Annotated in this window: 59 protein-coding genes and 1 riboswitch (2 of these 60 running past the window's edge); of the genes, 34 read left to right on the forward strand and 25 right to left on the reverse strand. The window is 37.9% G+C overall.

What is annotated here, in order from left to right; translation table 11 throughout:
* Together C7N65_RS04160 and C7N65_RS04165 are read left to right on the forward strand one after the other, a co-directional pair.
* Window positions 1–834: the 3' portion of an aldose epimerase family protein gene (locus C7N65_RS04160; protein ID WP_105993377.1), read on the forward strand. The gene continues 183 nt to the left of window position 1, outside the view; 834 of the gene's 1017 nt are visible here — the last part of the coding sequence; its start codon lies off the left edge, out of view; the stop codon is at window positions 832–834.
* 23 nt (window positions 835–857) lie between these two features.
* Window positions 858–1544 (forward strand): ribose 5-phosphate isomerase A, encoded by a 687-nt coding sequence (locus C7N65_RS04165; RefSeq protein WP_105993219.1) that lies wholly within the window; start codon window positions 858–860, stop codon window positions 1542–1544.
* A 167-nt stretch (window positions 1545–1711) separates the two neighbouring features.
* Here C7N65_RS04165 and C7N65_RS04170 read toward each other — a convergent pair whose 3' ends face one another.
* Window positions 1712–2662, reverse strand: a complete 951-nt coding sequence (locus tag C7N65_RS04170; protein WP_105993220.1) for a CPBP family intramembrane glutamic endopeptidase — start codon at window positions 2660–2662, stop codon at window positions 1712–1714.
* A gap of 356 nt (window positions 2663–3018) precedes the next feature.
* Here C7N65_RS04170 and hutG point away from each other — a divergent pair, with 356 nt between their 5' ends.
* Complete coding sequence (gene hutG / locus C7N65_RS04175) at window positions 3019–3948, forward strand: formimidoylglutamase (RefSeq protein WP_105993221.1); 930 nt, start codon at window positions 3019–3021, stop codon at window positions 3946–3948.
* Window positions 3949–4006: 58 nt separating this feature from the next.
* Here the strand turns inward: hutG and C7N65_RS04180 are convergent, their stop codons facing one another.
* Window positions 4007–4894 (reverse strand): LysR substrate-binding domain-containing protein, encoded by an 888-nt coding sequence (locus C7N65_RS04180; RefSeq protein ID WP_105993378.1) that lies wholly within the window; start codon window positions 4892–4894, stop codon window positions 4007–4009.
* A gap of 514 nt (window positions 4895–5408) precedes the next feature.
* Here C7N65_RS04180 and C7N65_RS04185 point away from each other — a divergent pair.
* From C7N65_RS04185 to C7N65_RS04225, 9 genes are all read left to right on the forward strand, one after another.
* The gene (locus C7N65_RS04185) at window positions 5409–6737 is read left to right on the forward strand and encodes a YjiH family protein (protein WP_199790655.1); all 1329 of its coding nucleotides are present in this window, start codon (window positions 5409–5411) and stop codon (window positions 6735–6737) included.
* Window positions 6738–6809: 72 nt separating this feature from the next.
* A complete protein-coding gene (hutU, locus tag C7N65_RS04190) occupies window positions 6810–8498 on the forward strand; it encodes a urocanate hydratase (protein WP_105993223.1) in 1689 nt (562 codons plus the stop codon).
* Window positions 8491–9732 (forward strand): imidazolonepropionase, encoded by a 1242-nt coding sequence (gene hutI / locus C7N65_RS04195; protein ID WP_105993224.1) that lies wholly within the window; start codon window positions 8491–8493, stop codon window positions 9730–9732. The genes hutU and hutI overlap by 8 nt, the downstream gene beginning before the upstream one ends.
* A 184-nt stretch (window positions 9733–9916) precedes the next feature.
* Complete coding sequence (locus tag C7N65_RS04200; protein WP_105993225.1) at window positions 9917–11095, forward strand: SulP family inorganic anion transporter; 1179 nt, start codon at window positions 9917–9919, stop codon at window positions 11093–11095.
* The gene (locus tag C7N65_RS04205; RefSeq protein ID WP_105993226.1) at window positions 11088–12203 is read left to right on the forward strand and encodes an amidohydrolase; all 1116 of its coding nucleotides are present in this window, start codon (window positions 11088–11090) and stop codon (window positions 12201–12203) included. The genes C7N65_RS04200 and C7N65_RS04205 overlap by 8 nt, the downstream gene beginning before the upstream one ends.
* Before the next feature lie 70 nt (window positions 12204–12273).
* A complete protein-coding gene (locus C7N65_RS04210) occupies window positions 12274–13155 on the forward strand; it encodes an SDR family oxidoreductase (protein WP_105993227.1) in 882 nt (293 codons plus the stop codon).
* A gap of 182 nt (window positions 13156–13337) precedes the next feature.
* On the forward strand, window positions 13338–13949 hold the full coding sequence (locus C7N65_RS04215; RefSeq protein ID WP_105993228.1) for a flavin reductase family protein: 612 nt from the start codon (window positions 13338–13340) through the stop codon (window positions 13947–13949).
* Between the two features lie 89 nt (window positions 13950–14038).
* A riboswitch (SAM riboswitch) is annotated at window positions 14039–14155 on the forward strand.
* 69 nt (window positions 14156–14224) lie between these two features.
* Window positions 14225–15535: a Na+/H+ antiporter NhaC family protein gene (locus tag C7N65_RS04220; RefSeq protein WP_105993229.1), complete on the forward strand. Its 1311-nt coding sequence runs from the start codon at window positions 14225–14227 to the stop codon at window positions 15533–15535.
* 132 nt (window positions 15536–15667) lie between these two features.
* Window positions 15668–16189 carry an SRPBCC family protein gene (locus C7N65_RS04225; protein WP_105993230.1) on the forward strand — a complete coding sequence of 174 codons (522 nt, stop codon included), beginning with the start codon at window positions 15668–15670 and terminating at the stop codon, window positions 16187–16189.
* A gap of 71 nt (window positions 16190–16260) precedes the next feature.
* Here C7N65_RS04225 and glpT read toward each other — a convergent pair whose 3' ends face one another.
* Both glpT and C7N65_RS04235 read right to left on the reverse strand, forming a co-directional pair.
* The gene (gene glpT / locus C7N65_RS04230) at window positions 16261–17616 is read right to left on the reverse strand and encodes a glycerol-3-phosphate transporter (RefSeq protein WP_105993231.1); all 1356 of its coding nucleotides are present in this window, start codon (window positions 17614–17616) and stop codon (window positions 16261–16263) included.
* Window positions 17617–17745: 129 nt separating this feature from the next.
* A complete protein-coding gene (locus C7N65_RS04235; protein WP_105993232.1) occupies window positions 17746–18282 on the reverse strand; it encodes a hypothetical protein in 537 nt (178 codons plus the stop codon).
* A gap of 203 nt (window positions 18283–18485) precedes the next feature.
* On the opposite strand from C7N65_RS04235, the gene C7N65_RS04240 reads away from it, so the two are divergent.
* On the forward strand, window positions 18486–19124 hold the full coding sequence (locus C7N65_RS04240; RefSeq protein ID WP_105993233.1) for an HAD family hydrolase: 639 nt from the start codon (window positions 18486–18488) through the stop codon (window positions 19122–19124).
* Between the two features lie 12 nt (window positions 19125–19136).
* A complete protein-coding gene (locus tag C7N65_RS04245) occupies window positions 19137–19319 on the forward strand; it encodes a hypothetical protein (RefSeq protein WP_105993234.1) in 183 nt (60 codons plus the stop codon).
* A 68-nt stretch (window positions 19320–19387) separates the two neighbouring features.
* On the opposite strand, the gene C7N65_RS04250 is transcribed toward C7N65_RS04245, so the two are convergent.
* The 3 genes from C7N65_RS04250 to C7N65_RS04260 all read right to left on the reverse strand — a co-directional run bounded on the left by C7N65_RS04250 (window position 19388) and on the right by C7N65_RS04260 (window position 20834).
* Window positions 19388–19570: a hypothetical protein gene (locus C7N65_RS04250; RefSeq protein ID WP_105993235.1), complete on the reverse strand. Its 183-nt coding sequence runs from the start codon at window positions 19568–19570 to the stop codon at window positions 19388–19390.
* On the reverse strand, window positions 19567–19920 hold the full coding sequence (locus C7N65_RS04255; protein ID WP_105993236.1) for a hypothetical protein: 354 nt from the start codon (window positions 19918–19920) through the stop codon (window positions 19567–19569). The genes C7N65_RS04250 and C7N65_RS04255 overlap by 4 nt, the downstream gene beginning before the upstream one ends.
* Before the next feature lie 71 nt (window positions 19921–19991).
* Window positions 19992–20834, reverse strand: a complete 843-nt coding sequence (locus C7N65_RS04260; protein ID WP_105993237.1) for a formate/nitrite transporter family protein — start codon at window positions 20832–20834, stop codon at window positions 19992–19994.
* Window positions 20835–21537: 703 nt separating this feature from the next.
* Here C7N65_RS04260 and C7N65_RS04265 point away from each other — a divergent pair.
* Window positions 21538–22929, forward strand: coding sequence for an amino acid permease (locus C7N65_RS04265; RefSeq protein WP_105993238.1), 1392 nt, complete (start codon window positions 21538–21540; stop codon window positions 22927–22929).
* Between the two features lie 40 nt (window positions 22930–22969).
* Here C7N65_RS04265 and C7N65_RS04270 read toward each other — a convergent pair whose 3' ends face one another.
* Both C7N65_RS04270 and C7N65_RS04275 read right to left on the reverse strand, forming a co-directional pair.
* Window positions 22970–23842, reverse strand: coding sequence for a MurR/RpiR family transcriptional regulator (locus C7N65_RS04270; protein ID WP_105993239.1), 873 nt, complete (start codon window positions 23840–23842; stop codon window positions 22970–22972).
* A gap of 247 nt (window positions 23843–24089) precedes the next feature.
* The gene (locus tag C7N65_RS04275; RefSeq protein WP_105993240.1) at window positions 24090–24428 is read right to left on the reverse strand and encodes a hypothetical protein; all 339 of its coding nucleotides are present in this window, start codon (window positions 24426–24428) and stop codon (window positions 24090–24092) included.
* Window positions 24429–24526: 98 nt separating this feature from the next.
* Here C7N65_RS04275 and C7N65_RS04280 point away from each other — a divergent pair, with 98 nt between their 5' ends.
* Window positions 24527–25243, forward strand: coding sequence for a CPBP family intramembrane glutamic endopeptidase (locus C7N65_RS04280; RefSeq protein WP_105993241.1), 717 nt, complete (start codon window positions 24527–24529; stop codon window positions 25241–25243).
* A 36-nt stretch (window positions 25244–25279) separates the two neighbouring features.
* On the opposite strand, the gene C7N65_RS04285 is transcribed toward C7N65_RS04280, so the two are convergent.
* Window positions 25280–25966, reverse strand: coding sequence for a helix-turn-helix transcriptional regulator (locus tag C7N65_RS04285; RefSeq protein ID WP_105993242.1), 687 nt, complete (start codon window positions 25964–25966; stop codon window positions 25280–25282).
* 399 nt (window positions 25967–26365) lie between these two features.
* Here C7N65_RS04285 and C7N65_RS04290 point away from each other — a divergent pair, with 399 nt between their 5' ends.
* The 8 genes from C7N65_RS04290 to C7N65_RS04325 all read left to right on the forward strand — a co-directional run bounded on the left by C7N65_RS04290 (window position 26366) and on the right by C7N65_RS04325 (window position 35016).
* Entirely contained in the window at window positions 26366–27169 is an 804-nt protein-coding gene (locus tag C7N65_RS04290; RefSeq protein WP_105993243.1) for an inositol monophosphatase family protein, read from the forward strand.
* A 71-nt stretch (window positions 27170–27240) separates the two neighbouring features.
* Entirely contained in the window at window positions 27241–28197 is a 957-nt protein-coding gene (locus C7N65_RS04295) for an LCP family protein (protein WP_105993244.1), read from the forward strand.
* A 120-nt stretch (window positions 28198–28317) separates the two neighbouring features.
* Window positions 28318–28617, forward strand: coding sequence for a hypothetical protein (locus C7N65_RS04300; RefSeq protein ID WP_105993245.1), 300 nt, complete (start codon window positions 28318–28320; stop codon window positions 28615–28617).
* Between the two features lie 568 nt (window positions 28618–29185).
* Window positions 29186–32143 (forward strand): formate dehydrogenase subunit alpha, encoded by a 2958-nt coding sequence (fdhF, locus tag C7N65_RS04305; protein WP_105993246.1) that lies wholly within the window; start codon window positions 29186–29188, stop codon window positions 32141–32143.
* Window positions 32136–32600, forward strand: a complete 465-nt coding sequence (locus C7N65_RS04310; RefSeq protein WP_105993247.1) for a DUF1641 domain-containing protein — start codon at window positions 32136–32138, stop codon at window positions 32598–32600. Before fdhF ends, C7N65_RS04310 begins: the two co-directional genes overlap by 8 nt.
* 142 nt (window positions 32601–32742) lie before the next feature.
* Window positions 32743–32988 (forward strand): hypothetical protein, encoded by a 246-nt coding sequence (locus C7N65_RS04315; protein WP_105993248.1) that lies wholly within the window; start codon window positions 32743–32745, stop codon window positions 32986–32988.
* A gap of 25 nt (window positions 32989–33013) precedes the next feature.
* Window positions 33014–33790 (forward strand): N-acetylglucosaminidase, encoded by a 777-nt coding sequence (locus C7N65_RS04320; RefSeq protein WP_105993249.1) that lies wholly within the window; start codon window positions 33014–33016, stop codon window positions 33788–33790.
* 101 nt (window positions 33791–33891) lie between these two features.
* The gene (locus C7N65_RS04325; protein WP_105993250.1) at window positions 33892–35016 is read left to right on the forward strand and encodes an FAD-dependent monooxygenase; all 1125 of its coding nucleotides are present in this window, start codon (window positions 33892–33894) and stop codon (window positions 35014–35016) included.
* Window positions 35017–35169: 153 nt separating this feature from the next.
* On the opposite strand, the gene C7N65_RS04330 is transcribed toward C7N65_RS04325, so the two are convergent.
* The 4 genes from C7N65_RS04330 to C7N65_RS04345 form a co-directional block, all read right to left on the reverse strand.
* On the reverse strand, window positions 35170–36138 hold the full coding sequence (locus C7N65_RS04330; protein ID WP_105993251.1) for a 2-hydroxyacid dehydrogenase family protein: 969 nt from the start codon (window positions 36136–36138) through the stop codon (window positions 35170–35172).
* 87 nt (window positions 36139–36225) lie between these two features.
* Window positions 36226–36540 carry a DMT family transporter gene (locus C7N65_RS04335; protein ID WP_105993252.1) on the reverse strand — a complete coding sequence of 105 codons (315 nt, stop codon included), beginning with the start codon at window positions 36538–36540 and terminating at the stop codon, window positions 36226–36228.
* On the reverse strand, window positions 36540–36872 hold the full coding sequence (locus C7N65_RS04340) for a DMT family transporter (RefSeq protein ID WP_105993253.1): 333 nt from the start codon (window positions 36870–36872) through the stop codon (window positions 36540–36542). Before C7N65_RS04340 ends, C7N65_RS04335 begins: the two co-directional genes overlap by 1 nt.
* Before the next feature lie 129 nt (window positions 36873–37001).
* Window positions 37002–37379: a DUF4870 domain-containing protein gene (locus C7N65_RS04345; protein ID WP_105993254.1), complete on the reverse strand. Its 378-nt coding sequence runs from the start codon at window positions 37377–37379 to the stop codon at window positions 37002–37004.
* A gap of 403 nt (window positions 37380–37782) precedes the next feature.
* On the opposite strand from C7N65_RS04345, the gene C7N65_RS04350 reads away from it, so the two are divergent.
* From C7N65_RS04350 to C7N65_RS04360, 3 genes are all read left to right on the forward strand, one after another.
* Window positions 37783–38853 carry an NAD/NADP-dependent octopine/nopaline dehydrogenase family protein gene (locus C7N65_RS04350; RefSeq protein ID WP_105993255.1) on the forward strand — a complete coding sequence of 357 codons (1071 nt, stop codon included), beginning with the start codon at window positions 37783–37785 and terminating at the stop codon, window positions 38851–38853.
* 23 nt (window positions 38854–38876) lie between these two features.
* Window positions 38877–40295 carry a Na+/H+ antiporter NhaC gene (nhaC, locus tag C7N65_RS04355; RefSeq protein ID WP_105993256.1) on the forward strand — a complete coding sequence of 473 codons (1419 nt, stop codon included), beginning with the start codon at window positions 38877–38879 and terminating at the stop codon, window positions 40293–40295.
* A 407-nt stretch (window positions 40296–40702) separates the two neighbouring features.
* Window positions 40703–41041: a hypothetical protein gene (locus C7N65_RS04360; RefSeq protein ID WP_234019049.1), complete on the forward strand. Its 339-nt coding sequence runs from the start codon at window positions 40703–40705 to the stop codon at window positions 41039–41041.
* A 163-nt stretch (window positions 41042–41204) separates the two neighbouring features.
* Here the strand turns inward: C7N65_RS04360 and C7N65_RS04365 are convergent, their stop codons facing one another.
* Complete coding sequence (locus C7N65_RS04365; protein ID WP_105993258.1) at window positions 41205–41939, reverse strand: CHAP domain-containing protein; 735 nt, start codon at window positions 41937–41939, stop codon at window positions 41205–41207.
* Between the two features lie 591 nt (window positions 41940–42530).
* On the opposite strand from C7N65_RS04365, the gene C7N65_RS04370 reads away from it, so the two are divergent.
* Entirely contained in the window at window positions 42531–43583 is a 1053-nt protein-coding gene (locus tag C7N65_RS04370) for an LLM class flavin-dependent oxidoreductase (protein ID WP_105993259.1), read from the forward strand.
* A 13-nt stretch (window positions 43584–43596) separates the two neighbouring features.
* Window positions 43597–43956, forward strand: a complete 360-nt coding sequence (locus tag C7N65_RS04375; protein ID WP_105993260.1) for a DoxX family protein — start codon at window positions 43597–43599, stop codon at window positions 43954–43956.
* 73 nt (window positions 43957–44029) lie between these two features.
* On the opposite strand, the gene C7N65_RS04380 is transcribed toward C7N65_RS04375, so the two are convergent.
* Window positions 44030–46039 (reverse strand): ATP-binding cassette domain-containing protein, encoded by a 2010-nt coding sequence (locus C7N65_RS04380; protein WP_105993379.1) that lies wholly within the window; start codon window positions 46037–46039, stop codon window positions 44030–44032.
* A gap of 576 nt (window positions 46040–46615) precedes the next feature.
* On the opposite strand from C7N65_RS04380, the gene C7N65_RS04385 reads away from it, so the two are divergent.
* The 3 genes from C7N65_RS04385 (at window position 46616) to C7N65_RS04395 (ending at window position 48273) form a co-directional block, all read left to right on the forward strand.
* The gene (locus tag C7N65_RS04385; RefSeq protein ID WP_105993261.1) at window positions 46616–46972 is read left to right on the forward strand and encodes a transcriptional regulator, SarA/Rot family; all 357 of its coding nucleotides are present in this window, start codon (window positions 46616–46618) and stop codon (window positions 46970–46972) included.
* A gap of 220 nt (window positions 46973–47192) precedes the next feature.
* Window positions 47193–47411, forward strand: coding sequence for a tryptophan-rich sensory protein (locus C7N65_RS04390; protein ID WP_158698101.1), 219 nt, complete (start codon window positions 47193–47195; stop codon window positions 47409–47411).
* Between the two features lie 7 nt (window positions 47412–47418).
* The gene (locus C7N65_RS04395; protein WP_105993263.1) at window positions 47419–48273 is read left to right on the forward strand and encodes a patatin-like phospholipase family protein; all 855 of its coding nucleotides are present in this window, start codon (window positions 47419–47421) and stop codon (window positions 48271–48273) included.
* A gap of 223 nt (window positions 48274–48496) precedes the next feature.
* Here C7N65_RS04395 and C7N65_RS04400 read toward each other — a convergent pair whose 3' ends face one another.
* Genes C7N65_RS04400 through C7N65_RS04430 form a run of 7 tightly spaced genes read right to left on the reverse strand, consistent with a single transcriptional unit; the run spans window position 48497 to window position 53555 of the window.
* Window positions 48497–49339: an urease accessory protein UreD gene (locus C7N65_RS04400; protein ID WP_415918789.1), complete on the reverse strand. Its 843-nt coding sequence runs from the start codon at window positions 49337–49339 to the stop codon at window positions 48497–48499.
* On the reverse strand, window positions 49336–49950 hold the full coding sequence (gene ureG, locus C7N65_RS04405) for an urease accessory protein UreG (protein WP_105993265.1): 615 nt from the start codon (window positions 49948–49950) through the stop codon (window positions 49336–49338). The genes C7N65_RS04400 and ureG overlap by 4 nt, the downstream gene beginning before the upstream one ends.
* A 14-nt stretch (window positions 49951–49964) precedes the next feature.
* Entirely contained in the window at window positions 49965–50654 is a 690-nt protein-coding gene (locus C7N65_RS04410) for an urease accessory protein UreF (protein ID WP_105993266.1), read from the reverse strand.
* Window positions 50647–51099 carry an urease accessory protein UreE gene (ureE, locus tag C7N65_RS04415; RefSeq protein ID WP_105993267.1) on the reverse strand — a complete coding sequence of 151 codons (453 nt, stop codon included), beginning with the start codon at window positions 51097–51099 and terminating at the stop codon, window positions 50647–50649. The genes C7N65_RS04410 and ureE overlap by 8 nt, the downstream gene beginning before the upstream one ends.
* Window positions 51100–51112: 13 nt before the next feature.
* Window positions 51113–52828 carry an urease subunit alpha gene (gene ureC / locus C7N65_RS04420; protein WP_105993268.1) on the reverse strand — a complete coding sequence of 572 codons (1716 nt, stop codon included), beginning with the start codon at window positions 52826–52828 and terminating at the stop codon, window positions 51113–51115.
* Window positions 52825–53238, reverse strand: a complete 414-nt coding sequence (locus tag C7N65_RS04425; protein WP_105993269.1) for an urease subunit beta — start codon at window positions 53236–53238, stop codon at window positions 52825–52827. The genes ureC and C7N65_RS04425 overlap by 4 nt, the downstream gene beginning before the upstream one ends.
* A gap of 14 nt (window positions 53239–53252) precedes the next feature.
* The gene (locus C7N65_RS04430) at window positions 53253–53555 is read right to left on the reverse strand and encodes an urease subunit gamma (RefSeq protein WP_105993270.1); all 303 of its coding nucleotides are present in this window, start codon (window positions 53553–53555) and stop codon (window positions 53253–53255) included.
* A 295-nt stretch (window positions 53556–53850) separates the two neighbouring features.
* Between C7N65_RS04430 and yut the strand changes: the two genes are divergently transcribed.
* Window positions 53851–54777 (forward strand): urea transporter, encoded by a 927-nt coding sequence (gene yut / locus C7N65_RS04435; protein WP_105993271.1) that lies wholly within the window; start codon window positions 53851–53853, stop codon window positions 54775–54777.
* An 82-nt stretch (window positions 54778–54859) separates the two neighbouring features.
* On the opposite strand, the gene C7N65_RS04440 is transcribed toward yut, so the two are convergent.
* Window positions 54860–55774, reverse strand: a complete 915-nt coding sequence (locus tag C7N65_RS04440; RefSeq protein ID WP_105993272.1) for an iron-hydroxamate ABC transporter substrate-binding protein — start codon at window positions 55772–55774, stop codon at window positions 54860–54862.
* A 158-nt stretch (window positions 55775–55932) separates the two neighbouring features.
* Complete coding sequence (locus C7N65_RS04445; RefSeq protein ID WP_105993273.1) at window positions 55933–57078, reverse strand: acyl-CoA dehydrogenase family protein; 1146 nt, start codon at window positions 57076–57078, stop codon at window positions 55933–55935.
* A 205-nt stretch (window positions 57079–57283) separates the two neighbouring features.
* Between C7N65_RS04445 and C7N65_RS04450 the strand changes: the two genes are divergently transcribed.
* Window positions 57284–57671, forward strand: the 5' end (the start) of a protein-coding gene (locus C7N65_RS04450; RefSeq protein WP_105993274.1) for a nucleoside hydrolase. The gene runs 557 nt beyond the window's last position; 388 of the gene's 945 nt are visible here — the first part of the coding sequence; its start codon is at window positions 57284–57286; its stop codon lies beyond the right edge, outside the window.

The raw sequence follows: 57671 nt of genomic DNA on the forward strand, positions 1-57671 counted from the left end.
TTCGGTGCGAGTGTAGGACGCTACGGCGGCCGTATTGAAGAGGGACGTTTTGAACTTGACGGCAAATCATATCAATTAGAACAAAATGATCCGCCGCACCATTTGCATGGCGGTCCGCAAGGAATGAACCGACATTTCTTCGACTATGAAATTAAAGATGACAATGGCGGATTTATCCAAATTATTTTCACTACGACACTTAAAGCAGCAGAAGACCATTACCCTGGAGATATTAAAGTAAAGATAATACATACGTATGATATCGACAACAGATGGACGATTGAATATGCTGCAGAAGCAACAGAAACAACTTTATTTAATCCAACAAATCATGTCTATTTCAACTTGAATCGGGATAATAAAGAAATAGATAATCATTATTTATCAAGTTCAGATTTGAAAGTGCATCTCTTGAATGATAAGAACTTACCGAGTGTCGATGATGTTGTAGATTTAAATGCATTATCAGATCATCAACCTATCAGTTTCAAAGAAATCTTCGATAACGAGGAGACACCTTTGCACGCACAAATCGAAAAGTATCAAGGACTAGATCATCCGTTTACAATTGGTGATGAACTGATTGTTGAAAACAAACAATTTTTGTTGAAAATGGAGACGGATATGCCGAATGTGGTAGTCTTTACGTTTAATGAAACAAACAACTGGGATAGCGATATGAATATATATAAACCCCACTCAGGTTTTACTTTGGAAGCGCAAAGCTTGCCGAATGATATCAACTTGTTAGGGGAAGAAGCACCCTCGATTTTACGCAAAGGCGATGCTTTCTTCTCTAAAACAACGTATCAAATCATAGAAAAATCAGAGTAATACGATGACAAGGAGTATTCAGCATGGATGTTAGAGAGTTAAAATTACAAACAGTAAAAGATGCAGTATCAGAAATTAAAGATGGTATGGTTGTAGGCATTGGTACAGGCAGTACGATTGAATTATTATTACCGCATATTGCAGCGCTGCTGGAAGATGGGACCACAAAGATTACAGGTGTTTGTACATCCAATAAAACAGGATTAGCCGCAAAAGAATTAGGCATTACGATTGTAGATGTAAATGATGTGGATCATATCGATGTCGCAATCGACGGTGCTGATGAGTTCGATCCTGATTTGAATCTTATTAAAGGCGGAGGCGGCGCATTGTTTCGTGAAAAAGTAATTGATGAAATGGCTGAACGTTTTGTGGTCATTGCTGATGAAACGAAACAAGTGGATTATTTAGGCCAAACGTTTAAATTGCCGGTTGAAGTCGATCGCTTCAATTGGATGCTTGTCGCAAAGAAAATCGAAGCACAAACGAAAGCGAAAGTTACACGCCGCAATGTTGAAGACATTACGTTCGTGACAGATAACGGCAACTATATTTTAGATATTGAATTACCGCCGAACACAGATCCATACGACATGCATAACTATTTAATCAACTTAACAGGTGTATTAGAAACTGGATACTTCTTAGATCTTGCAGATCGTGTCATAGTAGGCAAGCAGCAAGGTGTAGAAATTATCGATAAAGCGTAAATAACATAGAAAAAATAAGGGCTCTATAATAAATTCGGTTGATGAGATAACTAATTGGTTATTTCTCAATCGAATTTTTTGCATCAGCTGAATTTGAAATAATGCCAAAATAATAAGCGCACTGGCTAACAGTCAAATGACCGTATTGCCAGTGCGCTTGCTTTAACTTATTCTTTAAGTTCTCTATCTTCTTTTGGTTCTTCTGTATTCTTTAAGTCGTTGTGTGTATCTGTATCTTTGATGTTCTTGTCTTCATGAAGTGTGTCAGCATCTGTTTCATCTTCATGTTTAGGATAATCAAAGTAGTTATTCGGTTCTACTTCTTCAAGCGTATCTTTGGTGAAGAAATAGAAACATGCTCTGATAATCAGACTCAGTATAATGAAGATTGCGCCGACAAGTGTCGTACTTAAAGCAATGACTTTCATTGAGAAGACATCGCCTAATTCTTCGCTGAAGAAGAAGACAAGTCCAAATGACATAATCGCATGGAAGACTACTGCGATATAAATCGTGCGGCCTTTAGTACCTCTGATCAACTCACCGATAATCATTGAGAAAGCAAAATGATAAAGCAAGTTATAGAGTGTATATTCCATACTGAATGAAGCATTAGCACTCCATAGTGCATATAAAATACCTACGATAATAGAGGCAAACAATGTGTTGGTTTTATTTTCTACAACATTTTGCAGGTAAGAACGAAAACCGAACTCTACAAAGAATGCCATTAAAATATGTCCAATCAGAATAGAAATGACTGACACAGATAAGTTTTTAGATTGTAAAATAATAAAGCTGTCTGCGTATGTATTAAAGGCATACATACAAATAATACAAATCACTAACGGCAATATAGCGGCTAATAATATTCTCTCAATGACTTTAAAGCTGATTGAGAGTTTTAAACCGGCAATTTGTGCACGTTTATTTCTAAATACAATTAAGCAGATCACAGCTGCGATAAATGGCGCAAGTGTGCTTAAGTCAAAGACAAAGCGTTTAAATGGTACTTGGCCTTGAAAATCTTTCAGAATCAATGGGAGCGCATATGCGAGTACATAAAAGACGAAAATTGTCATAGCCCATTGGAAACCAGATATGCGTTTCGTGTTCATTGAGAAACCTCCAATAATTACGGCAATATCCATACAGTTGTAATTAAACTACTATCATATAATACATATGGCTTTACGTGAACCCTTATTATGTATTGCGTATTTTAATTCTTATTAATCGTATGGACATACATAATAACCTAATAGTATTATACATCTCCATAATAAAGAAATAAATTACTTCCCTTGAAATGACTTATAAATGAAATATCATTGTAAAGGTTGCATGCGATAATCTTAAGTGAAAGCGTTTTAATATTTTTAAGAAAGGGGTATGTAAAAAGCACATGCAATGTTTAGTATGCATATATAAATTGCATGCTGGCATATGACAACTTTAAGGAGGATGTTGTGAGATGTATAAGCAAGCCAACAAAGATTTATGGACAGGCAGAGTAGATAGTGAGTCGGATGAAACACAATTTCGACATTTCCAAACTATTGAACTAAAAGATATCAATGAAACAAAATTGGATAAAAAAGAAGGTACAGGTATTTTAGGCTACGCTGTAGACAAAGGGGTAGAACTGAACAACGGCCGTGTAGGTGCACAAGAAGGACCGGATGCGATCCGTAAAGCATTCGCAAACTTGTCTGTGTTAACACCATGTCCAGTTTATGATTACGGCAATGTTTATCATGACCACGATCATTTAATCGATACACAAGAAGAGTATGCGGATTTAGCAGCGCAAATGTTTAACAATCATTCTTATTCATTGTTAATCGGCGGCGGTCATGATATTGCTTATGCACAATATCTTGCGATGCGCAAAGCCTATCCGAATGAATCCATCGGTGTCATTAATATCGATGCACACTTTGATACAAGAGAAGCAGAATCATCTACATCTGGTACAAGTTTCAGACAGATTTTAGAGGGTGATGATAATGCGAATTATTTCGTATTAGGTATTCAACCAGCCAGCAATACGAAACATTTATTTGATTACGCAGAACAGCGCGGTGTTGAATTTGTGACGGTAGATGAAATTCTGCATGAAATATCACCGACTATCAAAGATAAAGTCGACCACTTTATCAACAGACATGACATAATTATGCTGACAATTTGTATGGATGTTGTAGACAGTGCATTTGCACCAGGTGTCAGTGCACCTGCTGTGAACGGTCTTACACCGCATATCATTTTAGAATTGACGAGACGTATTGTCGGACATGAGAAATTAGTATCAGTCAGTGTCGCAGAAACGAATCCGTTGCATGATGTGGATAATCGTACTGCCAAACTGGTCGCTTTGTTCTTGCATAACTTTATTCATTAATCAATCAAAAGCAGAAACGGATACCTCCATTTTGTTGGAAGTATCCGTTTCTTTTTCTTTACGGCTTTTCCGTTTTCCAATAGTTGATACAGTCATTAATCAGTGCATTGGCAGATTCTGATAATTTACGGTGATCGATATAATTAATGTACAGCGTACGTTCAATACCCGGTTGGAGTTTGACAGCATTTAAATCGTTGGCAGAAAAGGATTGGTAGTAGAAGCGAGGGATAATGGTGTGCCCTAAACCGCGATGTACTAATGTAGTTGCTGTTTCAAAACGATCTACTTCTAATATAATGTTCGGATGAATATTCATATGCTTAAAGTATTCATCAACGTGCTTTCTGACTTGATATTGCCGGTTAGGAAGTATAAGCGGCAAGTGCTGCAAAGTTTCTGCTTTGACACGCTGTCTGTCTGTAAATTCATTTTTAGGAGTAATCAATACATATGGTTCTTGATACAGCGGTACTGAGGTAATGCCTTCACGTTGAATTTCTTCGTTGGATAAAGCAAATTGAACATCGAAGTTCAGCAAGCTTGAAATAATATGGCGCAAGCTGTGCTGCTCAACAATCTGGTAGCGCTGATTATTGAACTTTAAGTGGTGATGCTGAATGACCATTGCCATCCATGCACTGGTTGATTCTAAGATTGAAAGTTTAATGCGTGGTTCATCACTGATATTCAAGTCATACATTTGATCTAAAGTCCGGTGGTACGTATCGACTAAATCTTTAGCATACTTATAAAATTGAATCCCTTTTTCAGTAATTTTCAATTCTTTTGTGGTTCTGATAAATAATAAGTAGCCTAAGTCACTTTCTATTTTTTTAATTGCAGTAGTTAAGGAAGGCTGACTGATATGTAAAAATTGTGCAGCTTTGGTAAAACTATTGTACTTAACCACAGCTAAAAAATACTCTAATTGTACTATTTTCAACATCTCATCCCCTTGTTTAAGATTTCGAAAACCATTGAAGTTAAAGCATTTTCACACATTTATAGCTTCAAACTATGAGTGGTTAGTTTATTTATATTTGAAGCTTATAGCAATGACCCCTTATACTTAATGTGTAATGCAAGTTATTCCTCAACAATTTTTGTTGTTATTTTTTTGACATAGAATATTTAGAATTTTCAAGAAATGGTAAATATTCGATTAATCATTTAACAATTTCTTGAACACTTAATTTATTATAGCATGATGAGAAGTGTTTAACTTGCGAGTTTATTGAAGGAGGACTTTCATTCAAATAAAGGGGCGGCAATTAAATGGTGAGGGGACGTCATCAGTTAATTGTCGTAATTTTACAAAAACTTCATAAAAATGAGAACGGTATGATACGAAGCTTAAGTCATCGAGATCCAGTCAGAATCAAAACAGCTTTGATGTACTTGTTAAACAAAGGGGTGTACCAAGTATGAAAACTGAAGCAAATTTGTTATCTGGAGAGATGGAATTCCAGCCTGACGGAAAGCCGAACAAAATTACAGGGGTAAAGATGTGGCGGTTTTACGTTTTCAGTATTATCGGGATTCTGTGTTTCTTCGTACCGGTGACAATTAACGGCACAAACACGATTATTGTCGACCACGTTCATTTATGGATTCGCGCAGCACTTGGACCAGCAATGCCTTATGTGGCATTACTATTAATTCTTGCCGGAGCAGGCTTGCCTGTGATTCGACAAGATTTTAAAAAGTCAGTAACTGACTTTATCATTGTACTCTTTAAAGTCGTTGGGGCAGTGATTGGTATCATGTATGTCTTTAAGATTGGACCAGGATTATTATTCAATCCGAATTACGGCCCATTCTTATTCGATAAATTATTAACACCATTAAGTATTTTGATTCCAGTTGGTGCAGTCGCATTGTCATTACTAGTAGGTTACGGCTTATTAGAATACATCGGTGTCATTATGCAGCCGATTATGCGACCTGTCTTTAAGACACCAGGCAAATCAGCAGTCGATGCGGTAGCTTCTTTCGTAGGAAGCTATTCACTCGGATTATTGATTACTAACCGTGTTTATAAAGACGGCATGTACAACAAAAAAGAAGCAGTGATTATTGCGACAGGCTTCTCTACTGTTTCAGCAACATTCATGGTAATTGTCGCAAATACATTAGATTTAATGGGACACTGGAACTTATTCTTCTGGAGTACCTTAGTCATTACATTTGTAGTAACAGCAATTTCTGCACACTTGCCACCGATTCGCAATGAGTCAGAAGAGTATTACCAAGGTCAAGAAGGACAAAAAGAAGTTGAAGTTGAGGGGAACCGCATTGTCGCTGCATATGATGAAGCGAAGCGTCAATCTCATGATTCTTTACCATTATTAAAGAATATCTGGGTGAACGTTAAAGATGGATTAGAAATGACGATGGCGATTTTACCATCAATTTTATCTATCGGATTCTTCGGATTGATTTTAGCTAACTTCACACCGATTATTGATTGGTTAAGTTATATTTTCTATCCGTTTATCTATATCTTCCCGATAGCAGATAAACCATTGCTTGCGAAAGCATCAGCAATTTCATTGATTGAAATGTTCTTACCGTCATTATTAGTTGTGAAGTCGACTATGGCAGTGAAGCTGGTAACTGCAATTACTAGTATTTCAGCAATTATTTTCTTCTCAGCATTAGTACCGTGTATTCTTGCTACGGATATCAAGATTCCGATTTGGAAATTGGCATTGATTTGGTTCATCCGTGTGGCATTAACATTATTGATCGCAATTCCATTCGCATTGCTTATCTTCGGGAATTAAAGTTAAGCAATCAATGGACCAAGGGGTAATTCATGTTTTAAATTTCATAATTAAACAAAGGAGAGATTTATTATGACTAAAGATGTAACAGAACAAGGCAGACAAATCCGCGCTAAAAAAGGTTTAGAAATCGAATGTAAAGGATGGGAACAAGAAGCAGTACTTCGAATGTTGTACAACAACTTAGATCCAGAAGTCGCAGAACATCCTGAAAAGTTAGTCGTGTACGGCGGTATTGGTAAAGCAGCACGTAACTGGGAAGCATTTGATGCAATTGTAGATACATTGCGCCGTTTAGAAAGCGACGAAACAATGTTAGTACAATCAGGTAAACCGGTCGCAGTCTTTAAAACACACGAAGAAGCACCGCGTGTATTATTATCTAACTCTGTATTAGTACCTAAATGGGCTAATTGGGAACACTTCCATGAATTAGATAAAAAAGGCTTGATGATGTATGGTCAAATGACTGCTGGAAGCTGGATTTACATCGGCTCTCAAGGGATTGTACAAGGGACTTATGAAACATTTGCGGAACTTGCAAATCAACATTACAACGGTTCATTAAAAGGTACAATCACATTAACAGCAGGCTTAGGCGGCATGGGCGGTGCGCAGCCATTAGCTGTTACTATGAACGAGGGTGTAGTCATCGGGGTAGATGTTGACCCATCTCGTATCGAGAAACGTATCGATACACGCTATTGCGACATTATCACTGACTCTTTAGATGATGCTTTAGAAAAAGCACAAGCAGCTAAAGAAGCAGGCGAAGCACTAGCAATCGGTTTAGTCGGCAATGCGGCTGAAGTACACCATGAAATTTTAAAACGTGATTTCAAAATTGATATTGTAACAGACCAAACATCAGCGCATGACCCGTTAAACGGGTATGTTCCTGAAGGTTATTCTTTAGAAGAAGCTGAAGAATTACGCGAACAAGATCCTGATCGCTACGTGGTACTTTCTAAACAATCTATGAAAAAACATGTTGAAGCGATGTTAGAATTCCAAAAACGCGGTGCAGTTGCATTTGACTATGGTAATAACATCCGCCAAGTGGCATTTGATGAAGGTCTAGACAATGCCTTCGATTTCCCAGGTTTCGTACCTGCTTATATCCGACCATTATTCTGTGAAGGTAAAGGTCCTTTCCGTTTCGCAGCATTAAGCGGCGATCCTAAAGATATCGAAGTCGCAGATAAAGCAATGCGCGAACTGTTCCCTGAAGATGAGAAGTTATTGCGCTGGTTAGATATGGCAAGCGAGAAAATCGCATTCCAAGGTTTACCATCTCGTATCGCATGGTTAGGTTACGGCGACCGTGCAAAAATGGGCTTGAAACTAAACGAATTAGTACGTACTGGTGAAATCTCAGCACCGATTGTTATCGGACGCGACCACTTAGACTCTGGTTCAGTGGCTTCACCTAACCGTGAAACAGAATCAATGAAAGACGGATCAGATGCGGTAGGCGACTGGGCAATCTTAAACGCATTAGTAAATACAGCTGCAGGCGGTTCATGGATTTCAGTGCACCATGGCGGCGGTGTAGGTATGGGTTATTCATTACATGCTGGTATGGTTGTTGTCGCAGATGGTTTAGAACGTGCAGACGCACGCTTAGGACGTGTACTTACATCAGATCCGGGTATGGGTGTAGTAAGACATGCTGATGCAGGTTACGATATTGCGATTGATACTGCGAAAGAAAAAGGTGTCGATATTCCAATGTTAAAGGAGCAAGATTCTAATGAGTAATGATGTTGTTATCCAAAATATTGCACAATTAATTTTACCTAAAAAGACGGATAAACCGTTAAAAGGCAAAGAATTGAATGATTTAAATGTAATTGAAAATGCTACATTAGTTGTAAATGACGGTAAAGTTGTTTATGCAGGTGAACATACTGATGAGTATGAAGGAAAAGAAACGGTTGATGCGACAGGCAAAGTCGTTTCTCCTTCACTTGTAGATGCACATACGCATCTTGTATTCGGCGGTTCAAGAGAACATGAAATGGCATTAAAACAACAAGGTGCATCATACCTTGAAATCTTAGAACAAGGCGGCGGTATCCTTTCTACTGTGAAAGCAACACGCGAAGCAACTGAAGAAGAATTGTTCAAGAAATCAGATAAAGCCTTGCGCGAGATGATGTCATATGGTGTCTTAACAGTTGAAAGCAAGAGCGGTTATGGTTTGGATAAAGAAAACGAATTGAAACAATTAAAAGTTTCACACGAATTAGAAGATAAATACGGTATTACAATGAAACATACTTTCTTAGGACCGCACGCGGTACCAAAAGAAGCAGAATCTAACCAAGCATTCTTGCAAGAAATGATTGATTTATTACCAGAAGTTAAAGAATATGCGGACTTTGCGGATATCTTCTGTGAAACAGGTGTATTTACAGTAGATGAATCTCGCGAGTATATGAAAGCAGCTAAAGAACAAGGTTTTGATGTAAAAATCCACGCAGATGAAATCGATCCGTTAGGCGGTTTAGGTGTCGCAATCGAACAAGGTGCGGTTTCAGCAGACCACCTTGTAGCTTCAAGCGAAGAAGACAAACAAGCCTTAAAAGACAGCGATACAGTTGCGGTGGTACTGCCAGGTACAACATTCTACCTAGGTAAAGATCAATATGCGGATGCACGCGGTATGTTGGAAAACAACGGTGCAGTAGCGATTGCGTCCGACTTCAACCCAGGCAGCAACGTTACGAACAACTTGCAAATGGTGATGGCCATTGCTGCATTGAAATTAAAATTAACACCGAATGAAATTTGGAATGCAGTAACTGTCAATGCCGCAAAAGCTATTGATGCAGATGCAGGTACACTTGAAAAAGATGATCGTGCAAACTTCGTCATCTGGAATGTACCGAACTATGAATATGTACCGTATCATTATGGTATCAATCATGCAGAATACGTTTATAAAGATGGTAAATTATTCATCGATAATCGTATCAACGTACAACAATAAGCCAAAGCATTACTAGTATAGGTTAAATTATTTTTTCAGCTATATACTTGTCATCAGACAGGTATATAGCTGTTTTTTTATTTTTTAAATTTGGTAGCAAAACAAAAAAGATAGTTTTTAGTCTCAAGAATTATCTGACAACTGTGTTAAGATAAGTGCATAGAGAAAAAGGGGCGGATGAACCATGTTTTGGCAGAACTATATCAATCAATGGAAGGGCGATATCAAAGATAATGTATTAGCAGGTATATTAATCGCATTATCAGCCTTGCCAGGTGCCATTGCTTATTCTTTTATTGTGGGGATGAATCCTTCTGTCGGTTTGTTAAGCATGGGCGTCATGATGATTGTCTTAAGTATAACGGCTGGCCGTCCATTGATGATTACCGGACCCAGCAGCGGCATTGCACTGGTTGCGGCGCCTTTAGTTGCACATCACGGTGTCGGCTATTTGATTTGTGCATCAGTTGTAATGGGATTATTGCAGCTGCTGATGGGTGCTTTGAATATCGGCAAGCTCATTCAGCGTATTCCGACAGCAGTAGTCATCGGTTTTATGAATGCTTTAGCATTGCTGCTGATGTCATCACAAATTAATAATGTTTTCGGTGTCTCTTTTGCTACATATATTTTTGCGATCATTTCATTTTTAATTATTGCATATGCGCCGAAAGTGATTTCATTCTTGCCGGCACCTTTGATTTCCATTGTGATTTTAACGATTGCTGCACATCTTTTTCATCCGAAATTAAAGTATGTGCATGATTTAGCAGATATTTATGTTGTTTTGCCGAAACTGCAAATCAAAGATTTTCATTTATTTGCCCATAGCGAAGCGCTTTTAATTATTTTAGGCTACGGGATAACGATGGCAATTGTCGGTACATTGCAATCATTGCTCACAGCACAAGCTTTAGATGTGATGACACATCAAAGAAGCAGTTTAAACCAAGAATCTGCAGCACAAGGACTTGCCAATCTGGCAGCTGGTTTAGTTGGAGGATTCGGGGGCAGTGCCTTAGTAGGACAATCTAAATTCAATGTCAAAGTCGGCGCAACAGCACGATATGCGACCTTGGTAACAGCTTTGTTTCTGCTGTTGACGATTTATGTCTTAGGGCCGGTGATTGCTTTAATTCCGATGGCAGTTTTAGCAACAGTACTTGTATCCATTGCGATTAATACGTTTGATAGAAGAACGCTTCAAGCCATCCGCCAAGCACCCTTACAAAATACAGCTACCATTGTCATCACGATGGCAGTCACATTAACTACGAACAATTTAGCTTTTGGTGTCGCATCAGGCACACTTATCTATTTCATGATACATTTTGCAGTAAAAGGAAGGATAAAACATGAGTAATACAGAACAATTAAAACAGTGGAGACGTCTGTTTCATCAGTATCCAGAAGTGTCTTATCAAGAATATGAAACTACAAAGCGATTAAAAGAAATTTTAAAAGCACACGATATTAAAATGGTAGATTATCCATTAGAAACCGGAGTTGTCGCAGAAATCGGACAAGGGGATGAAATTGTCGCATTGCGTACAGATATCGATGCTTTGCCGATACTAGAACAAGTCGACAGCGACATTACCTCTCAAAACCAAGGTGCTATGCATGCGTGCGGTCACGATATACATATGGCAAGTATTTTAGGGGCTGCTTTAATATTAAAAGAGAAAGAAGCAGACTTGCCGGGACGTGTACGTATTTTATTCCAAGCTGCTGAAGAATTAGGCAGCGGTGCACAGCAAATGATTGATGCCGGTGTGTTAATGGGTGTCAAAGCTGTGACTGGTTTCCATAATGATCCAACGTTAAAAGTTGGAGAATTCTCGATTAAAGCAGGTGCCATGACTTCAGCTGTAGACCGTTTCTTTATTCGTATCCAAGCTAAAGGCGGCCATGCGGCTAAACCAGAAGAAAGCAACGACCCGATGATTATCTTAGGACAATTATTAACGAGTGTGCAATCTATCGTAAGCCGTAATGTCTCAGCGTTTGATTCTGCAGTTGTGACGATCGGAGAAGTGTCAGCCGGCAATACATGGAATGTGATTCCTGATACTGCTCAAATTCAAGGGACAGTGCGTACATTTGATCCGAAAACACGCGCACATGTTGAACACAGACTTCAAAGTATTTGTGATGGTTTAGCGCAAGCGTTTGATGCCGAGGTTGAATTAGATTATATACATTTGCCGAATGCAGTGATGAATGATGCGGATTTAACAGAAGTTGCGAAAAGTACTGCACAAGAAGCGGGTTATCAAGTGTATGATTTGAAACAGCCGAAAACAATCGGTGAGGATTTCTCAGCAATGAGTGATACGGTACCAGGTGTATTTGCCTTTATCGGTTCTGAATCTGATTATGATCTGCATCATCCGAAATACAATCCGAATGAAGGTATTTTAGAAACAGCACCTGTGTATCTCGCAAATTTAGTTCAAAAATTATTTTAATTTGCTCATGAATGAAATAGGAATCTTGTGGTATAGCATTAATATGACTAATAATGAGGAGTGATAGATAATGGCACCACAAGATCCGCGCAAGAAATTCACTGATGAAGATTTTCCAAAACAAGAACAAGAATGGCCAGGTCTTCAAGCAGACATGGAACCAAAACCTGATTGCGGCGAAACTTCTTATAAAGGACATGGCCGCCTAGAAGGTATCAAAGCACTTGTGACTGGCGGAGATTCAGCAATCGGCCGTGCTGTCGCAATTGCCTATGCACGTGAAGGTGCGTCAGTTGTGATTAACTATCATCCGAAAGAAGAACAAGACGCACAAGAAGTTAAAAAAGTAATTGAAGCTACTGGCGGTACAGTTTATCTGAAACCAGGAGATCTTTCAGATGAGTCTTTCAACTATGAATTAGTCGATTATGCGAATGAACAACTTGGCGGTTTAGATAATGTGACACTTGTAGCTGGACATCAGCAATATCACGAAGGTTTTGAAAACTTCAAAACAGAAGATTTTACACAAACCTTTACAACAAATGTCTACTCGTTATTCTGGACAGTACAAAAAGCATTGGATTACTTGAAACCAGGCGCAACTATTACGACAACAACGTCAATTCAAGGCTATGATCCAAATCCAGTATTGCATGATTATGCAGCTACAAAAGCAGCCATTATTTCATTGACGAAAAGTCTTGCTAAAGAATTAATTGATAAAGGTATCCGTGTAAATTCAGTAGCACCTGGACCATTCTGGTCACCATTGCAAATTTCAGGCGGACAACCGCAAAGCAGAATACCAGAATTCGGCCAAAGTTCATTAATGGGACGCTCAGGCCAACCAGTTGAACTTGCAAGCACCTATGTCTTGCTTGCATCTGATGAATCAAGTTATACAACAGGCCAAGTCTATGGTGTGACTGGCGGTAAACAAATCAACTGATTCAAACATGCGATTTTGCAAGTAACCAATAAATCTGACCCCTCGCTGAATAAAGTGAGGGGTTTCATCATTTGTGATATAAATTTTGGGTAAACACGTAGTGGAAAACATAATATTCGCATTTTGATGAACAGTTGCTTATTATAGAGACACTTCAGATAAAGTATAGAAAGGAGATAACCATGAAACATTTTAATCCAAAAGATTTAACGCAAAGAGAAAACTATAAATTATTAAGCGGCAGTGTCTTGCCGAGACCTATCGCATTTGTGACATCACAAGATAAAGACGGCAATTTAAACGCAGCACCTTTTAGTTTCTTTAATGTGGTGAGCAGCCAGCCGCCGATGATTATGATTTCGACAGGCCGTACTAATGGTGTGCGCAAAGATACAGCACAAAATATTATTGATACCGGAGAATTTGTAGTACATATCTCTGAACTGTCAATGATTGAAGGGATTAACAGTACTGCAGCACCGATTGATCGTACAGAAAACGAATTAGAGCGTACAGACTTTAAAACGATTCCTTCACAAGTAGTAAATGTACCGAGTATCGAAGGTGCAAGTATTACGTTTGAATGCAAGTTAGATCGTGTAATTGAACTGGGCAATGATGAAGTCGGCAACGATTTGATTTTAGGCGAAGTTGTACAATATCATATCGCAGACGAAGTTTATATCGAGCCGCATAAAATTGATGTTAAGGCTTTGCATCCTGTCGGTCGTCTTGCAGGTAATGATTATGTAAGACTTGGCGAAGAGTTTGTATTAGAACGCCCAACAGAATAATTGTAAAATTAAGTTTTTTTGTTTTCACGATTGACTAAAGCGGACAATCATGATAGGTTTAAAAAGATTCGGAAAATAAAAATAAATAGTACTTATCAAGAGAGGTGGAGTGAAGGGCACTTTGAAGCCTCGGCAACATGGATCGCAGAATTTCTGCGACGCGTGTGCCAATTCCCGTAGCAAAATTGATTGCTAAGAGATAAGAAACAAGCATTGTATCCTTTTTCTTAGCAGGAAAAAGGATTTTTTTAATATATGAGCGAGGTGTTTGAATCATGTCCGAAGAAAGACAAAAAGGGAATGCTTTGGCACTTATTCCTTTAGTCATATTCGTAGGTTTATTCTTAGGTGTCGGTATTATTACAGGAGACTTTACGAAGATGCCGTTGAATATTGCGATTACGATTGCGGTGGTTATCGCATTAGTTATGAACCGTAAACAAAAGTTTGCGGATAAAGTTGAAGTCTTCACTAAAGGTGCAGGTCATTCGAATATTATTTTAATGGTCTTGATTTTCGTTTTAGCTGGTGCATTTTCTAAAGTAACTGAGGAAATGGGCGGCGTTAAATCAACAGTTAACCTTGGGTTGACATTAATTCCCAGCAACTTATTAATCGTAGGATTATTTATTATTTGTATGTTCGTCTCTATTTCAATGGGGACATCAGTCGGAACTGTTGCGGCGATTGCGCCGGTTGGTTTCGGTATCAGTGAAGCCACAGATATTTCAGCAGCAATCGCAATGGCGACAGTGGTCGGCGGGGCAATGTTCGGCGATAACTTATCCATGATTTCTGATACAACGATTTCTGCAGTCCGTACACAAAATACACGGATGAGCGATAAGTTTAAAGTGAACTTCAGAATTGTCTTGCCGGGTGCGATTATCACCATGATTATTTTAGGGTTCTTAACGCACAGTGCTACAGTAAGCAGTACAAAAGATTATAGTTTCGAATTTATCAAAGTCATTCCTTACTTATTAGTATTGATATTGGCCTTAATCGGTATTAATGTCATTATCGTACTGATAGGTGGAACTGTCTTGTCAGGCATTATCGGCTTGATTGATGGTTCGTTTAATTGGATTGGATTCTTAAAAGCAGCATCAGAAGGTATGATAGGTATGGAAGATATCGCAATCATCGCTTTAATGATCGGCGGCTTAATCGGCTTGATTCAACACTATGGCGGTATTACTTGGCTTCTGAACTTTGTTCGCAGCAAAGTGAAATCAAGACGCGGGGCAGAATTCGGTATTGCTGGTTTAGTCAGCGCGGCTGATATTTCAACTGCGAATAATACGATTTCTATCTTAATGGCAGGGCCATTAGCGAAGAACATTGCGGATGAATATGATATTGACCCAAGAAAATCAGCAAGTATCTTAGATATCTTCGGCAGTTGTTTCCAAGGGTTGCTGCCGTATAGTCCGCAAGTGATAGCAGCAGCAGGTGTCGCAGGTATTTCACCATTTATGCTGGTTCCTTATTCGATTTATCCGATTATCTTAGGTATCAGCGGTCTGATTGCGATTGCCTTTAACTTGCCGAGACTTAACAAAAGCAAGCAAAAAGCGAAATAACTTTTACTTTCACGCTTGAAAAATGTTAAAGTAATCTTGTTGTGAATTACTATGTTTGTAAGCGCGATTGCTTTGGCTTATATTCTTAAATGCGTTAAAATAATAGAGAGTGTGAAAGTAGGTGACGACAGAGTGGCAAGATATAACATTGAAAACGACGTAGTAGTCATATCATTGGAACGTTTAATGCGTATTCAACCTGAGTTGATTTATCAAGCTTGGACGGATGCTGATATTATGAAACGCTGGTTTATGACTTCCAACCGTTCAAATCAATCAATTGATTTGATTCCTGAAGAAGGCAGACGTTATGAAATTGTGGATGAACGTAACGGCAAAAAGAACAGAGTGACAGGTGTCTTCCAAGAATTAGAAGCACCAAGCCGTATTGTCATGACAATCGGTATGCCTGAATTGAGCGATAAAGAAGATACAATTGAAGTAGAAATCTTCGAACGCGAACCAGGTTCGGATATGACACAAATGAATTTCCGATATACTGCTGTTGTTCCGAAAGAAAGAAGATGGACAACTTTGGAATATAAACAGCAAAAGAAAGAATATCATGATGCGACTGCACATGGTTTTGAAAACATGTTCATTAAACTACAAGAAATTTTAAAAGAGATACAAGAAAATCAAGAAGAATTCTAAAAGAATAGCAGCGGCACTGAAACATAATTCGGTGCCGCTGCTTTTATACATAAATGAAAATATTTGAGGAATTATACAGTTTCTTGACCGCGTTTATTCCACGTTAAGATGAAGCTGAGCATTGCCAGCAAACTAATACCTGTTAATAATATGAAGCCGACATTCCATCCGAAGTGATCTACTACAAAACCGAGTACAATGTTGGCCATCACTGCTCCGAATAAATAACCGAATAAACCAGTTAAACCAGCTGCAGTACCGGCTGCTTTTTTCGGAACATAGTCTAATGCTTGCAGACCGATCAACATCACAGGACCATAGATTAAGAAACCTATTGCTACGAGTGATAAATTATCTACCCATGGATTGCCTGCTGGGTTAAGCCAATAAATCAGAACAAAAATTGTTACACCTAACATGAAGAAGAAGCCTGCAGGACCGCGGCGACCTTTAAAGACTTTGTCGGAAATCCATCCGCAAAGCAATGTACCTGGGATACCTGCCCATTCATATAAGAAGTAAGCCCAACCAGATGCTTTCAAATCAAAGTGTTTCTCTTCGCTTAAATAGACAGGTGCCCAGTCTAATACACCGTATCTCACGAAGTAAACAAAGATATTTGCAAATGCAATGGCCCAAATCCATTTGTTGTTGAGGACATAGTTGAAGAGGATTTCTTTTGTAGTTAATTCTGTCTCGAGGGTTGTTCTTGATGCTGTTGGATAGTCATTGCGGTACGCTTCAATTGAAGGCAGACCTTCAGATTGCGGTGTATCGCGAATCAATACATAAGAAATAATCGCAATGATAATCGCTAAAAGTGCGGGATAAATGAAGACGCCTTCGAATCCTTTGAGGTAACCGAAATTATATAAAGCCGTCATTGAAATACCCCAAGTCGCAATCGGAGCCATCAAACCGCCGCCGACGTTATGGGCAACGTTCCAAATAGCAGTTTTGCTTCCCCGTTCGCTGACACTGAACCAATGGACTAATATTCGACCAGATGGCGGCCAACCCATGCCTTGGAACCAGCCGTTTAAGAACAGCATGATGAACATGATCAAAATACTGGAAGTAAAGAATGGTACGAAACCAAGCAATAAGTTGACGATAGCTGTTAAAATCAGTCCCAAAGTTAAAAACATGCGCGCATTACTGCGGTCGCTGACAGTTCCCATGACAAACTTACTGAAACCGTAAGCTATTGAAACTGCTGATAACGCAATCCCTAATTGTCCTTTGCTGAAGCCTTGTTCAATCAAATCCGGCATCGCAAGCGAGAAGTTCTTACGCAAAAGATAATACCCCGCATAACCGATAAAGATTCCTAAAAATACTTTAAGACGAAGTTCCTTGTATGTAGGATCGACTTGGTCTTTTGGAAGCGGAGCAATCGGTTTCGGCGGTTTTAAAAAGTTAAACATGAAAGCGCCTCCTTAACAAATTGTTAACATAATGTTAATACTAAATTTACAAAATAGCAATATGAGTTTTAAAATATAACAAAATAAAAAGACATTCCACATCAGAATGTCTTGGGCGCTTACCTTAATTTAAGAAATCGTACTATGTTTATGCTGCGCAACTCTTGGTTTGTAGTTTGCACCGAGTACATCAATATTCTGCGTAGCAAGTGCGTGAATTAATTTCGCAATGACATGCGGCGTACATGAAATATCGATATGGTGCGGTGTTAAAACATAATTGACACCTTCTTGGTGTTTAAAATATTGCATGATATCGATGATTTTATCTTTGATAAACATGTCAGACAAACCGTCGACCTTCAGTTTAAAGTGCATTGTCGCTTGGATATTCGGTGCGAATTGATAAATGAAATCTTTCTCTGCATAAGGCAAAATTTGGTATATAGGATAATTGTGATAACTTAAGAAGCTGATGAAATAGGGTAAGTTGCATTTAGGGATTCGAACTTTCAATACAGGGTGCTGTTTGATTTTAGTGAATTCAGCTTGAACCGCGTGGCTGCTTTGAAGCTGCCGGCATGCTTTCATTAATTGTCTTCGTTTAAGCCATGTTGATAGATGCCCTATATTAATAATAAATGTGTCATATTTATCTATGAACATAGACAATTCCTCCAGAAGTTTAGTGTAGATTTGAGTGGCAAAAGATAGATGGATGACGTGCTGTTTCAAATTCATTGTAAATTGTATCACGCTTTAAACAATTTTTCACTAGGACTTTTGGACGAAATAATGTATTTGTAATTTCATTTAATTATCAAATATAATGAAATCATTGTTGATTAATTATGGAAGGGAGCATACACATGAAGTACAGAGCAGTTGTTTTTGATTTTGACGGTACCATTATCGATACAGAACAACATCTATATGATGTGATTAATGAACATTTAAGTGCGCATCAAAAAGCACCGATTTCTTTAGATTTTTATCGGCAATCAATCGGTGGTGCAGCATTAGACCTGCATCGTTATTTAGAAGAGGAAATAGGGGAAGATGCGACTTTAAAATTGTATGAGGATCACCATCAAAAGAGCAAGGCATTGCCGATGATAGAAAATATCCGTAAGTTGATGGATAAATTAGAAAAAGCGCAGATTCCAATGGCCATAGCAACCAGCAGCAGTATCAATAATATCCGACCTGCTTTAGAACACTTGAATTTAGTTGAACGTGTGCAGGTAATTGTCGGCAGAGAAGATGTTGAAGAAGTCAAACCTGCACCTGACTTGTATTTAACAGCTGTACAACAGTTGAACTTGAATCCTGTCAGCTGTTTAGCGATTGAAGACTCAGTGAATGGCGCGACTGCAGCTCAACTTGCAGGCTTAGGTGTCATTGTGAATACAAATGTGATGACAGAAGCAATGGACTTTAGTACGTTAGATTTAGAAGCTATGAATGTTTCGGCTGATACTATTATAGAACGTTATTTTAAGTCTTAAGCAGGTGAACACATGTTACTATTATTCTTTTTAGCAGGACCGATTATTATCGCAATCGGCAACTTGGTCTTAGGACCGATTTTTAATAAAACTATTCCTATGCATGTAAGGTTTCGTGCTTTCATGATAGGTTCAATGATTTATTTGATTTCTGCTTATTTGGTCTATCATTTTATATTAAAAGGGCAAATATAAAAGCTGAGCTTTTGATGAAAATACATCAAGTGCTCAGCTTCTTTTCGTTCTATTGAATTTAAAAATACTTACTTCATCATAAAGACAAGCCCAACAACAATGATAACTAATAAAATTGCGTCTACTCCGATCATTAAAGCACGACGGTTAGCTTGTTCGCCTTGTGCTTTCAAACGACGATACATAATGTAGTTCGGTATTAAATTAATGATAAGGAGGACGATAACAATAATGACTAAGGTTAACTTCACTCTGATTCTCCTTTGCTATCTTTAGATAGAAAATCCCATAAAAAGGCAATTGCTAATCCTGCTATCAGACCAGCGCCTATTCCGATTTTCATATGATTTGTAATTTGTCCGATAATAATACCTAGAATCAATGTAATAGGTAAGATGATACCGACTTTCATCTTTCTCGCAGGAGAAGTCAAAGCACTAAACAAGGCGATATAACACACACCGAATACAACTGCCGCAGTGACAGAGAGTATCAGAGTATGCGAAATTGTTTCGTGACTTGCCATTCTGTTCAAGAAAAAGAACAACGCACCAAAGATAAATGTATAAAGGATGGCACGTGAGACTAATTGTTTAGACAATGTTGACGTCTCCTTTCAATTAAGGTCATCCAAATTATAACATAGTATCTTGGTGCGTCGTATGCACAACGTTAGAGTTCGTCTTTGAATTGCTTATGATCATTCAGGTAAGCGTAGAATAAACCGATAATCAATCCGCCGCCGATATAGTTGCCGATAAAGGCTGCGACAATATTGATAACTGCAGGCCAGAAATGCAATACATCTGATTGATAGATTGCACCGCCGATGAATAGGCAAGCATTATAAACAACGTGTTCGTAGCCCATGAATGCGAAGATGGCAACACCGAACATCATAACAAACATTTTAGCTAAGATATCTTCAATCTGCATCGCAATAACTAATGAGATATTAATGAAGAAGTTCGCGAAGATAGCTTTAGCAAGTAATTCAGTCGGACTTGCTGTCAATGTTTTATGATGCAAGATGACTTCAAGCTGTTTCATCATTTCCGGTGTGACGACGTCACTGAAACGTAAGATGACAAAGAATACTAAGGCACCTAACATATTACCGATAAAGCACAGCATGAAGATTTGGAATGCACGCCAAGGACTGATTACTTTGTAATAGAGTCCAACTGTGAAATACATAAAGTTACTTGTCAAAAGCTCTGAGTTGGTAAAGAGGATCAGGACTAAGGCAAAACTGAAGGCAACCGATCCGACAATATTGATAATGCCTGTATTGATTTCTCCCGTATGTACTTCTTGTACAAACCCTGCTTTAATTGCTAACACAAATACTGAGATAATACTGATGATAAAACCGGCCATCATGGCACGTAATAAATACCGTTTAAAATATGTAGCTTGTAAGACGTCTTTAGTTTGGATTGTTTTAACAACTTCTTTAACCCACTTGCGTCCGTAAAATACATTATCCCAACGGATATACTTTTCACTGTTCATTTCTAAAAAACTCCTCGCTCTAGGCTTTAATGATTAACTGAGTTCAAGGTGAGAGGGTGGTCTCAACTTCTACAATGAATATAGTATAATCGCTTTCCTTATATTTGTGAATAGTTTCACAATAAAAGTTTTGGTAAAGTTTCATTTTTTGAACGAAAAGTGAAAATTATATAAAAGGTAGCGCTTACATTTGAAAGTATAATTAAATTCATGTCATTTTCGAAAAGGTTATAACAAAACATTATGCAGAAAATTCAAAAATGAAGATTGCGCTTAAATTAAGCTCCATGCTATAATGTTCAAATAATATGTATTTCTTAAATGGACAGCGTTCATTGTGAATTGAATGTATCCCATGAAACGTAAAAGTTCTAATAAAAAATACAATATTTATTTTGAGCGCGAAATGCATTAAAATGCGTGATGATTGCTTTCTTACGTCGTTTAGAAAAAAATAAATGAAAGCGCATACATAAAAGTGTAATTTTTATGTTTTCATCTTAGAATTTTATAGTATAATAGCCTCAATGGGCTTAGCAGAATAGAAATCGATAGGAAAAAGAAAAAAGTGTTTAATTTTTCGCAATCTTCTTAATCTTAGTAAATTGGGATGCTGAGATTTGGATGACATCATTATGGGGCTGATTATCGATACCAAAACAAACTAAGCCTGGAAATTATGAAAGAGAAGGGGTATTTTCTAATGGAAGAAACTCAATTACACAGGGGATTAAGCTCTAGACAGATTCAAATGATTGCACTCGGAGGTACAATCGGTGTTGGTCTATTTATGGGAGCAACAAGTACAATTAAATGGACTGGGCCATCAGTTATCTTCGCTTATCTGATCGTCGGCTTATTCTTATTCTTAGTCATGCGTGCAATGGGAGAAATGGTTTACTTGCATCCTACTACAGGATCATTTGCGAACTTCGCAAGCGACTACATTCATCCGGTAGCAGGGTATTTAACAGCTTGGAGCAACATTTTCCAATGGGTTGTTGTTGGTATGAGTGAGGTTATCGCAGTAGGCGAATACATGCGCTATTGGTTCCCGGAATTACCAGACTGGATTCCTGGCGTTATCGTTATTGTTTTATTAGCTTCAGCGAACTTAGTATCAGTTAAAGCATTCGGGGAATTTGAATTCTGGTTTGCGATGATTAAAATTGTCACTATCGTCTTAATGATTATTGCTGGTTTTGGTTTAATCTTCTTCGGATTAGGCAACGGCGGCAATGCAATTGGTTTATCTAACCTTTGGGAGCACGGCGGATTCTTCCCTAATGGTTGGGTTGGATTCTTCTTCGCATTATCAATCGTAGTAGGATCTTACCAAGGTGTAGAATTAATCGGTATTACAGCAGGGGAAACTAAAAATCCTCAAAAGAACATTAAAAAAGCAGTTAACGGTGTTATCTGGCGTATTTTAATCTTCTACATCGGTGCTATCTTTGTTATCGTAACAGTTTATCCTTGGGATGAATTAGGCAACATCGGAAGCCCGTTCGTAGCAACATTTGCAAAAGTCGGTATTACAATTGCAGCTGGTTTAATCAACTTCGTAGTATTAACAGCAGCAATGTCTGGATGTAACTCAGGTATCTTCAGTGCCAGCCGTATGATCTATACATTAGCACAGCACAAACAATTACCTAAGTTCTTCTTGAAAGTTATGAAAAACGGTGTACCTTTATACACTGTACTTGCGATTTCACTTGGTATCTTTATCGGTGTTATCTTAAACGTAGTTTTACCTTTATTCATTAAAGGTGCAGACAGCATTTTCGTATATGTATATAGTGCATCGATCTTACCAGGTATGATTCCATGGTTCATGATTTTAATCAGTCACATCCGCTTCAGAAAGCTTCACCCTGAACAAGTGCAAGGCCATCCTTTCACTATGCCGGGCGGCGCACCTGCAAGCTATGTAACTATCGCATTCTTAATCATGGTATTAATCGGTATGTTATTCAATAAAGAAACAGTTATCTCTGTTGTTATCGGATTTATCTTCTTAGGCTTTATGACAGCATTCTACTTCATCAGAGGCTATCATAAATTACCATATAAAGATCAACATTTAGAATAATGGCAAAATAAAAAGAGTTGGGCGCAAGCTCAACTCTTTTTTAATGCTCAAATTTAATTTTGGATAAATGCTTCTTGTAGTTATTTAAAGCCATTTTAGATTGGGTAATCGTATCAAGCGAATTAGAAAAGTCCATAGATAAATAACGATAATACAAGACATTAATCGTAAAGAGCTGTGCAACGAGAGAAGTCGTCGCAGCCATACGAAATTCACTTTCCTCTGACTCGCTGTAGAGCAGATTAATATCGCTGTAGCGTGCTATCGGATTATCTGCATTGCCCATCAATGTAATGAGGAATAGATGATAATCAGATGCTACACGAACAATGGCTTCTAATTCATTGTGTTCACCGCTGTTGGATATTACAAATAAAGTATCTCTGGCATCATGTGTTGCGATCAAACTGATTAAAGTATGTACACTCTCGATACACTGTGCATTTAATCCGACTTTAGACAGCTTTTGAGTCAAATCCAAAGCAGAAATATAAGATGCACCGAACCCGAATAAAAAGATAGTGCGCGAATTTTTCAGTCTTTCGCAAACATGTTCGATTTGCTGTTCATCAACATCATTAGACACATTGCATAGTGTTTGCGTAGTACGCGAAAGCATTTTGCGTTTAATCGAGTCGATGGATTCATTCGGCTGCAGTTCTAAAGGTTTTGGCTGCGTACGTTGAGACAAGTACTTCGCAACTTCAGTTTTTAAAGCTTGAAATCCGCCTTCTGTAATTTTATAGCCGAAGCGGACAACGGAAGAAGGGCTGGTATTGGTGCTGTCAGCTAAATCTGAAGTGGTCATATTGATGACCTGGTGCGGCCGTTGTAAAATAAAATCCGCTATTTTCTTCTCGCTTTTAGTGAGTGTGCTGTATTTTGTTTCAAGTGTAAATAATATATTTGTCATCATAACCACCTGCTTCTTGATCTATTTTAAGATGATAGATAGCGGTAAACAATTTCCCTTAATTGTTTCAGCAAACTGAATTGAAAGTCAGATAGCCTCCCAGATATCTGCTAACCGTAACAATGGTTTTAAGTTTACTATATGACACGCACTAAAACAATTGCGGATTTTATTAACTATTACTACAATACCAATATTATTAATGTTTAAACAGTTTACTAATAAAAATAAACAATCTATCAAAATATTAGCGTTCTTGAAGATGAAACAAGTGCAGAACTTCATGGATTTGAGCTTCAAATGTATCGATTAAAGTATAAAAGTTGCCGGTAGTGAGCGGCAGCAGCGGTTGATGTATGAGTTTTGAAAGCAAGTCGCAATAACGTACCACAAGAAACGTGGGATGTGTCTCTATTAAAGCAACAGCTTCATGATGTGCCTGTGTTACCCATGTTTGAATGGACGCACGATGCTTTTCAACTTGTTTGGGTCGGTTGAGCAATAAAGCGTGGCGATAGTTTCTGCTTAAGGATAAACCGTATACGAGTTGTTCATACAGCTGTGCTTCTATTGAAGGTGTTGTCATAAGAATAGGCTCCTTTAAAGAAAATGATTTGTGATTTTAAACCGAATAACATAAGATAAATGCATGAGAAAATAATTTTGTGTTAAGAGGAGAGCATTATGGAGTTAAGAAATCATAAACCGGCATGGCGTGACTTAACGTTAATCCCGATAGGTATTGTTCTGATTTTAATTTTTACATTTATACAGACATTGATCGCAGCTAATTTTAATGTACCGTTGACAGAATCAACATTGATACCCATTTCAGCAATCGGACAAATCAATACATATATAACGTTATTAATCATTTACTACTACTTCCATTACAGTGAAATGCCGCTGAAGTTCTCTTTAGGATGGCAATATGTGAAGCGGCATTGGCTGTTTCTATTGATTATGCTGGTTATCGCGATGGGTGCAGAAACACTCTACAATCATTTGATGACTTTATTGCCGGAAGGCTTCGGCTATACTGAGACACAAAATGAAAAAGAGTTAGATGCATTGTTTCATAACCCTGCTTTCTTGCCATTCACTTTTATCTTTGTAGTGATACTCGGTCCTGTCGTTGAAGAATTGTTCTTTAGAACGATTTTAATCGGAGAGTTAGGCAAGAAATTCAATTACATTGTCATGGGTATTATCTCAGTGATTGGTTTTACATTGATGCATGTGACAGGGGCCAATTCACCGTTAGAATTCGGTTCCTACTTAATTATTGCATTGGTCATTGTGTATGTATATTTCAAATCCGGTAAAAATACTGCATCAACAATAGCGATTCATATGGCTAACAATTTAGTATCCTTTATAATGTCGCTATTTTTTGTATAAGCCGCAAAAATAAACTCCAACTGATGGTTTGTGCCATTAGTTGGAGTTTAAAAATTGCTGATAATTATAAATGGTAATGTCATGTGTTTTGACAGTTTTATGGAATGAATAAGAAATATCATGAATCGCATCAATTGCGATTTCTTTTGTATGTCCGTGTCCGATATCAAATGTTACAACTCGCCACTCGGCATGGCGGCAGACCAATCCTATAAAGATGACATTTTCAGTGAAGGTTTGCTGGTTCATTTCATATTCAACCAGCATGACATTGCGTTCGGCACAGTAAATTAATAAGTCCGAGAATGTTTGAGGAAGTGTCGGATTCGGATTAGATTCGAATTTAATATAGCGATCCATGCGTTTTAGAATACGTCGTATATGTGTGGCAGGCTGGTTTAAACATTTCTTGATAAGCTGTTCGATTTCCTTTTTATATGGCAGTTGGGAATAAGATTGGCTTTCATTCAATGTCATGAACAGTGCCAGCATTTGATCTTCGGTCAATTCAAGGGTAATAGGGGCATGACTTTGCTGGATACGATAGCCGCCGAGCATGCCTTGTTTTGCGATAATCTGCACCCCTTGCTGTTCTAAATCTTGAATATCGCGCAAGATAGTACGCTTAGAAACTTTAAGTGTTTTCGCGAGCTGAGATGCAGTAAGCTGATCATTCGTTTCAATTGCTTGTACGAGTTTATTTTGACGTTCTATTTTGTTCAATCATGCCACCTCCGAAACATTACATATTACAATCATTATAGCATATGTATTTAATTTTGATATTTATAAACGGTGCTTTTGAAAAAAAGATAAAAATTTCTCGAATTTTTTCAAGTAAACGCTTACATTTTTAAAAGTTATGTGCTACACTATCATTAGTAACTAGGAGATAGCACTTAGTGAACAAAGGGGTAATGATAAATCATAGTCGTGTGATTTATTAGAACGTGCAAATCACTAGTTAATTAACATCTTCAATATTATTACTTACTTTCCTTTCTATGCCGACTAGTTAAGCTAGTCGGTTTTTTTATTTTTTTCAAGGTTATTAACAGTCTAAGGGTGTAACGTGCTAGAATGTAAACATACATAAGATATTAAGGATATGAGGTGTGTATTTTGAATCAACAGCAACTATTAGAATTAGATCAAGCAATCAGACATTGGTTAAAAGGTTTAGATGACATTATTCCGAATTTAATTGCAGATATGCATAAAGAAACTAAATTAAATAAATTCGATTTAGTGACGAATGTCGATCGAATGATACAAGATCAGTTTGAAGCATTTATCAATGAACATTATCCTGACCATCAGTTATTCGGCGAAGAAAAGAATAATGATTTGGTCGATGCGAAACATGGTGATGTATGGGTCATGGATCCTATTGACGGTACAGCGAATCTTGTTAAACAAAAGACAGATTACTGCATTATTTTAAGCTACTTCTCTGAAGGAGAACCGCTGCTTGCTTATATTTATGATTATCCGCATCACACATTATATAAAGCAATCAAAGGCGAAGGGGCTTTTGAAAATGAAGTCAGAATGCCTAAAGTAGCGCCGCTCCATATTAATGATGCGATATTGTCTTATAATTTATATGTCATTAATGAACAGACACAAGCAGATTTGAAAAATGCGGCATTCAGTTATCGTTTAATCGGTTCTTGCGGATTAGATTCTTTACGTGTAATGAAAGGTCAATTCGGAGCGCATATCAATACCAATGCAAAACCATGGGACATTTCAGCACAGTTTTTATTTTCTGAAGAGTTAGGATTGAAGATGACGAATTTGAAAAATGAAACCATTGATTTTGCGCTCGGCGGACCGTTTATCATCAGTAATCCCGGCTGCCACGAAGCTGTCCTTGAGATATTAAATCGCGACGGCGGTTATGAAGTCAATAAAAATTCATAAGACTTAAGGACCATTTAAAATAATTTGAGCTATAATATAATTGATTTAAATGATGACAGAGGAGTGATTGGGTGAAAAGAGCAGATAAATCTGGTCGCAAAATGGGGCTAGTACCTAAAATTTTATTATGGGCTTTTGGTATTCTAGTATTGCTTGCATTAATTGCTGCAATTTATTTAGCGGTTAAAATTTTTGCGGTAGGCGGCAAGATTCATAATCCGTTAGACAGAGACAAATCCGAATTAAGAAAAGAGAAAGTTGATCTAAATAGAGGCGACCCGTTCACGATTGCCTTATTCGGTGTGGACAGCAATGCTCAACGTAAGAGCGAAGGAGACGGTCAGCGTTCAGACTCTATTATGGTGTTATCGATCAACCCTGATAAAAAGACAACTGAAATTGTCAGTATCCCGCGTGATACACAAGCTGAAATTGTAGGACACGGTTCAACAGAAAAAATCAACCATGCTTATGCTTACGGCGGACCGAACATGGCAGTCAAATCATTAGAGAAATTGTTAGATGTACCAATTGATCATTATGCGACAGTTGATATGGACGGCATTAAAGGAATGGTAGATGCTATCGGAGGCGTAGATGTTGTCAGCAACGCAACATTCAGCTTTGACGGCAATCATTTTGTTAAAGGCGAGAAAACACACTTGAATGGCGACCAAGCACTGGCATTTATCCGTTCACGTAAAGAAGAAGGCGCTGGAGGCGACTTCGGCCGTCAAGAGCGTCAGCAATTAGTCTTACGCGGTATTGCGGATGAGTTGACAAGTGTTAAATCACTGACAAACTTTAATGGTGTGACAGATCAAATTGAAAAGAATGTAAAAACAGACTTATCTTTAGGCGAGTTGAATACGATTCGTTCCAAATATAAAAAGGCGAATGATAACGTCAACCGTCTTCAATTAGAAGGCAGCGGCGGCATTCAAAATGATGGACTCTATTATTACGTTCCAGATGAATCATCATTAAATAATGTATCGAATGCATTAAGAGAAAATCTGGATTTATAATGACAAATTGCCAAGTTGGACTAAAAGTTCAGCTTGGTATTTTTTTACTCTAACATTTTAGTTTCTACGCAAATAAAATAATAAAATTCGGGTAATATCAAGAAGAGGGGGGAATATCTTATGACAAACAATCGTGAAGAAAACCAAGTAGATAATCAAGAAGTACAAGACGTTTCTGAAATGGTAGATGAAGGCGGCTTAGGTGCAGATAACTATTATGGTATTACTGAATACCAAGCTAACGGCAATGCTGTAGAAGTTGGTATTGATCAATTCAAATTAAAAGCCAGCGAATACAATGATGCTGATTTAGTGAACGCACTTGTATTGCATGCAGATGCGAACCACAATGAATCTAAATTTGATGAAGCTATCAATATTCTTAAAGAGGAATTATTAGGTAGATTACATGATAAGTAAGGACTAATGCCGGCATGTCATGTGTCGGCATTTTTCTCTCTTTTAATTGTTTTTTTTGGCAACACCTAGATTTATATGACGAAGCTATCTAAACATTTACGGAAAAAAGATGTGGAAAATAAAAAATAATGAATAAAAGGTTTAATATGTCAACTTTAGAGTGTATATATAAGTATGGGTCTTAACATTTATGACAATAAGTATTAGAATTAACAGTAAGACTATTTTTTTATTGCGTGGGGCAAAAAAGACTAGTCTTCAATATTTACGGTTTATATAAAAACAGAGGTTATGGAAATGAGTTGAATCTTTAGAGACTTTTTTGTTTCTAAAGGGAGTGAGATGCAACCGCAATATTGTTGCATTGTTCATCTAAAGATTGCTTAATTTCAAAGACTATTATGTTTTCTACATACTTTCGTATAACAGAGAGCATAGCAGCGTGACATCGTGAGTGCGTGCGACCTTTGCATGACCGCCAACCCTCATCAATTGGCCAGGTATGCATTAGTCGGTATGTCATCAGCTTAAACACATTTGCTAGACCTCAGAATATAGGGGTGATTATATGCAAGACCATCTTGTCCTTACTTTAGACGGGAAAGACTATCTTGTGGAACCAGGTACGAATCTTCTCCAGTTCATCAAATCTAGAGATACATTTGTGCCGTCAATTTGTTATAACGAATCGTTAGGGCCGATTGAAACTTGTGATACATGTGCGGTAGAAATCGATGGTAAAATCGAGCGCGCATGCGGAACAACAATTGATCGACCAATGGTCGTTAACACGACAAACAGCGATGTGAAAGCATCTCAAAAGGAAGCTTTAGATCGCATTTTAGAAAAACACATACTTTATTGTACAGTGTGCGACTACAACAACGGTGACTGCGAAATCCATAATACTATGGATGAATTCGGTGTTCAGGAACAATCATATGAATATAAAGACAAAGGTTATGAGAAAGACTTCGGTCCTTTCTACCGTTATGACCCAAGTCAATGTATTCTATGCGGCCGTTGTGTAGAAGTTTGTCAAGATGTGCAAGTCAACGAAACGCTATCTATTGACTGGGAACGCGAACAACCGCGTGTTATCTGGGATAACGACGTATCTATCAACGAATCATCATGTGTATCTTGCGGACAATGTGCGACAGTATGTCCATGTAACGCAATGATGGAAAACCACATGGTGGGTGAAGCTGGTTATATGTCAGATACTGAACCAGGTACTTTAGCAGACATGATTGACTTGACTAAAAAAGCAGAACCAGGTTACGGTCCGTTATTTGCTATTTCTGACTCAGAAGCAGCAATGCGCGAAGAACGTATTGAGAAAACGAAAACAGTATGTACATACTGTGGTGTGGGATGCTCATTCGACGTTTGGACAAAAGACCGTGAAATCCTTAAAGTTCAACCGCAGCACGATTCACCAGCAAACCGCATTTCTAGCTGTGTGAAAGGTAAATTCGGTTGGGATTACGTCAACTCTGAAGAGCGTTTGACAAAACCGTTAGTACGTAAAGGCGACGAGTTCGTTGAAGTTGAATGGGAAGAAGCATTGAATGTAATCAGTGAAAACTTCTTGCGTATCAAAGAAGAACAAGGTGCTGATGCATTATCATTCATCGCTTCATCTAAAGGTACTATTGAAGAATCTTACCTTATGCAGAAATTATCAAGACAACTTGGTACAAATAACGTCGACAACTGTTCACGTTATTGCCAAGCACCTGCGACAAAAGGTTTATTCCGTACAGTAGGTCACGGCGGCGACTCAGGTTCAGCGGATGATTTAATGATTGCGAAAATGGTTGTTTTAGTAGGTACAAATACAGCTGAAGCACACCCTGTTATCGCATCTAAAATCAAACGCGGACACAAACTTTACGGCAACAAATTACATGTCTTCGACATTCGTAAGCATGAAATGGCAGAACGTGCCGACAAATTCTATCAACCTAAACCAGGTACTGACTTAGTTTGGATGGCAGCTGTCACAAAATACATCATTGATAATGACCTTCAAGATCAAGCATTCATCGATGAATGGGTAGACAATTTCGATGAATACTACAAATCATTAGCACCATTCACAATGGAATTTGCGGAAGAAGCAACAGGTATTCCTAAAGAAGACTTGATTCATTTCGCACATGAAATGGTAGATTCTGAAAGTGTAAGTATTGCGTGGGCTATGGGTGTTACACAACAAGACATCGGTAGTGATACAAGTACTGCAATTTCAAACTTATTGCTTGCGACAGGCAACTACAGAAGACCAGGTACAGGTGCATATCCGTTACGCGGACACAACAACGTACAAGGCTGCAGTGACGCAGGCAGTATGCCGGATAAATTCCCTGGCTATCAAGATGTAACAGATGATAAAATCCGTGCGAAATTCGAAAAAGCATGGGGCGTTGAAATTCCATCACATGTCGGACGCGACAACCATCAAATGATGGAAGGTATTCACAATAATGAAATCGATGCAATGTATATTTATGGTGAAGATACAGGTATCGTGGATGCGAATATTAACTTTGTACAAGCAGCACTTGAAAAAGTCGGCTTCTTAGTTGTTCAAGATGCTTTCTTAACACAAACTGCACGCTTTGCGAACGTAGTATTGCCGGCAGCGCCATCACTCGAAAAAGATGGTACTTTCGCTAATACAGAACGTCGTATCCAACGCTTATACAAAGCGATTGAACCGCTTGGCGATTCTAAACCTGACTGGGAAATCATTCAATTGATCGCAAACAAAGTCGGCTTAGATTGGAACTACACGCATCCAAGCGAAATTATGGATGAAATGGCAAGCTTGACACCATTATTCGCAGGTGTAAACTATGAGCGTTTAGAAGGTTACAAGTCATTACAATGGCCAGTACATGAAGACGGTACAGATGAACCGACATTGTATTTAGAAGGCTTCAATTTCCCTAATAAACGTGCAAAATTCTATCCATTAACATTTGATAACTTCTTCAAACAAGATGAAGAATATGATATCCATGTGAACAATGGACGTCTCTTAGAGCACTTCCACGAAGGCAACATGACTTATCAAGTGCCTGGTATTAAATACAAAGTGCCGAATGTCTATGTAGAAATTTCTCCTGAATTAGCAGAAGACCGCGGTATTCATGAAGGTGCTGAAGTGAAATTGATTTCTTCAACGGGTGAAGTTGAATTAGTGGTTCACGTTACAGACCGCGTAAAAGGCAAAGAAATTTACATTCCTATGAATAATAATGCGGATGAAGATGGTACTGCAGGTGCAGTGAACATGTTAACAAACAGTGATGTGGATAAAGACACAGATACACCATCTTACAAACGTACATCTGCACGTATGGAAGTTATTACAAGAAGAGGTAAATCACCATTGAACCCTGCTAACTTCCGTGTAGATACAAAACGCAACCCGCAATATAGTGTTCAAGTTCAGAAAAAATGGGCACGTCCTGACTACGTGTTCCCAGGAAATCAGGTGAGACACGATGGCTGAAAATATTAGAAAAATTAGACGTATGGAAGTTTCGCACGAAGAGCAAAAAGCAAAAGACATCAATGAAGTGACGGATGCAATTGCGGAAAATAAAGATGTTATTTTAAAAGCAATTCGTTTAGTTAAAGTCTTAGATGACGCAAAAATCTTAGACGCTGGTATTGGCGCAGTCGAAAAACGCGGTGTCATCACTAAGAAAATCACAAATGAATTGAATAAAGAACACTATACAGGTCTTTTAAACAACTTAGCACCGCTTGTATTTATGCTTGGCAAAGTTGACGTTGCAGGTACAGAAGAAATGTTGGAGAAATTAAATAAAGGACTTAAAAATGCGAATCAAGCAAGTCCGAACCAACGTACTTCAATCGGCAGCTTAGTCGGTTTATTGAAAGATGATGAAGCAAACAGAAGTATTACTTACTTCTTAAATATTTTAAAAGGAATGTCTCGTTAAGTTGAGAGATTGCTTTATAAGGGCTGTTCTGCATGAGAACAGCTCTTTTTTACATATTAGAATCCTTTCACCTAAAGGGTGTTGATTTATGATAAACTTTAATAGCATTGATGCGTATTGAAATAGAAAGCAGGTGTTTTTGATGATTAACCCTAAAATACTTAAAGGGTTAGCCATTATATCGAATGTGTTTGTGGTATTAGGTTTCATCTTTTTGATTATGATGAAAGTAGTACTTGCGATTACGATGTTCGTTATAGGCTTAACGATAAGTTTAATGATGTTTAATGTTTTATTCCGCGACAGAACAGGAATGAAGTTAATTATAAATCTTTCTTTCATAATCGTAATGATTGTCATTATCGCGGCATACTTTATGTTGAAATAGAAATAATACATGAGGAGTACACTATATGAATCGAGCAGTTCGAAACCGTATTTTCAAGCTATTCGTCGGTTTGATTTTAGTCATATTTATTATTTTATTAATTATTAATGAAACCGGCTTATTCCATAAAGATCGTAATTATACGTTTGATGAAGCGGCACAACTTCAAACACAAAAAGGTGTATTGAATACTAAAGAAGACAAAGGACGTTTTGTGAATGCTTCTGATGAAGATGTTGCACAAGCTATGAAGATCAAAAATCAGCACCAAAATATCAGTTATATGGATATCTCTGAAGAGGTGCCGATGGATGAAGCAGAAGTCAATCAGATGTTAAAAGGCAAAGGTGTACTTGAAAATAAAGGCGATGCCTTCTTAAAAGCACAAGAAAAATATGATGTGAATGTGATTTACCTTGTGAGTCATGCTTTGATAGAAACTGGACATGGCCGTTCAGAACTTGCAAAAGGTATCGACTATAAAGGCAAGACGTATTATAACTTTTACGGTATCGGTGCTTTTGATGAAGATGCGATGAAGCATGGACACAGCTATGCGAAAAAGCAAAAGTGGACTTCACCTGAAAATGCCATTTTGGGCGGTGCACGTTTTGTACGCAAAGAATTCTTCGACCGCTATCAAATTTCTTTATATCAAATGCGCTGGAATCCTGCACATCCTGGTCAGCATCAATATGCCAGCGATATCGGATGGGATCAAAATATTGCAGGGATGATGGAGCATTATTATCAAAAATACGGCATCAAGAAAGATGATGTACGCAAAAATTTCTATAAATAACAGCAAGAGGGCAGCAGCCCTCTTTTTTGTAAGGTAAAAGCATAGTAAACAGGGAATATGATATGATAAATAAGAAGTGTTAAAAAGAGGTGGATTTTGAGATGAAAATAGCTATTGTCGGCGGCGGCATTGGCGGATTAACCGCAGCTGCCTTGTTGCATGAACAAGATCATGAAGTTCATGTATTCGAACAACAAGAGAAAATCAAAGAAGTGGGTGCCGGAATCGGTATCGGCGGCAATGTTTTAGAAAAATTAGGCAATCATGATATGGCAAAAGGGATTAAAAATGCAGGACAAGTTATCAAAGAGATGGAAATCTTAGATGATAAAGGACATACATTAAATAAAGCTGTGATGAAAAAAGGTACAGTCAATTTAACTTTGGCGAGACAAACATTAATTGATGTTATCGCTTCTTATGTACCGGAATCTGCGATTCATACAGGCACTAAAATTATCAACTTAGTACAAAACAGTTCGAAAGTAACATTGACGACTGAGCAAGGTGAAGCACATCATTTTGATTTATGTATTGCGGCAGATGGTCTGCATTCTATCATTCGCCAGCAAGTGAATCCAAAAGCAAAAGTGAATTATCAAGGTTACACATGCTTTAGAGGATTAGTAGAAGATGTAAGTCTATCACAACAACACACCGCAAAAGAATATTGGGGTGCTAAAGGAAGAGTAGGCATTGTCCCATTATTGAACAATAAAGCGTATTGGTTTATCGCAGTGAATGCTAAACAAGGTGATCCTAAATTCAAAGATTTCACTAAGCCTTATATCCAAGCTTATTATAATCATTATCCGAATGAAGTACGCCGCATCTTAGACCAGCAAAGCGAAACAGGTATTATCCGTCATGATATTTATGATTTAACACCGATGCAGTCATTTGTGTACGGCCGTACATTACTTTTAGGCGATGCTGCACATGCGACAACACCGAATATGGGTCAAGGTGCAGGACAAGCTATGGAAGATGCCATTGTGTTAACGAACTGCTTAAGCAAATACGACTTCAGAGAAGCATTGTCGCGCTATGATGCATTGCGTGTCAAACACACTGGAAAAGTGATTAAACGTTCACGCAGTATCGGTAAAAAAGCACAGTACCAAAACGGCTTGATGATCGGTTTACGCAATTTTGTATTAAAACGTATCCCGTCTAAGCTTATTTCTAACAAAGCAAAATTCTTATACAAAACCAAAGCTGAATAATATAGCAATCTCAATAGAGTTGAGGATAATTTATAACAGAAAATAGAAAACAGAAAGATAGATATCAGGAAAAGCAAAAGAGGTTGGGGCCGTTTGGCCTCAACCTCTTTTAACATTCATCGTTAATGCATCGAATTATTTTTTTATGATGGTTTATTCTACATCATTAACAACGAATTTAGGTGCTTTGTTTTCTTTTAAGACGTCAACTGTGTTATTCGCAACAATTTTTGCCATGCCGTCACGTGCTTCGAAAGTTGCGTTACCGATATGCGGTGTGATAACCACATTATCTAGTGATTTCAAGTCTTCTGTGATTTTTGGTTCGAATTCGTAAACGTCTAATGCTGCACCTTCAATGACTTTATCTTTCAATGCATCTGCAAGTGCCTGTTCGTTAACGATAGGACCGCGTGAAGCATTGACTAAATAAGCAGTCGGTTTCATTTGTTTGAATTGTTCTGTGTCGAACATATGATGCAAGTTATCGTTATATGCTGCGTTGATTGTTACAAAATCAGAGTTTTCTAAGAGTGTATCAAAGTCAGCATATTTCACACCTAATTCACGTTCTTTATCTTCTTTGCGGTGCGGGCCAGTGTAAAGAACATCCATATCGAAAGCTTTGGCACGTTTTGCGACTGCTGAACCGATTGCACCTAAACCTACGATACCGATTGTTTTGCCTGAAACTTCTCTACCTCTGAAGAATAGAGGTGCCCAACCGTCAAAGCCTTTTGTACGTGAAAGTTGATCGCCTTCAGGAATGCGGCGTGCTACTGCAAGGACTAATGCGAAAGTAAGTTCTGCAGTAGAACGTGTTGAAACTTCTGGTGTATTTGTTACATAGATACCTTTTGATTTCGCAAAATCGATATCTACGTTGTTGAAGCCAGCGCCGTAGTTTGCGATGACTTTCAGATTTTCTCCTGCTTCAATCACATCTTTGTCTACGTTTGTAGATAAGATACTGATTAATGCATCTGCATCTTTTACACCGTTTTTCAATGTTTCTTGGTCCACAACACCTGGACCGTCATACATATCTACCTCAATGTTGTTTTCTTTTAGGATATCTAACCCTACTTGAGGGATGGGTCCTGCAATATAGACCTTAACCATACAAAACACTCCCTTTCTTTACTTATATATTAAGTATATTAGAAGGAAGAACGATAAACAATTAATACACTGTGATTAACTTTTGCATTATGAAATTAATTTTAATCCGACAGAAGAGACAACAATCAAACCGATACAAAGAATGCGCCAGAAGTTTTTAGATTCATTGTAGAAAATCATACTGATAATCGCACCGCCACCGGTACCGATACCTGTCCATATAGCATAAGCAGTACCCATCGGTATAGATTTCATCGCAAGAGATAAGATACTGAAGCTGAAGATAAATGCGATACCTAATAAGACGATATAGAATTTTTTACCGGTACGATTTAATTCGTTTAATAAGATAACGCCTGCTATTTCGAAACAACCGGCGATAAATAAGAAAACCCAAGCCATTATTGTGAACCCTCGCTTTCTGTTTCATCTGTGGAGAGTTTCAGTCCGATAATACCAATCAGCAGTAGTACTATAAAGAAGAGTTTGGTAAAACTGAAAGGATCTCCGTAAAAGACCATATCGATAATAATCGTACCGACAGTTCCGATACCGACGAAGATGGCATAAGCCGTTCCGACAGGTAAAGATTTGCAGGCATTGATGACGAGTGCGAAACTGATAGCAATCATAATGAATGTGACGCCCCAGCTTAAGACAGAATCCGCATTTTTTATACAATTGACCCAAATGATTTCAACAAGACCTGCCAAGATAACTTTGAACCAGCGCATATCGATTCCTCCCTCTTTTTTTAATCAATACTGTCTATTCTCTCAAATTAGGCATAACCTTACAATCAACATGTTTTAAATTATTGATATTTGAACAAAAGAAAAAACAGCACAATGTGCTGTTTAAATTTATTTGATGAAGCGGATAGTCAATGGAATAACATAATCTTCTCCATTATATGCTTTCACGGCTGCGATAATTGAGAAAATAAAACTTAATAGTGCGATAATCGGCGCAATGACAAATCCAATCAAAACGAACATCAATAATAGAGAAACAAAAGACCATATTATATAAGAAATAAAATAATTGAAGTAATTTTTAGCCGTTTGATTAATGAAATCAGATTCTTGACCTTTTAACAACCAAATAATAAGCGGTCCGACAACGGTTGTAAAGAAACTGAGGACATAAATCAAGCATGCGAATGTACGTGCATCGGGTGTGGGAAACTGTTGATACTTTTCTGTAGTGTCATGGTGCAGCTCTGTTGTTTCGTCTTTCATCAAAGTATGCCTCCTAAGTATATGGTAGATTAAGTATAAGAAAATTCATTTAGCAATTCACTCTATTCATTATTATACCAGTACAAGAGTAATGCGTATATCCATCACTATAAATATGAGAAATTTAAAGAAAATGGTCGGGAAACAAATTTATATTTTATTATTTGCTTAATCATGTTACGATACTTATAATACACCGTTTAACCGTCACAGAAAACTGTTGTTGTGCATGTTCAGACAGACACAAGTTCCTATGTTTTCTGTTTTATTTTTGTTAAAGACGGTTAGATAGTTAAGGCAATATTTTTTACTTCGAGAGCCGTACTTCACTTTATTTTTTGCAATAAAGCGCTTGTGCGGTTTTTCATAATCACGATAAAACAGAGAAAGAAGGTATACAGTTATGAAAATTGCAATTGTAGGATCAGGTAACGGGGCTGTTACTGCAGCGGTAGATATGACAAGTCAAGGGCACGACGTTAAGTTGTATTGCCGCAACGCATCCATTGAAAAGTTCGATAAAGCTATTGAGCAAGGCGGCTTTCATTTTAATAATGAAGGGGAAGAAAGCTTTGTCAACTTTACGCAAGTCAGTGATGACATCGAAGAGGTAATCGAAGGGGCAGAAATTATTCAAATGATTATTCCTTCAACGTTCATCGAATATTATGCGCGTATTATGGCACCGTTTGTGAAAGATGAACAGATTATCTTTTTCAATATGGCCGCAGCCATGGGTTCAGCACGTTTTATTAATGTATTGGAAGATGAATACATTGATGTGCGCCCGCACTTCGCAGAAGCGAATACTTTAACTTATGGTACACGTGTTGATTTTGAAGAAGGTATTGTCGACTTATCATTAAATGTACGAAAAGTCTACTTCACATCTTATTATCAAGAATACTTAAGTGATGACTTTGAAAAAGTAGAAAAAGTTTATCCGCAAATCATCAAAGAAGAAAACTTATGGAAAACTAATTTAGAAAACGGCAACCCAGAAGTACATCCCGGCCCTACACTCTTAAATGTGGGACGTATTGATTATTCTGGCGACTTCTCTTTATATAAAGAAGGGATTACAAAACATACCGTACGTTTATTGCATGCGGTTGAATTAGAACGTTTATCTTTAGGCAGACGTTTAGGGTTTGAATTACAGACGGCTAAAGAAGCACGTATTCAACGCGGTTATTTAGAAAGAAAACACGAAGATGAGCCGTTGAATCGTCTGTTTAATGAAAGTCCTGTCTTTTCTCAAATTCCAGGACCGAATCACGTAAAAAACCGTTATTTAACTGAAGATATTGCTTTCGGATTGGTATTATGGTCAAGTTTAGGTCGTGAACTAGGGGTAGAAACACCTAATATTGACGCGATTATTGTAATTGCTTCAACAATCTTAGAACGTGATTTCTTTGATGAAGGTTTAACGATCGATGAGTTAGGCAGAGATAAAGTTGGATTAGATTAACAATTAAACAAGGGGGATAATGTATGAAAAGAATGCCGACATTACTTGAATCAATTTCTACAATTGTCGTTATGATGATTTTGGTAATTGTAGGATTTGTAGTATTTGGAATTCCGGTACAGCCGTTATTAATTATTTCAGCTGCTTATGCTGCGGTGATTGCGTGGCGTGTAGGATTGCGCTGGAAAGATTTAGAAGAGGGGATAACAGAACGGTTAAGTACTGCCATGCCGACAATTTACATTATTCTATGTGTCGGCATTGTGGTTGGGACTTGGATGTATTCAGGCACTGTACCTGCACTGATTTATTATGGTTTAAAGTTATTGAATCCTAGTTATTTCTTAGTATCTGCTTTCTTGATTTCAGCCATTACATCTATGGCGACAGGAACAGCCTGGGGATCAGCTTCAACTGCAGGGATTGCATTAATTGCGATTGCCCATCAGTTACATATTGATCCAGGCATGGCAGCAGGTGCTATTATTGCAGGCGCAGTATTCGGAGATAAAATGTCTCCATTATCTGATACAACAAACTTAGCCGCAATGGTCACAAACGTTAACATTTTCTCACATATCAAAGCGATGATGTGGACGACTATTCCTGCATCGATTATAGGGATGATTGTATGGTTCTTTGCGGGACTGAATCATAAATCAGGCGCAGATAAAAGCCAAATCAATGCTTTATTGCGTCAGTTAGAAAATGTGTATCATCTAAACTTTTCGGTATGGATTCCCGCGATTGTGATTATTGTTTGTCTTTTAATGCGTTTTTCAACAGTACCTGGCATGCTCGTGTCATGTGTTTCGGCGATTTTTGTCGGCGCATTGAATCATGGGTTTAAATTCGCGGATGGTTTCAAAGCTGCATTCGACGGCTTTAAACCAGATATGATTGTACAACAGGTCCATTTAAACGATAAAGCCTCAACATTGCTTGAGCAAGGCGGTATGATGAGCATGACGCAAGTCATTGTGACAATCTTTTGCGGTTATGCATTTGCGGGCATTGTTGAAAAATCCGGTTGTTTAACAGTAATGTTAAATACGATTAAAGACAAAGTAACTTCTCCAGGTACATTGATTTTAGTTACAGTAGTATCTGGTTTGATTATGGTCTTAGCCGCAGGCGTTGCATCAGTAGTTATTATCGTAGTAGGTATGCTGCTGTATGATATGTATGATGAAATGAAATTATCGAGAACCAATTTATCACGTACATTAGAAGATGCAGGTACGATGATCATCCCATTAATACCTTGGGGTACTTCAGGTATTTACTATACACAACAACTTGGTGTAGATGTTTATTCTTACTTCATTTGGACAGTGCCTTGTTATTTATGTGTGGTATTCGCATTGTTCTATGGCTTTACTGGATGGAGTATCAAGAAAGAAAAATCACCAAATGCAACACATTATACACAGCACGGTTAAGCTTATAAAGCTGTCTCACATGGCGTGGGGCAGCTTTTTTATTTGGATTTCTTGCATTTTCTAGTATTTTTAACATTAGAAAGGAACATATCCGGGTATAACTAATTAATGAGAGTAGTACAATTATAGTTATGCAAGAAGGATTAATTGCATTTACAATCATTGATTTTGAAAATTTAATATTAATAATGTTTAGTTGCGTACTAAAACGGTTATTAATACTATATGAATGAGGTGATTCCATGCTATATGTAGTAATACTTGTAGCGATATTACTATTGTGTCTAGGAATTCATCGATACTTCAATTTAGATAATTTAACTGTAAAATATCCTTCTATTATCTATGTAGTAATCAGCTTTATATTGTATTTTGTAGCGATTTTGCAATATAGAGTTGATTCTTCTATGTCGGAATTTTTAGCACATGAAATATTGATGACTTCAATATTCGGGTTGTTAATCTTTTGGACCTTATCTCAAAGCAACAAAACAAAAGATACAGTTGTTTATACGATTATGATTTTAATCCTATCGTTTGGTGCAGTCGCAACGACTGGACCGCAACTAGGTATTAATGCAACAGTTGAGATGTTTGTAGTACGTATTGTACTTACAGCAGGTATGGCCATAGGACTAGGCGGTTATGTCTTTTACAGACAACTTAAACGTCCAGTCTCAGAAAGCTTTCCTTTACTTTATATTTTAGCTTTCGCATTTTGGATCATGGTCGCATATTGGTTATAACTAAAATTCAGAGATAAGATAAATGAATGCCGCTAGTTTAGGTGTATAAAACCTGAACCAGCGGCATATTTTTATGTTTTGTTTCATGAATTTATGATAAAAAGGGCATAAAAAAATACCAACTGATGTAGCGAAATCAGTTGGTATCATATGCATTCAATAATTAGTGAATGTAGTTGTAGCTGCCAGCTTGTCCAGCTGAGATAGTACGTGAAGTTACAACGCCAGGACCTTGACCGTAGTTCATTTCTGAAACGTTGATTGAACCGTCACTGTTAACACTTTCAACGTAAGCAACGTGACCGAATGCACCTTGGCTAGTTTGTAAGATAGCGCCTGCTGCTGGGCTGTTGTTTACTGTGTAACCAGCACCTGCTGCTGCGTTAGCCCAGTTGTTAGCGTTGCCCCATGTTGAACCGATTTTACCGCCTACTTTGTCAAATACGTAGTAAGTACATTGACCTGAAGTGTAAAGGTTAGCTCCTGATGAAGAACGGTTTGACATAGTGCTAGTGCTTGATTTTGGTGCTGATGTTGTAGTTACTTGAACGTTGTTGTCTGATGTTGAGTATGAAGCACCTAAGCCGCCAGTACGTGGAGCTGTTGCTTGTGTATTGTAGCTAGTGTAGTTGCTGTAGTTATTGTTAGCTGTGTTGTTATTGTTGTATTGTGCATATGTTGAGTAGTCATTGTTGAATTGGTTTGCTTGGTTCCAGTTACCTTGCCAAGTGTAGTGGTAGTTACCTTGTTGGTCGATTGTGTATGAGTAGCTGTAAGAATATGGATCGTTAGGGTTGTATCCATTATTTTGTGCTGCATCTGCATCGTTGTGAGATAAAGTTAAAGCAGCGATTCCTAAGCCTGCTGTAGCGATTGTAGTTGTAGCGATTTTATTCATAATTAAATATCCTCCTAAAGATAATAAGCTAATTTTAATTTTATTAATAAATCTCGTGACTAGATTTACATTTCTTCATAAGTTTCGTTTATTTGTTTCGTGCTCTTAACGACAAGACTTACTTTACCAAAAAAAATCTGGTTTGTGTGGGTTGTTATCGTTTTGTAATTTAGTTCTAATAATTATGTATTTGCATGTAATAAGCATTAAAACGACGATGAATGCTTAGGAAGTTGATGTCATCGCTTTTTTAACAATGTTAATCTAATGTAAATGACATGAATATTACAGCTTTGTAATATTACAGAAAACTTTAAAACATAATTTAAGGTGAAAATATGTTGATTTGTATTTACTTCACAGACGAATTTAAGTGGTGATTAAGTGTAAATTGTCCTTCTTTTAATTGTACTTAATCTAACGCAGAACATCTGATTTATTAGGGGTTTTAAAGAAATAGATTGTGTTTCTTCTTATATAAGAGAGAAAAAATTTTTCCAAATCAGAGGGTGTAAGCACAAAGTATTGACTTCATTCTGAAAGGAGTGTATTATTTAAGTATAAAAATTATACCTAGAGAGGTGAACTAAAGTGAAAATAGAAATTGGAATGACATCCTTTGCAGACAACACTGAAATTCATACAGTAAATGGCGTTCAAGAAAAAATATCAGCCGCACAACGTATCCGTAATATAGTAGAAGAAATTCAACTTGCGGATGAAGTCGGACTTGATTTTTACGGATTAGGCGAACATCATCGTTCAGATTATGCCGTATCTGATCCGGTATCTGTACTTGCCGCAGCCGCACCTTTGACAAAACATATTAAATTAAGTACTGCCGTGACAGTTTTATCTTCAGATGATCCTGTTCGTGTATATGAACGCTTCGCAACATTGGATGCGTTGTCTAATGGACGTGCTGAAATCATGGCTGGCCGAGGCTCTTTCATAGAATCCTTCCCGCTATTCGGCTATAATTTAGATGATTATGATCAATTGTTCGTTGAAAAGCTTGAACTATTGAAACGTATCAATCAACATGAGATTGTTAAATGGGAAGGCGGTTTACGTCCAGCAATCGACAACTTAGGTGTATATCCTAGAGCAGTGCAAAAGGAAATTCCAATTTGGCTGGCAACAGGAGGCACACCAGAGTCTTCAATGAGAGCTGCAGAATTCGGTTTGCCGATTATGTACGCAATTATCGGAGGCAATCCAAGACGCTTCAAACGCAACATTGCTATCTATCGTGCAGTTGCTGAAAACAGAGGCTACAGCAGAGAACAAATGCCGGTAGCAACAAATTCATGGGGTTATATTGCAGATACTGATGAAGAAGCTCAAAAAGAGTTTTATGTTTCTACAAAAGTAGCACATGATATTATTGCGAAAGAACGCAACTGGCCGAAATACGACGAAGCACATTTCCAACGTGAAATCAGCGATGACGGTGCGATGTTTGTCGGCAGCCCTGAAACAGTAGCTAAAAAGATGATTGCTGTGATAGAAGAATTGGATATTGATCGCTTTACGCTTCACATCCCTCTAGGTTCAATGCCTCACGACCGTGTAATGAACGCAATTAGATTATACGGAGAAAGGGTAAAACCAATTGTAGAGGAATATTTCAATAATAAATAAAGGAGATTGTATTATGTTATTACGTTATTTAAACAATATTAAAATTGCTAAGGAATTATTGCAGGCTTCAGAACCTAAATTAAAAGGCGACCCAGGTATGAAAGATACATTCGAAAATGTATTCGGTCTTGATTCTAAATGGGTAACTGTAGCAGGTGCACTTGAAGCAGCAAGTGGTTTAATCTACTTATTAAGCTTCGGAAACAAAAAAATGACAAACGTTGCTTCAGTATTAGCAGTAGGAGTATTAGGTGTTGCTATCTATAAACACTACGAAGCTGGTCACGGTAAAGAAGGCGCTAAACACGCTACAGACTTAGTGAAATTAGCAGCATTATCTTCTGCTGACACAATTTCATTCTGCAAAAAATAATAGTATTTAAATAACTGAAATAAAAAGCTCAACCCTCTAAATCAAAGCGGGTTGAGCTTTTTTTTATGCCTATTTATTTAGAAATGTAGCGTTTCAAATGCTTCGCTGTTAAAGTATCGGTTTCAAGCAAGTCTTCAGGACGGCCGCAAAACAGCACTTGACCACCATCTAATCCAGGTCCTGGACCGACATCAATCATCCAATCTGCTTCGCACATCATAGATAAGTTATGTTCGATTAAAATGACTGTGTTACCTTCTTCTATTAATTCATTAAAACGATTCAATAATAGCGGAATATCTTCTTCATGCAGACCTGTAGTAGGTTCATCGAAAATATAGACTTTGTCTGAAGTCGGTTCAATCAAATACTGGCTCAACTTAACACGTTGTATTTCACCGCCGGATAATGTATCTAACGGCTGACCTAAAGCCATATAATTCAAACCGGTTTTGCTGAGGGAGCGCAATGCATCTTCAATGGCTTTATGTCCTTTAAAGAAAGCAATGCCTTCATCTACAGTCAATTCTAATACGTCTGCAATATTATAACCATCAACAGTTGCATCTAATACTTCTGGTTTATAACGTTTGCCGTGGCACACTTCGCATGTTTGAGAGAAGTCTGCCATAAAAGCAAGTTCAGTTTTGATATAGCCTTTACCGCCGCAATTTGGACAAGCGCCTTTGGAATTATAACTGAACATTGCTTTGCTTAAACCAGTATGCTTGCTGAAGAATTTGCGCACATCATCAAAGACACCAAGGTACGTCAATAAGTTAGAACGACTCGAGCCTTGTACGGCTTTTTGATCGACGAACACAGTGTTGTCATCATCTTCAAACCCTGCTTTTACAAGTGTACTTTTTCCTGAACCAGCAACACCTGTCATGACAGTCAGCACGTTTTTTGGAATATCTGCTGTCACTTGTTTAAGGTTATTGCGCGTCATTGGTCCTAAATGGTAGTAATCATTAATCGGTCTTGGACTGGATTTGAACTGATGTGATTTGCGCAAAGCATCACCTGTCGCAGTGTCCGATTGTAGTAATGCTTGGTAATTACCTTCAAATGTAATCTCACCGCCGTTTTTACCAGAGCTAGGTCCCATATCAATGACGTGGTCGGCTTCTTTTATGACATCCGGATCATGTTCTACTATTAATACTGTATTGCCTTTAGCTTTAAGCGACTGCAAGATTTGATTGATTTTTTGAATGTCTTCTGGATGCAAGCCGACGCTTGGTTCATCAATAATGTAGACTAAATCAGACAATGGGCTGTTTAAGTGGCGGATAAATTTTAAGCGTTGCGCTTCACCGCCGGATAATGTAGTAGTCACACGGTCAAGCGTCAGATAGCTTAAGCCGATAAAATCTAAAGCTTTGAGTTGTTTTCGAAGCGGTGCGATAATAAATTCTGCAGTCGGTTGATTCAGTTGATCTAAAAATTCAAGGTTCTCTTTAATTGTCATTTTAGTAAAATCAGAAATGTTATAACCGTTGATTTTACAACTTAATACCTTTTGATTGAGTCGCTGTCCGTGACAAGTCGGACATACTTTAGTTGTTACGACATTTTTTAAATGTTTCGCATAACGCTTTTTCGCAAACTCTTTATCTCCTAAAAAGATACGGCTGAATCTAGGAATCAATCCGACATATTTTGCGGACTTGCGCCAAGCTTTCGGCGGATTTTTCAACTTCATAGGCTCTTGATATAAGAACAAATCTAATTCTTTTTGTGTATAATCTTTCAGTTTCTTATCATTATCAAAGAGACCGCTGTCGCGATAAGCCTTTCCGCGTTCTTTATCCGGACCGAAAGAAGGGAAGTCGATCGCACCTTCATTGAGTGATTTATCCCAATCCAACAATTCATCTAAATTGATATCTTCAATATAACCTAAACCTTCGCAAGTTTTGCACATGCCTGAAGGACTGTTGAATGAGAAAACATCAGAATAACCGACAAAAGGTGTCCCGATACGCGACCAAAGTAATCGTACAGAAGCGTAGATATCAGAAATCGTACCGACTGTAGAACGAGAATTACCGTTAAAGCGCTTTTGACTGATAGTCATTGCGACAGGTAAATGTTCAATACTGCCGACTTTTGGTCGGGGCTGCTGATTCAAGTGAAACTGTATGTAACTGGAGTAAGTTTCATTTAATAAGTGTTCAGACTCTGCCGCAAGTGTATTAAACACAAGAGAAGATTTACCAGAACCTGAACGTCCTGTAAACACGGTTATCAAGTGTTTAGGAATATCGATAGAGATAGATTTTAAATTATTTTGTGCTGCATCTTTTACACTGATATGATCTTGTTTCAATTCATTTGCCTCCTTGTGTCTGACAAACATGTCATCAATTATTTGTATTCCCGAAATTTCAATTCTTATTTCTATTCTCATCGGCGACTAATTGACATAATGGGACATCCAAGTTCCCAAAATAACCCGTTTGCCAACTTTACGCACTTTAAGAGTGAATTTACTAACAGTCCTTTCACTAAATTGATTTTTTTAGTCAACAAAAATAAATGGCGCATTATTGATAGATGTAATAAAATTAATGGTATAAAGGCATCTCATTTGGAAATATCAGAATAATTCACTAAACATCTTAGCTCTACATCATGAAGGAGTGAATTGAGTATGAACAACAAAAATGTTATTAATGATTTATCAAAATTTGTGACAGTAGCACAAAAGGTCAGAGAGGTTAGTGCCATTATCAAAAGTGAATATCAAATCTCTTTTGAAGAACTCTTCATTTTAAACTACATTCACAATAGCGAAAAAGAACGCACTGAATTTAATGTTAAAGAGATTATACAACTGTCCAACTTGAAACCATACTTTATTTCTAAAGCGATTCAAAAACTTAAAGAACGTAAACTTTTAAGTAAAAAACGAAATAAAAATGATGAAAGAACAGTCATCTTAGTGGTCGATGCAGAACAAAGAAGCGAAATCGAATCACTGTGCGACGCCGTCAGCAAAGTATTTTAATCAGATAAGAAGTTGGGGGATTTAAGTTATTTCCAATGAGATGAAATTATAGCGCATCCTAAAGAAACAATCTTTATTCGGATGTATTAAGATAAGAAGCCGGATAAGTGTATCTGACTTCTTATTTTATTTGAAAAAAATCAAAGCTTACTCCATTTTTATAATTGAATGTTCCAGGGTAGAGTAAAATGTATCAATCGTAATAGAAATGAGGCTATATATGAAGCGACCCATCAAGCTTATTCATAATCTTGTACATCTCGCAACCCAGGCAGCAGGTGGCTTGTTAGTAGCGAAACATGCGACAAGCAACGCACAAGGCATCTATCATGAAGAGGAAAATACGTCATTTGCGCCGCCTGGCAAAGTATATCCGATAGTATGGACGGGTTTGTATATAGCGTTGGGCAGCTGGCTTTTAAATACTACAAAGGAGTGATGAGCATATGACAACCAATGCTGTTATTTTAGGTGCTGGAGGACAATTCGGCATGGCATGGGAAATCGGTTATTTAAGAGGCTTGTTTGATCAAGGTGTGGATTTACGTACGGCACATGAATTTGTCGGCACTTCAGCCGGTGCACAAGTCGGTACAGTTATAGCATCAGATGCAGACTGGGAAACAATTTGGGATGAACAGCTGCAGTATGAAAGAGAGGAAAGTAATCCATTAACGGATGAAGATTTAGAAATTATCTTCAGCAAGTTTGAATCATTAGCCAGTGATTCGCGCACAGTAGAAGAATGGGTTGCTGGTATGAGCGACATGGCGATGCATCCTAGAGTAGATTTGCCTGAAACAGAACGTCTGAATATGATTCGAAATAGTCTCGGCAACGCTGTATCCGGTTGGACAAAAGGACTGAAAATTGTGGTGACAGAAGTAGAAACCAATCAGCGTCGCGTCTTAGATCAATCATCAGACGTTTCATTAGTTAAAGCTATTGCGGCCAGCGGTGCCTTTCAAGGTGCGTATCCGACAATTCAAATCGACGGCAAACATTATTATGACGGCGGATCATATTCAATGGAAAATCCGGATGTGAGCGAAGCGGATAAAGTGGTGGTATTAGCTGCTGATTTGCCTGTCAAAACACCTTTCGCACTTTCAGATGTGATAGATAAGATGAAAGAACGCCGACAAAAGGTACATTTAGTAAAACCAGATAAAACCGTTATGGACATTTTAGCACGCTATGACTACAACACGATGAATGGTGCGATGCGTAAAGAAGTTGCACAAGCAGCACGCAAACAAGGCCAACAAGACGCAAATACTATTGCAGAATTTTGGAATTAAGCGTATGTATCTTCTATATAATGAAGAATTATAGTAATGAAGAGAAAGTAATAAAGAGAAGAATAAGAAAGTAATAAAGAGAGAAAAAAGAAATACAAAGAGAGAGTATAAAGAAAAAACAGAAAAAAGCATAAAGAAAAGAAGGGCGATTTTCGTTTTTGAAAATCGTCCTTCTTCATTAATAACTGTTACATAAAAGCTGTTTAGAATTTTAAGGACAGTCTTAGTATTTTCTTAGGAAGTTGACTTCTCTGTTGTAGTGTTTTTGAACAACGTCTTTTTGAACGTCGTTTAAAATGTCTTCGATTAAATCCGTTTCATGTGCCAAGATACGAATACTGATACCATGTGTTGCTAATTGTGTGATACCGATTCTGCAATCTGCTTCTTTAGTATAAGGTGCCATCACATCATAGAGTGCTTCAACAGTAGTACTGTCGACATCTGGATGGATGAAGTAGCAAGAACCTAAGTGTGAATAGCCTTCCATATAGCCTAGAGCGTCTACACGGTTTTTCTTCGGATCTAATAATAAATTATCGAATACGACCAATTCGCCATCCACAAATATTTCATTCAATAAGTGCAGATATGTGTAGGTGAAGTGGGATTCATCCGGAGAATAACCCGGTGTTAAGATGTCAGTATAAAACATCGCACCTGTTTTAGCGATATGGTATTGGTTGTGTTGATAGAATTTCGCATCTTTAAAAGCGATAATCGGATCTCCGACATATTCCATATAAGCATTATCTTCAATAGTAAATGTTTGATATTGCTCAACGTGATCTTTTAAAGTTTTGTAGATTTTAGTTGCACCTTGTGATGTGAGTGTTGTGGCCGCATTTTCTTTGACTTTGACATTTAAGCGATAACGATCGCCGTCTAAATAACCGCCGCCTACATTAACGATATAGAATGTAGGGATATTTGAACCATTCAAATAAATAGGGCGGATAACTTTTAATGCTTTTTCAAAGAAAATGTCACGTGCTGCAGAACGCTCGCCATCATTGAAGACAGTGATATCAAGTTGTCCTGTCCATTCTGTGACATTGTGCATTATTCTAGTCCTTTAAGCAATACGTCGCGTTCAATCCAGTTAATCACATTATCTAAACCTTCTTCTGTTTTTAGGTTTGTGAATGTGAACGGACGGTCTCCGCGGAATGTGCGTGTATCTTCAGCCATTTGGTCTAAAGATGCGCCGACATAAGGTGCTAAATCTGTTTTGTTGATAATGAAGAAATCAGATTTAATCATACCTTGTCCGCCTTTACGCGGGATTTTTTCACCTTGTGCAACGTCGATGATATAAATTGAGAAATCTACAAGTTCAGGACTGAATGTAGCTGCTAAATTATCGCCGCCTGATTCGACAAAGATTAATTCGATATCTTCATGACGTTCGATTAATTCATCAATCGCCGCGAAGTTCATAGATGCATCTTCACGAATTGCAGTATGCGGGCAGCCGCCGGTTTCAACACCGATAATACGGTCAGCAGGCAGGACGCCTGAATTTACAAGAATTTTTTCGTCTTCTTTTGTATAAATATCATTCGTAATAACACCAATGCTTAATTCTTCTTTTAAATGTTTGACTACTTTTTCTACAAGCTCGGTTTTACCTGCGCCTACAGGTCCGCCGATTCCGATTTTAATAGGTTGAGTCATAAATCTATAGCCTCCTAGGAAATAAAGATTCGTACATTCACTTTTTCATGTTCCATTTGATTGATTTCAAGTCCTGGTGCAGTGATGCCGAATTCAGATGCTTCAAGTTCAAAAATATGGTCGCGTGTTGATTTCATAAATGGAATCATTTCAGTCACAATACGTTGCCCAGCTGTTTGGCCTAACGGTATTGCGCGTACCGCATTTTGAGTTAATGATGAAACGTTTTGATATAAATAATAATCAATGATCATTTCAATATCGACACCAAGAAAATGGCCGAGCATAGTAAAACAAATGGCTGGATGCAGCTTGGCTTGTTTCTTTTGATATTGCTCATGATACCAATGTATCCATTCGCTGTCATAAAGTTCATCTGCAAGCTTAACCATACGTGTACCCATTTGTTTTGTGCCGACACGTGTTTCTCTTGGCATATTTTGTACAAAGAGCAAGCGATCAATCTCTAATACTCTTTTTGAATCATTCTGATTCAATGCGTCATAGACAAAACGCATTGCTAAACCATCCGCGTATGTGAGCTGTTCACTTAAAAAGAGTTTCAGCCACTCTTTAAAGGACTGTTCATCATGAACCGTACCGCGTTGGATGTAAGTTTCTAATCCGAAAGAATGGCTGAATGCTCCTGTTGGAAATTGTGAATCGCAAAACTGAAACAATCTCAGCGATGCATGATCAATCATGTGAATGTCCTATATGACGGAATGCTTGATTGACTTTGCGATCTTCACGTGAGTGGGGGATACCTAAAGATTTTAATAAATCTTCAACCAAGTAATCGTATTGTACCAGCATTTCAGTTTCAGTGAATTGTGCCGGTAAATGACGGTTGCCGAGTTGGTGTGCAATATCTCCCATTTCTTTAAGTGAACGCGGACGAATCACTAAGATATCTTCGGAATTGACGTCAACGACAATACGGTTGTTGTCATCTTCGTATAAGATATCGCCATATTGCAAGTCCACCGGATTTTTTAAACGGATGCCGATTTCATGACCGTGATTCGTTTTGACACGCTGGATGCGTTTAACTAAATCAGAATTTTCAAGATACACTTTTTCAGTGTGTTTTTGTTTTTCTTCTGGTGATAAGTTGGCAATGTTGCCAAGAATTTCTTCTACTATCATGTAAGCTTGCCTCCTAGAATAAGAAGTAACGTTGTGATAATGGCAACTCTGTAGCAGGTTCGCTTGTGATTTTTTCGCCATCTACAAACACTTCATAAGTTTGCGGATCTACGTCTAATTTAGGTGTTGCTGTATTGTTTTTCATATCCGATTTGCGTAGTTTGCGGATATTTTTAACTGGACGAATTAAACGATGCAAGTTCAATTGACGTTGAATATCGTTCATATAAGCAATATTAGAAACGAACGTCATATTTGTACCGGTTAAGTTGCCGCCGAATTGACCATACATTTTACGATATTTTAAAGGTTCTGAAGTTGGAATAGAACCGTTCGCATCACCGTTAATCGCTGTATTAATCATACCGCCTTTGATTACCATCTCTGGTTTAACACCGAAGAATGCAGGGTCCCAAATGACAATATCAGCTAATTTGTCTTTTTCGATTGAACCTACATATTCAGAAATACCGTGTGTAATCGCAGGGTTGATTGTGTATTTCGCGATATAACGTTTGATACGGTTGTTATCATCATACTCTTTATCTCCCTCTAAAGGTCCGCGTTGTTCTTTCATGCGGTGTGCAACTTGCCATGTACGTGTAATGACTTCACCTACACGTCCCATTGCTTGAGAGTCAGAGCTGACCATACTGAAGACACCCATGTCTTGCAGCACATCTTCAGCCGCAATGGTTTCTTTACGGATACGTGAATCCGCAAATGCTACGTCTTCAGGAATAGAAGCATTTAAGTGGTGTGTAATCATAACCATATCTAAATGCTCATCGATTGTATTTTTAGTATAAGGAAGTGTCGGGTTCGTTGATGAAGGAAGAACGTTAGGATAGCTTGCTGATTTGATTAAGTCAGGCGCATGTCCGCCGCCGGCACCTTCAGTGTGATACATATGAATAACACGATCTTTAATCGCTTTCATAGTATCTTCCATGAAGCCTGCTTCGTTAAGTGTATCTGCGTGTAATGCGACTTGAACATCATAATCATCCGCAACTTGTAATGAGTGGTCTAATGCAGAAGGTGTTGCACCCCAGTCTTCATGGACTTTTAATCCAATTGCCCCAGCGTGAACTTGTTCAATTAAAGCTGTATTATTATGTGCTTGTCCTTTGCCTGTAAAGCCGACGTTAATCGGTAAAGCCTCCGCTGCTTCTAACATGCGGTGCATATGCCAAGGACCAGGTGTTACAGTTGTAGCTTTCGCACCTTCAGATGCGCCTGTACCGCCGCCGATATGTGTTGTCACACCGCTTTCAAGTGCTACCCATGATTGTTCTGGGTTGATAAAGTGAACGTGTGTGTCGATACCGCCTGCAGTTACAATTCTGCCTTCACCTGAGATAATATCTGTATTCGCGCCGATAACGATATTAACGTTATCCATGATATCTGGGTTGCCGGCTTTGCCGTATCCCATAATATAGCCGTTCTTAATACCTAAGTCAGCTTTATAAACTTTATCGTAGTCGATAATTACTGCGTTTGTGATAACTGTATCTGCAACATTGCGGTCATCGCGTGTTACGTTAGGGTTTTGTGCCATACCATCACGAATAGATTTGCCGCCGCCGAATGTTGCTTCGTCGCCATAAGTCGCAAAATCTTTTTCTACACGTGCAAACAAGTTTGTATCAGCCAAGCGGATCGCATCTCCGACAGTAGGGCCGTACAAGCTTGTATATTGAGATTGTGTCATTTTAAAGCTCATCGATCATACCCACTTTCTTTGTTCGCATTTTTTTGACCTTCATCGTCTTTAACACCCGCATTAGGATGGTCGTTATCTACACGGAAGACGCGGTCTTCATCGATTTCTCCGTTAACCATTCCTCGGAAACCAAAAATACGGCGATTACCATGATATTCAACAAGTTGTACTTTCTTTTCGTCCCCAGGTTCAAAACGAACCGCGGCACCTGCTGGAATATCAAGATGTTTGCCGTATGCTTTCTCTCTATCGAATTTTAAGCCGTCATTGACTTCAAAGAAGTGATAATGAGAGCCTACTTGAATCGGACGATCTCCGATATTTTTAACTTTTATTACTGTTTCAGCGTTATCTGTATTTCTGTTAATCTCTATTTCAGTACGCTTTACTATAATTTCACCAGGTTTCATTATTTAAATCCCCCTTAAACAATCGGATGATGAACTGTAATTAGTTTTGTACCGTCTGGGAAAGTAGCTTCAATTTCAAGGTCAGTAATAATATCTGACACACCTTCCATAACATCATCCTTATTTAAAATTTGTCTGCCGTAACTCATAAGTTCAGCAACACTCTTACCGTCTCTTGCACCTTCTAACAATTCATAACTAATGATAGCTACTGCTTCAGGATAGTTAAGTTTTAATCCGCGTTTTTGACGTCTGCGTGCTAAATCATTCGCTATCACTAACATTAGTTTGTCTTGTTCACGTTGAGTAAAATGCAAAATAATCCCTTCTTTCATGTATGTTAAGTAAATACTAATCTATTGTAAGACGCTTAATGTCGATACACAAGAATTATATATTTATTCCCTAAAATTAAAATGAAAATTAACAAGTTAATCCTGTAATCTACACTTTAATTTACCTAAGGGAGTTTTACCATTTTTTGTACAATTTCAAACAAAAGAGCCATTTTGTATTTGATAACAATAAAAATGAATAACAGTAGGTTTCATTCCCTATAGTATTTTGTTAAAATCATTATTGCTTAATTCATTAGAAATCAGGTGAACGACCATGCGTCATTTTATCGACGTTGTATTAAAGAATATCTCTCAAGTGCTGTTACTGGAAAATGCATGGACAGGGTTATTCATTCTAGCAGGATTATTTGCAGGGGATTGGAAAGTAGGGCTGGCTGCTTTGCTTTCAAGTATTGTTGCTTACATAACGGCACCCTATACAAATTATTCTCAAGAGGAGATCCGTCATGGACTGGCCGGCTTTAACCCAGTCTTAACAGGAGTTGCGCTGACGATTTTCTTAGTTCAAGACTTAAAAGGGATCGGGATGACTTTGCTTGCGGTCATTTTAACCATGCCTCTCGGCGCAGCGTTTCGTGCATTGTTAGCACGTTTTGAATTGCCGATGCTGACAATGCCTTATGTATTTATCAGCTGGATGTTCTTATTTATGTCCTTCCAATTCGAACATGTGAATGCAGGTGTCAATATTTTACCGTCTACTGTCAGAGAAATCACATTCTCGCATCACACAATCAATGTAATGATGACTTTCTTAGACGGCTTCAGTGAAATTTTCTTGGTCAAAAGTGTACTCGGGGGCTTATTGATACTGATAGGTATTTTTATTGCTTCAAAAAAAGCAGGGATTTACTCAATTGCAGCCAATATCATCGGCGTAGTTGTGGTTATGATGTTTGGTGCCAACCATGATGAAATCAATGCAGGTCTTTATGGTTATAATGTCGTACTTGTGATTTTAGCTTTAGGTGTGACATTTAAAGAGGCATCTGTCTTTAACAAATACTTAAGTATGTTGTTTGGAATCATTATTACCGTAGTCATGCATGCAGGCTTAGTCACATGGCTGAAACCTTTCGGTCTGCCGGTATTTACCTTGCCGTTTATTGTCGCAACATGGATTATGCTGCTGGCGGGCAAATCTGCGTATGCAAAGTCTAAAAAGGAAACGCAAGTATAAGATAAAAATCAATAGCATAAGAAAAGCGGAATTCTGCCCTGATTTGTAGGGAACATTCCGCTTTTTCATTTGAATTATTTTATTACTTCATGAATTTCTCTTTAAGATCTTTACGCATAAACTCTAATGTATACGGGTCATTGTACCAATAAGTTTTAGCATCAACTTTGATCACGTGATTATTTTTAACTGCCGGCAAGTTTTTCCATAGATTTGTTTCTGTATATGAAGGAGCTGCTTTGCCTGCACGTGTTGATACGATGTAATCGCCTGCATATTCAGGGATTTTTTCTTGTTTGATTTCTGCCCAGCCTTCTTTTTCAACAAGTTCTTTTTGTTTTTCAGGCATTTTCAAACCGAATGCTTGATAAATTACTTCGCCGCCGCGACCCCAGTTAGGACCGTACGTATAAAGTTTTTTATCAAATTCGTCTAATAAAGAAACAGTCGCATCTTCACCGATTTTGTTTTTAATAGCTTTGCCGTCTTTAGAAGTTTGCTTTTTCCATTCTTCTGTCCATTTTTTCGCTTGGTCTTCTTTGCCTAATAATTTACCTAATTCAATTTGCTGATCAAGGTATTTATGTTTAGCATAGTCAAAGACTACAGTAGGTGCTGCTTTTTGATATTTCTTGATGTTTTTGTCAGTTGAGTAAACGATAATTAAATCTGGTTTTTGTTTGATAACTTTTTCTACATCTTCACTGCCAGTTGCGCCGATTTTTTCAACACCTTTGAATTTTTCTTTTAAAATAGGGCTGTTATCGACTTGGCTGTTGACTGCGACAATGTTGCCGCCTAATTTTTTAATACCGCCCGCATATGTAGGTGCAACTACTGCAATACGTTTAGGGTCTTTCGGTATTTTTACTTTCTTTCCATTATCCATTGTATATGAACGCATTTCTTGCTTTGAATCTTTTTGATCATTTGATTGTTTACCGCAAGCGGCAAGAACGAATACTAAAATAATCATAGGAATCAATAATTTCTTCATCTGTATTTTCCTCCTAATTGAAAACGATTATCATTACTTTAGAATTATAATCGTATTTTGCGAAAAGCACAATATAATTTTGCAAAAAAATTAGAAATGAGTTATTTGAAGAAAGAAAAAGTACCATGCTCTTTGAAAAAGAACACAGTACTGTCGTTTTAAAATAGGCCGAGTTCAGATTTTGCAATGTTCGTATAAGCAGCATCTTGCATCGGAGGGTTATGCAGACCAGCACGCATATCACGATAATAGCGTTGAAGCGGACGTTCCATTTCTAAACTTTTAGCACCGACGATACGCATAGCAATATCAATCACTTGCAGACCTTGGTTCATAACCAAGACTTTGCTTGCTGACGTTTCGTTCCATACAGGTGCATTCGGAGATTCATGATACATACGTGCAGTTGACCATAAGAATGCGCGTGATGACAGCAATAATGATTCCATCTCTCCGACAGATTGCTGAACGGTAGGAAGATGGGCAATGGATTGATCGATGCTGTTCGGTTGATGTGTTTTCGCAAAGTCCTTTGCATAATCCGCTGCTGCTTGCGCAATACCTAAATAAACACTTGGAATGTGCAAGATCCATCCATTCGGACTTTTAGGACCTCCTGCGATTTCTACGAAATTTTCAGTCGGGATTTTAACATTTTCCAGCACTAAATCATGGCTTTCAGTAGCACGCATGCCTAGGACATTCCATGTTTGTGCAATCGATAAGCCTGGCGTACCTTCTTCAACTAAGAAGAAGCCGTATTGATCTGTTGCTTCGTTGTAGCCGCTCACTAAGAAATGTGTCAGTGCAGGGCTCATTGAAGTAAATGTTTTAACACCGTTTAAGATGTAGCTGTCACCTTCTTTAACCGCATGTGTCGAAGGTTTTCCTCCGCGTGTCGGACTGCCGGTATCTGCTTCGCTGACTGCACGATTAATCAATGCGCCTTCTTTAACCGCATTTGCAAATTGATCAAGGAGTGCATCATCCCATTTCTTTTCTTCATAGAGCTGTCCGACAACGCTTAAATGCCATCCGATTGATAGTGCAGTTGCGCCGTCTATCGCGCCTAAATAGGTCTGCAAGATCACCATATCTTCTACTGTTGCACCTTCGCCGCCATAGGCTTTAGGCAAAGTTAATAAGGTATAGCCTTCTTGTTTCAGCCATTCAATATTTTCATAAGGGAAGCGGCTGTTGAGGTCGTTATGTTCTGCATGTGCCTGAAAGTCTGCTTTGACAGCTTGTAATTTCTTTAACCATTTTCGTTGTATGTCTGAGTGTATTAATCCTGATTCTAACAAGACGTTTCCTCCTTACGTTGATAAGTGTATTAAGTTTAGTGTATCACTCGGAATAAAGAGTTGGAAGTTTTTCGTGATAAGAATCGAAATTCATATCGGCAGAAAAACATTCAGTGCACCTCTTAATACAGACATGCACAGATGCTTTACATTATTTAGGAAATACAATTAAATAGAGAGTGATAGAACAAGTTGGAGGTAGAAAATGAAAAAGATATATTTTAATCATGATGGCGGCGTGGATGACTTAGTGTCGTTATTCTTATTGCTTCAAATGGAAGACACAGAATTAATCGGGGTCAGTGCAATCGGCGCAGACAGTTATGTAGAACCTGCAGTGAGTGCTTCTGTTAAGATTATCAACCGCTTCTCAAACCGCGACTTAAACGTTGCACCATCTTATGAAAGAGGGAAGAATCCATTCCCTAAAGATTGGCGCATGCATGCTTTCTTCGTAGATGCTTTACCTGTCTTGAACGAAAGCAGAACGACAAAGCGTTCAGAAGTATCGCACTTAGAAGCTTATGAAGATATCATTGAAAAATTAACAAAAAGCGATGTACCGGTGACGCTCTTGTTTACAGGTCCGTTAA

It is taken from the genome of Staphylococcus simulans (assembly GCF_002994445.1).
Taxonomy (GTDB): Bacteria; Bacillota; Bacilli; order Staphylococcales; family Staphylococcaceae; genus Staphylococcus; species Staphylococcus simulans_B.

What these genes read in the sequence shown, in the direction of transcription:
- C7N65_RS04185 (WP_199790655.1), top strand. Translation starts at nt 5,409, where the DNA reads ATGGAATTCCAGCCTGACGGAAAGCCGAACAAAATTACAGGGGTAAAG.
- hutG (WP_105993221.1), top strand. Translation starts at nt 3,019, where the DNA reads ATGTATAAGCAAGCCAACAAAGATTTATGGACAGGCAGAGTAGATAGT.
- C7N65_RS04280 (WP_105993241.1), top strand. Translation starts at nt 24,527, where the DNA reads ATGGAGTTAAGAAATCATAAACCGGCATGGCGTGACTTAACGTTAATC.
- C7N65_RS04245 (WP_105993234.1), top strand. Translation starts at nt 19,137, where the DNA reads ATGTTACTATTATTCTTTTTAGCAGGACCGATTATTATCGCAATCGGC.
- C7N65_RS04215 (WP_105993228.1), top strand. Translation starts at nt 13,338, where the DNA reads ATGAAACATTTTAATCCAAAAGATTTAACGCAAAGAGAAAACTATAAA.
- C7N65_RS04360 (WP_234019049.1), top strand. Translation starts at nt 40,703, where the DNA reads ATGTCGGAATTTTTAGCACATGAAATATTGATGACTTCAATATTCGGG.
- ureC (WP_105993268.1), bottom strand. Translation starts at nt 52,828, where the DNA reads ATGAGCTTTAAAATGACACAATCTCAATATACAAGCTTGTACGGCCCT.
- C7N65_RS04425 (WP_105993269.1), bottom strand. Translation starts at nt 53,238, where the DNA reads ATGAAACCTGGTGAAATTATAGTAAAGCGTACTGAAATAGAGATTAAC.
- C7N65_RS04235 (WP_105993232.1), bottom strand. Translation starts at nt 18,282, where the DNA reads ATGTTCATAGATAAATATGACACATTTATTATTAATATAGGGCATCTA.
- C7N65_RS04345 (WP_105993254.1), bottom strand. Translation starts at nt 37,379, where the DNA reads ATGAAAGACGAAACAACAGAGCTGCACCATGACACTACAGAAAAGTAT.
- C7N65_RS04315 (WP_105993248.1), top strand. Translation starts at nt 32,743, where the DNA reads ATGATTAACCCTAAAATACTTAAAGGGTTAGCCATTATATCGAATGTG.
- hutU (WP_105993223.1), top strand. Translation starts at nt 6,810, where the DNA reads ATGACTAAAGATGTAACAGAACAAGGCAGACAAATCCGCGCTAAAAAA.
- C7N65_RS04240 (WP_105993233.1), top strand. Translation starts at nt 18,486, where the DNA reads ATGAAGTACAGAGCAGTTGTTTTTGATTTTGACGGTACCATTATCGAT.
- yut (WP_105993271.1), top strand. Translation starts at nt 53,851, where the DNA reads ATGCGTCATTTTATCGACGTTGTATTAAAGAATATCTCTCAAGTGCTG.
- C7N65_RS04205 (WP_105993226.1), top strand. Translation starts at nt 11,088, where the DNA reads ATGAGTAATACAGAACAATTAAAACAGTGGAGACGTCTGTTTCATCAG.
- nhaC (WP_105993256.1), top strand. Translation starts at nt 38,877, where the DNA reads ATGAAAAGAATGCCGACATTACTTGAATCAATTTCTACAATTGTCGTT.
- C7N65_RS04270 (WP_105993239.1), bottom strand. Translation starts at nt 23,842, where the DNA reads ATGACAAATATATTATTTACACTTGAAACAAAATACAGCACACTCACT.
- C7N65_RS04325 (WP_105993250.1), top strand. Translation starts at nt 33,892, where the DNA reads ATGAAAATAGCTATTGTCGGCGGCGGCATTGGCGGATTAACCGCAGCT.
- C7N65_RS04300 (WP_105993245.1), top strand. Translation starts at nt 28,318, where the DNA reads ATGACAAACAATCGTGAAGAAAACCAAGTAGATAATCAAGAAGTACAA.
- C7N65_RS04395 (WP_105993263.1), top strand. Translation starts at nt 47,419, where the DNA reads ATGACAACCAATGCTGTTATTTTAGGTGCTGGAGGACAATTCGGCATG.
- C7N65_RS04165 (WP_105993219.1), top strand. Translation starts at nt 858, where the DNA reads ATGGATGTTAGAGAGTTAAAATTACAAACAGTAAAAGATGCAGTATCA.
- C7N65_RS04385 (WP_105993261.1), top strand. Translation starts at nt 46,616, where the DNA reads ATGAACAACAAAAATGTTATTAATGATTTATCAAAATTTGTGACAGTA.
- C7N65_RS04375 (WP_105993260.1), top strand. Translation starts at nt 43,597, where the DNA reads ATGTTATTACGTTATTTAAACAATATTAAAATTGCTAAGGAATTATTG.
- C7N65_RS04210 (WP_105993227.1), top strand. Translation starts at nt 12,274, where the DNA reads ATGGCACCACAAGATCCGCGCAAGAAATTCACTGATGAAGATTTTCCA.
- fdhF (WP_105993246.1), top strand. Translation starts at nt 29,186, where the DNA reads ATGCAAGACCATCTTGTCCTTACTTTAGACGGGAAAGACTATCTTGTG.
- C7N65_RS04200 (WP_105993225.1), top strand. Translation starts at nt 9,917, where the DNA reads ATGTTTTGGCAGAACTATATCAATCAATGGAAGGGCGATATCAAAGAT.
- C7N65_RS04310 (WP_105993247.1), top strand. Translation starts at nt 32,136, where the DNA reads ATGGCTGAAAATATTAGAAAAATTAGACGTATGGAAGTTTCGCACGAA.
- C7N65_RS04320 (WP_105993249.1), top strand. Translation starts at nt 33,014, where the DNA reads ATGAATCGAGCAGTTCGAAACCGTATTTTCAAGCTATTCGTCGGTTTG.
- C7N65_RS04365 (WP_105993258.1), bottom strand. Translation starts at nt 41,939, where the DNA reads ATGAATAAAATCGCTACAACTACAATCGCTACAGCAGGCTTAGGAATC.
- C7N65_RS04260 (WP_105993237.1), bottom strand. Translation starts at nt 20,834, where the DNA reads ATGAACAGTGAAAAGTATATCCGTTGGGATAATGTATTTTACGGACGC.
- C7N65_RS04380 (WP_105993379.1), bottom strand. Translation starts at nt 46,039, where the DNA reads ATGACTATCAGTCAAAAGCGCTTTAACGGTAATTCTCGTTCTACAGTC.
- ureG (WP_105993265.1), bottom strand. Translation starts at nt 49,950, where the DNA reads ATGACTCAACCTATTAAAATCGGAATCGGCGGACCTGTAGGCGCAGGT.
- C7N65_RS04410 (WP_105993266.1), bottom strand. Translation starts at nt 50,654, where the DNA reads ATGATTGATCATGCATCGCTGAGATTGTTTCAGTTTTGCGATTCACAA.
- glpT (WP_105993231.1), bottom strand. Translation starts at nt 17,616, where the DNA reads ATGTTTAACTTTTTAAAACCGCCGAAACCGATTGCTCCGCTTCCAAAA.
- C7N65_RS04335 (WP_105993252.1), bottom strand. Translation starts at nt 36,540, where the DNA reads ATGGCTTGGGTTTTCTTATTTATCGCCGGTTGTTTCGAAATAGCAGGC.
- C7N65_RS04340 (WP_105993253.1), bottom strand. Translation starts at nt 36,872, where the DNA reads ATGCGCTGGTTCAAAGTTATCTTGGCAGGTCTTGTTGAAATCATTTGG.
- C7N65_RS04330 (WP_105993251.1), bottom strand. Translation starts at nt 36,138, where the DNA reads ATGGTTAAGGTCTATATTGCAGGACCCATCCCTCAAGTAGGGTTAGAT.
- C7N65_RS04275 (WP_105993240.1), bottom strand. Translation starts at nt 24,428, where the DNA reads ATGACAACACCTTCAATAGAAGCACAGCTGTATGAACAACTCGTATAC.
- C7N65_RS04390 (WP_158698101.1), top strand. Translation starts at nt 47,193, where the DNA reads ATGAAGCGACCCATCAAGCTTATTCATAATCTTGTACATCTCGCAACC.
- C7N65_RS04350 (WP_105993255.1), top strand. Translation starts at nt 37,783, where the DNA reads ATGAAAATTGCAATTGTAGGATCAGGTAACGGGGCTGTTACTGCAGCG.
- hutI (WP_105993224.1), top strand. Translation starts at nt 8,491, where the DNA reads ATGAGTAATGATGTTGTTATCCAAAATATTGCACAATTAATTTTACCT.
- ureE (WP_105993267.1), bottom strand. Translation starts at nt 51,099, where the DNA reads ATGATAGTAGAAGAAATTCTTGGCAACATTGCCAACTTATCACCAGAA.
- C7N65_RS04265 (WP_105993238.1), top strand. Translation starts at nt 21,538, where the DNA reads ATGGAAGAAACTCAATTACACAGGGGATTAAGCTCTAGACAGATTCAA.
- C7N65_RS04220 (WP_105993229.1), top strand. Translation starts at nt 14,225, where the DNA reads ATGTCCGAAGAAAGACAAAAAGGGAATGCTTTGGCACTTATTCCTTTA.
- C7N65_RS04440 (WP_105993272.1), bottom strand. Translation starts at nt 55,774, where the DNA reads ATGAAGAAATTATTGATTCCTATGATTATTTTAGTATTCGTTCTTGCC.
- C7N65_RS04170 (WP_105993220.1), bottom strand. Translation starts at nt 2,662, where the DNA reads ATGAACACGAAACGCATATCTGGTTTCCAATGGGCTATGACAATTTTC.